Consider the following 57,671-nt stretch of genomic DNA (forward strand, 5'->3'; position numbering starts at 1 on the left):
CGGTAGTTCAGTTGGTTAGAATACCGGCCTGTCACGCCGGGGGTCGCGGGTTCGAGTCCCGTCCGCTCCGCCAACATTAAGACGAAAGCCTCTGCAGTAATGCAGAGGCTTTTTTCGTTTTGTAATATTTGTTAATTTAGCCGTGACGTCGCGGATGAATCCGCCCCAGCTACGCTACGCTTCGCGTTCGTAAGCTCACAGCTATCGCTGTACTCACCTACAAACATTACGAAAAAGCCCTGCTAGTAATAGCAGGGCTTTTTCGTATCTGCGATTTGAAGAAATTAAGATGAAATCCTCTGCACTTCTTATTGAAAAAATGCAGAGGCTTTTTTAGTTAAACGTCACAGATTCTTTTAAAAGAAGATAGTCCGGCCCCATTTCGCGTTAGTAAATTAATGATTACCGCCATACTCATTTGTAAACCAATTCCAACCAGTATAAATTCAATACACTGATCACGGATCTACAAACTGATTAACGCCTTACTGTATACTATGTGAAGTGGCACAACCCTCTATCAGTTGATAGGGCTATAATAGGTGCCGCAAGAACTAAGGTTATAAGATGGTTATAAGATGAATTGTCGTTTAGGCTGTGGTGCATGTTGCATAGCGCCGTCTATTTCCACCCCTATTCCTGGTATGCCAGATGGAAAACCCGCAGGTGTTAGATGCATACAGTTAGATGATAGCAACTTATGTAAATTGTTCGGCCAGCAACAAAGGCCTGCCGTATGTGGATTGTTTGCGGCAACCGAAGATGTTTGTGGAAAAACCGATACTGAGGCTCTGTGGTTAATTAGCTCTTTAGAGGCGGCTACCAGCTAACTAAACCTTTAAAAATCGTCGTTCAAATATTTATTTACGGATCGTTAATCAATGCAGTTAACTCGTTACACCGATTATGGCTTAAGAACGCTGATGTATTTGGCGCTGCACTCCGAGCGCGAGACGCTTTTCCGTATCTCAGAGATCACAGAAGTATTTGACCTGTCTGCCAACCATATTTCTAAAGTTGTACATCATTTAGGTAAGTTAGGTTATTTGCAAACGGTTCGCGGCAAGAGTGGTGGTTTTAAGCTTGCTAAGCCAGCTACAGATATCAATATAGGCCAAGTGGTACGTGCTTTAGAAAACTCTTTGGCGCCTATCGACTGTAGTAAGCCGTATTGCTTGTTTACCCCAGCTTGTAAGCTTAAGGGCGTATTAGGTGATGCTGTAAATGCTTATTTGGCTGTGCTAGATGCTTATACTCTAGATATGATAGTAACAAATAAGCCAGAGCTTAAGTCGTTACTACCAGACCTCTCTATCTCAATCTTGCAGTAGAACATCCCTTGATTTGGTGGCGACACGTTGCGGTAATAACTGCGAGGTGTGCACCAAATCAATATTAGCGCTCTGTAAACGATGCAGGTTCTTATTGAGAAACTCGACCGTTTCTGGATAGGGGTGGGCTATGACCACTATATTGCGTTTAGCATGTGCCAAGGATATTGCATGGTTAAATTGCTTTTCTAATCCAGCTGGCGTTTTATCGTTATCTAGAAAAATCTCCCTTCTTAGCAGTGGTACGCCCATTGATTCCGCCACCGCACCTGCTCGGGTATATTTGGTCGTCATGCTATCGATAAAATATAAATTGTGCAGCTGTAATGACTCCATGACCCAGCGCATAGGGCTATTTAGCTGGGTCAGCAAACTTCCCATATGATTATTGGCGCCACTGGCATTAGGCACACTATGAATTGAAGCGCTTATCTGGGCCTTTAGCTCTGTTTCGGTCATGGTGTTCGTCAAAGCGCCCGGACCAATCGCTTTACCATTAAGCGCTTGCATAGGTAGGTGGACTAAAATCTCATTTCCTTGCTGATGTGCCTCAAGGGCGAGACTTTTTCCTAGCGGTGTGTGTGGCAAAATTGAAAGTGTAATATTGGCGGGTAGGCTCAACACCGCTTTATCAGATTGACGATATCCAATATCGTCAATGATGATGGCCATTTTGCTAGCGAATACGCTTGAACTTGGTAACAATAAAAAAATGAATAATAGAAGGTAGCGCACTGGTTATTATTTTTCTGCTTGAATCCATGCAATAGCCGAGTTGACCAATTTATCTTGAGCAACAGACTCACGGAGTGAATTTGACTCGATTATAGGCATACTTTCCCCATCCGATACAGCCTCTAACTCGATTTTTATATCAGGTTCAATACCTTTAGAGTTAATGTCTTTACCATTTGGCGTCGTGTATTTGGCAATAGTCAGCTTAATTGCATTGCCATCCATTAGGGTGGGGATCAGACTTTGTATCGTGCCCTTACCGAAACTCGTCTGGCCTATTAACTTGGCGCGACCATTTTCTTGTAATGCAGCAGCTAGCACTTCAGAGGCGGAGGCGGAGCCTTTATTGATTAATACTGACAGTGGAATATTGGTCGCCATAGTTTGTGGTGAGGCGTAGTAGTCTGAGTTCGCATCAAAAAATCGCCCCTCAGTAGCAACTATCCGCCCTTTGTCGAGAAAGATATCGGCGATTGTTATCGCTTGATCGAGCAGCCCACCTGGATTGTTTCGAAGATCGAGAATAATGCCGTTTAGTTTTTCTGATTGCCATGCTGACAGCTGTTTGACCAGTTCTGGAGTGGTATTTTCTTGAAAGCTTGAAAGACGAATATAGCCAATCTGGTTGTCTAGGATCTCTGCTTCAACAGAGTTTATTGCGATAAGACTTGGACTGATGGTGACGGTGTAGTGAGCATCTGAGTTGGCGCGTATCATCTCAAGCTCAATGGGGCGTTTGTCGACACTATGCTGTTTGATTTCTTTGAGAATACTTTCTAATTTGTCAGCGGTAACCAGCTGTTTATTGAGCTTGATAACACGGTCACCCGGTTTTATCCCTGCTGCTTCTGCTGGGGACTCTGCAAAGGGGGTGACTATGGTTATTTGATCATTGTCAGTGGCGATTTCGACGCCAAACCCAAAGTACTCACCATTATTGGTGTCTTGCATATTGCTGAAGGTTTGTTTATCTAGAAAGCTTGAATAAGGATCCAGTTTATTAAAAATCCCCTCAATGGCCGCTTCGATAAGCTCCTCTTCAGTGAGTTTTTGTACATAGTAGGTTTCTATGGTGTCGATAACATCGAGCAGCACAGGGTAATTTACACGGGAGTTATATTGTTGAGTGTGTTCCTGTCCGGATAAGGTTATGGATAAGCCCAGCGCTAAGCCAGCGGTAACGCAACAAAAGTAACGAATTAATTGAGACATACAAACCCCTTATATCGTAAGGGGTTATATGGTCTAACGTTTGCAATACCTTGCAGGATCGACAGCTTGCCCCTTGTGTCTTATTTCAAAGTATAGGCCAGCCTCTGTCTGTCCACCCGATCGTCCGACCAAAGCAATCGACTCTCCCTTGCTTACCGAGTCTCCAGCATTCTTTAATAATGCCTGCGCATGGCCATATAAGCTCATGTAACCTTTGCCATGATCCACAACTAAAACCATACCAAAACCGCGTAACCAGTCGGCATAAATGACCTTACCGCCAGCAATCGCGGTGACATTTTGTCCCTCTGCTGCAGCAATGGTGACACCTTTCCATTTGACCTGACCGGAGCGCCTACTGCCAAAAGCTGATTTTATGCGGCCTTGAGTGGGCCACTTTAATTTGTTACGGCTAGATAGCCCTTCATATGAAGGGTTGTTCTTCATTGCGAGCAGAGCTTGCTCGACCACCCTCTTAAGGCTGGCCTCCTCGATCTGTAGTTGTTCGAGTTTCGCACCGCTATTGCTTAGGGTTCTTTGCAGTTGGGTTAGCGTATTTTGCCGTTGAGACTGCTCTTGGTTGAGCTTTTGAGCTTGTTGCTGTTGTTCAAGCACCAGTTTATTAAGCCGGTTTTGTTGCTCTTGCTGATCAGCTTGAATTTGGTCTAACTCTTTTAAGGTTGTCTGTAACTGATTAATTGAGTCAATGCGCGCGTTATTCAAATATTGATAATACGCCAGTAGTCGTTCAATGCTGGCTGGTGACTGCTGATTTAACAGCATTTTACTGTAATCGTGATTACCGGCCAAATAGGCGCTAGCAAGTTGATTTGAAAGCGACTTTTGCTGTGCTGTTTTTAATTTTTCTAATTGAACCTGTTTGCTGTCTAGTGCTGCAATTTTCTTATCGGTTTTGCCAAGATCTTGCTTGGTGGTGTTGACTTTTTTTGCCGCTTGAGCAATCGCTTTTTCATCCTCTTTTAATAAAGAAATTAATCGCTCTCTTTGTTTACTGGTGTTTTGAACCGCGGACTGTTGCTTGTTGATCTGCGCTTGAATCGATTTAAGCTCAGACTGACGACGCTCTAGATCAGTGGCGTTAACCGTTAAAGGAAGTGATAGAAAGCCAGCAATGATGCTGGCTTTTATAAAAAATCGAATGTTCACGTGTTAGTTTTTACTCTTTGATTTTTATTATCGCGCGGCCTGTCATCTCTTCAGGCACTTCTTGTCCCATCAAGGTTAACATAGTCGGCGCTAAATCACTCAAACGTCCGCCTTTTTCTATCTCTGCGTCACGCCCTACATAAATTAATGGCACTAACTCGCTGGTGTGTGCAGTATGAGCTTGGCCAGTTGACTCATCGGTCATCTGTTCTGCATTGCCGTGATCGGCGGTAATCAAGCATTCTCCACCAACTTTATGCAGTGCTTCTACAACACGACCAATACAGCTATCTACCGCTTCACAGGCTTTAACTGCAGCATCGAAGTTACCAGTATGGCCGACCATATCACCGTTGGGATAGTTACAGATGATGACGTCATATTGAGTTGACTCAATGGCCGCTACTAGCTTGTCGGTTAACTCAGTAGAACTCATCTCTGGCTGTAAATCATAAGTCGCGACTTTGGGTGACTGGATCAAAATGCGATCTTCTCCCTCAAACGGCTCCTCTTTACCACCGTTAAAGAAGAAGGTCACATGGGCATACTTCTCCGTTTCGGAAATACGTAGCTGAGTGAGATCTCGCTGTTGCAATGTCTCGCCTAAGGTATTAACCAGGTCACTTGATGGGTAAGCGATTGCAGCCTTAATGTCGCCAGCATATTCTGTCAGCATAACGAAGTTGATTTTTGGCGTCACGGCTCGCTCGAAACCATCAAAGTCAGCATCTACAAAGCTGCGAGTAATTTGACGGGCACGATCGGCGCGGAAATTCATGAAAATCAACGAGTCGTTGTCGGCAAGCGTGGCAATGTTGCCTTGAGCATCAGGAATAACGGTGCTAGCAACAAACTCATCATTTTCATCACGGGCATAAGCGGCTTCAAGCCCCTCAACGGCAGTTGCTGCTTGGTGCAAGCCTTTGCCTTCGGTAATGAGCTCATAAGCTTGTGAAACGCGATCCCAGCGATTATCTCTATCCATGGCGTAGTAACGGCCAATAAGTGAAGCCACCTGACCTGTGCCTAATGTGTTGAATAGTTCTTCAAAGTGAGCCAGGCCAGACTTGGCGCTGCGAGGTGGAGTATCGCGACCATCTAAGAATGCATGTAAGTAAACATTCTTGGCACCACGTTTTACCGCTAGACGGCACATAGCTTCGATGTGATTTTGGTGACTGTGAACGCCACCTGGAGACAAGAGTCCCATTATATGCACTGCACCATCAGCTTTGATTGCTGCATCGACGGCTTCTGTCAGTGCGGGATTGTTATCAAACTCACCATCATCAATTGATTTGCCGATACGAGTGAGTTCTTGGTAAACAATGCGACCAGAGCCAATATTGATATGTCCGACTTCTGAATTACCCATTTGGCCGTCAGGTAAGCCAACATCGAGACCCGAACCTGAGATTAAACTGTGTGGATATTTGGCATTTAACTGGTCTAGAACCGGTGTCTTAGCATGAAAAACAGCATTTTTCTGTGTGTTTTCACGGTAACCCCAGCCATCGAGGATCAGCAGTGCCAGTGGGCGCTTGCGTGTCGTCATGGTAGTACCTTTAAGTTTAAAAAAATAAGATTTAAATCGAAATTGGTTAAATATTACTACCAATTACGGTCACGCATAAAGAAATTTACCTAGATTGCCGTTATCGGATTGCGCTATTGCTGCCATATAAGTACGCAGACGCGTCGCCACAAGCGTGACTAACATTCTGTATTCTGCCTCAAGCGATGGTATACTCTGTGCCCTCATTATATTTGGCCCTAAAAATAGTAGGCAGTTAACGATGCAAGAATATATGGAATTTTTTAAAGCGAACCCGATGTTAAGTTTGGCTTGGGTTGGTTTGTTCGTCGGACTTATCGTTGTAGTGTTTAAGTCTAGCGTTTCTAAAGTTAAAAATGTTAATCATCAAGAAGCAACATTGCTGATGAATAAGCAAGACGCGAAAGTCGTTGACGTGCGCGGAAAAGAAGAATTTAAGAAGGGTCATATAGTTGGCGCAATCAACGTGCCGCTAGCCGATATAAAAAATAATCAGCTGACTGCCCTTGAAAACTCAAAAGCGAGTCCCATTATAATGGTATGCAACGCTGGCATGACTTCGTCTCAAGCTGCTCAGCTGATGGTTAAGCACGGTTTTGAAAACGTGAACAACCTGAAAGGTGGTATGGGTGAATGGCAGTCAAATAATTTGCCTGTTTCAAAAAGCAAAAGATAGAAGTGTTAGTGTAGCCATTGCTTTTTTGTTGAGTTATTGATTAGAGTGTTAGCTCTCAACTTATTGTGGTTACCGGCATTGAACTGAGGGAGCGTTCCCTCCAAAAAAGCGTCTGTTGACTAAATAAATCAAAAACTGGGACAGTAAATTAGGTGTTTACCTGGCTTACCAAGCCCTGAGACTGGCTCTTTTGAAGTAGCCTCATTAACATATTTTAAAGGTAGGATAGTATGGCTGAAGTAGCAAACAACGAACAACAAGGTCCACAATTCAACATTCAACGTGTTTACACAAAAGATATCTCTTTTGAAACACCAAACAGCCCAGCTGTTTTCCAAAAAGAGTGGAACCCAGAAGTTAAGCTTGATCTAGATACTCGCAGCAACAAACTATCTGATGACGTATATGAAGTTGTACTGTCTTTGACTGTTACAGCTAAGAACGGTGAAGAAACTGCTTTCCTATGTGAAGTTCAGCAAGCGGGTATCTTCGCTATCGCTGGTCTTACTGAACAGCAGCTAGCTCACTCTCTAGGTGCATACTGCCCTAACGTTCTTTTCCCATATGCTCGTGAAGCAATTGGTAGCCTAGTTAGCCGTGGTACTTTCCCACAACTAAACCTAGCGCCAGTTAACTTTGACGCACTATTTGCTCAGTATGTTCAACAGCGTCAAGCTGCTGCAGCTGAAGCACCAGCAGAAGAAGCTAACGCTTAATCGCATGAAAAACACTGCCGACATTACGGTACTGGGGGCGGGCTCTTACGGGACCGCCCTTGCCATTTCTTTAGCGAGTAATGGCCACAGAACCATGCTTTGGGGCCACGAACCCGAGCACATTGAAAACCTGAAAAACGACAAGTGTAACGAAGCGTTTTTACCGGGTATTCCGCTACCAGACTTGCTGATCCCTGAAGCTGACTTGGCTACTGCGCTAGCTGCATCAAATAATGTACTAGTGGTCGTTCCTAGCCATGTATTTGGTTTGGTGCTTAGCCAGGCGAAGCCGCTTTTGCGTAATGACTCTCGTATTGTATGGGCAACTAAAGGCTTAGAGCCTGAAACTGGCCGTTTAATACAAGATGTTGCCCGTGAAGTGTTAGGCGATGAGTATCCATTAGCTGTGTTATCGGGGCCGACGTTCGCTAAAGAACTTGCAGCAGGCATGCCGACTGCGATTTCGATTGCGGGTACCGACCCACAATTCACTAAAGATTTAGTTGAGTTGTTACATAGCCCGAAACGTCTGCGTGTTTACGCCAATGATGACTTTATTGGTCTGCAATTGGGCGGCGCAGTTAAAAACGTTATCGCGATTGGTGCAGGCCTTTCTGACGGTATCGGTTTTGGTGCGAATGCTAGAACGGCGCTTATCACCCGTGGTTTAGTTGAGTTGACTCGACTAGGTGAAGCGATGGGGGCACAAGCCTCTACCTTTATGGGCATGGCAGGACTTGGTGATTTGGTACTAACGTGTACCGATAACCAGTCTCGTAACCGCCGCTTTGGTTTAGCATTGGGCAAAGGCTCAGATGTTGAAGCTGCTCAGAAAGAGATCGGCCAAGTGGTTGAAGGTTATCGCAATACAAAAGAGGTTTACACGCTAGCTAAGCGTTTAGGCGTCGAAATGCCGATTACCGAGCAGGTTTACCAAGTCCTTTATAAGGGCAAGTCTCCGGTTGATGCAGCCAAAGAGCTACTTAGCCGTGAACAAAAGTCTGAGACGTCGTCGGCAGAATAGTTTTGCTGTTATTAGGTTGAACAATTTGTTCAGTTGATTGAAAACCGAAGCCTAGCTTCGGTTTTTTGTTTTTAGCGTATTCTCTAGTCGGCATAAGTACTTCTCTTTACAGATGCCACTTTAATGCCACCCATGGTGTAGATGTTGATAGTGGCATAAGTACTTATATGTACAACTACCACTTCTTGCCATCCATGGCGAAGATGGCATAAGTACTTCCATGTACAAATACCATTTGATGCCATCCATGGTGTAGATGTTGATAGCGGCATAAATACTTCCATGTACAAATAACAATGCTAAAATAGCGCCCTATTTTATGCCTTGCGTTTACAAGCGTTCGGCAAAGTTTTTTTAGGAGTTTTCGAGTGAAACATCATGACGTCATCATTATTGGTGCTGGAGCTGCTGGGCTTATGTGTGCGGCTACTGCAGGTTACCGTGGCCGTGATGTATTAGTGCTCGATAACGCTAAACAAGCGGGCCGCAAAATCCTGATTAGTGGTGGTGGCCGTTGTAACTTCACCAATCAAAAAGTTGAGCCTGCAAACTTTATTTGCGGTAACGGCCACTTTGTAAAATCTGCATTAGCTCGATATCGTTCAAGTGATTTTATCGAACTGGTTGAGCGCCATGGCATTGAGTATCATGAGCGCGATCATGGTCAGCTGTTTTGTAATGACTCTGCTAAAGAGATCGTTACCATGCTGCTTACCGAGTGTGAGTGGGCTGGCGCGCAGATTAAATTACGCACTGAAATCAGCGCGATAAGTAAAAATGCCGATGGCTTGTTTGAAGTGCAAACCGATAAAGAGCAATACAGCTGTGAATCACTGGTTGTGGCAACGGGCGGTTTATCAATGCCAAAGCTAGGTGCATCGCCGTACGGCTACCATATTGCAGAGCAGTTTGGCTTAAGGGTGTTGTCGACTCATGCCGGGCTCGTGCCTTTTACTTGGCATAGTGACCAAAAGCAGCGCTTTGAACCGCTATCGGGTATTGCCGTACCCAGCACCATTACCGCAAAAAATGGCACTCAATTTAGTGAGGCTCTGCTATTTACTCATCGCGGCTTATCTGGCCCAGCGATTTTACAGATTTCAAACTACTGGAACCCCGGTGAATCGATAAGTATCAACCTCCTTCCTGGCGAAGATGTGCGTGCCAAGATTGATCAAGCTGTTGAAGCGAGTCCAAAGCAGAGCCTACGCAATGCCTTGTCGCAATGGCTACCAAAGCGCTTGGTTGAAGTATTATTTGAAGAGGCGCTGCTTAACAAAGCACTCAATCAGCTGATACATGTCGAGCGTGAGCAGTTGGCTGTCGATCTTGAGGCTTGGACATTGGTAATGAATGGCACCGAAGGCTATCGCACTGCAGAAGTCACCCTAGGTGGCGTCGATACTAATGAACTATCATCTAAAACCATGGAGGCAAAGTCAGTCTCAGGCCTATACTTTATTGGCGAAGTAATGGATGTCAGTGGTTGGTTAGGCGGGTTTAATTTTCAGTGGGCCTGGAGCTCAGGCGTTGCCGCAGGGCTGGATGTGTAACTGTGTAGAGACAATAAAGTTGGCCCATAAGCAATAAAGTTGGCCCGTAACGGCATTTTCAGACAATAAAGTTTGCCCGTAGTGGTGTTTGCTACTATGCTTTTTCTAGATAAATACATCGGAATAAGTTATGTCACGCGGACGAAAACTTGAGTCTTTACAAGACTATCAGCGAGCCTTAAAAAATAAGTATGGAATAGGAGAAGGCTCTGATTATAAGCCGTGGCTTAGAATTCAAGACGTAAAATCTCACGGAACTAGATCGTTAATTTTTGGGAGAAAATCTCAGCGAGAACATCACATGATGTCTTCAATAGAGAGTGAGTTATTTTATTTAGCTGAGTTCTCCAACAGTGTTATCGATATAAGAGAGCAGTTTCCTATTTTGCCGCTTAACTATACGCAAAAAGTGGCAAGCATATTGGGTGTGAAACATCCAATACACCCCAAAACGAAAGAACCTATCATAATGACAACCGATCAGTTACTTACAACTGACTCTCCCCAAGGTACGTCATATCACGCAATTTCAGTTAAGCCTGAAAGTGAATCAGATAAGCAGCGTGTACTCGAAAAAATTGATATTGAACGTGTTTGTTGGCAACTGTTGGGGGTTAAGTTTAGCTATTTTACAGGTAATGAGCTGACTAAAATCCAGAGTAGTAATCTTAGCTGGGCAACAAGTCCTTTCCGTGAAAACCCCATCCTTTTTACTGATGAACAGGTTGATAGTGCGCTAGCTGTAATTGAGGTTGGTCAATTCTTCCTTGAAGACCTGTGTAATCAATTCATATCGATGAATATCGCCTCACATGACGATGCTCTATTGCTTATTCGTTACCTAATAGCGGACAAGTTTATTGATGTGGATTTGTCATCAAAGATTACAGAAGTGGGGATATTAGATATCACATCTATAGCTATGGCTGCGAGAGGTGTTATGAATGGAGCTTCCTAGAAACAGTGTTTGGGAGTTACACGACTCCGATTTAGCCGAAGACGGTTTATATCGAATTTTGGATCTAATGCACGATGTTGAGTCGGTAGTTCTTTTCCCTTTAAATCAGACATCAAGAAGTGTTCGTCCTCTTGCTTTATCGATAGAAGCATTTACAGAGCATGTAAAAAGCCAGAAAGCCAAGAAGTCCGAGTTTAACCTACCTAGCTTTCTTTTGGTCGCAGAGGAAAATATCCCAGAAGAGCATATTGCTCGAAGAGATAAAAACTATGCGTTAATTGAAGGTATTGTTTTTGATAGAGCTTTTGTTTTTGATTATGCAACGCAAAAACGTGTACCACATCTTGCTGAGTATGCGAGGGCGATGGAAATCGACCGAAAAGTCTTGGCTAGATTACTCACTCAATATTGGCGTTATGGTCAGGATAAAATCGCGCTTCTTCCTGCATTTTCCCTAAGTGGTGGTTTGGGAAAGGAGAGGAAAACGACAGGCAATCCATTAGGCTCTCCTAAGCAACCAAGAACTGTAGCGGTAGAAAGGGCTGCAAAATACGTTATTTCAGATATAGATAAAAGTAAGTTTAAGAAAGCACTGAAAAAGTATTATTTAAAAAAGACCTGTCTAACGTTATCAAAAACGTACAAAAATATGCTCGTTGATAGCTATGCCGATGAGGTTCGCATTGCTCATTCATGTGGAAGACCTCCTTTAGTCCCAACACTTAAGCAATTTAGTTATTGGGCAAAAAAACTATTTAATAAAGAAGAGATGGTTAAGGGGAGAACGACCGAAAATGATCATCTCAGGAATAAAAGAGGTTTATTAGGAAGTGTTATTCAAGATAGTTACTTGCCTGGAACGCATTTTGAGATAGATGCAACCGTAGCCGATGTTCACATCGTTTCCGAACTCGGTTCTCAGCACTTATTAGGTAGGCCAACGATTTACATTGTGATCGATAGAGCGAGCCGGATGATTGTTGGCATGCACGTATCTCTTTATCATGCATCATGGCGCGCCGCGAGACAGGCACTAGCAAATAGCTTTTTACCTAAGGCTGATTATTGTAAAGAATTCGGTGTGGATATTCACGATTCTGAGTGGCCTTGTTCGCATATTCCAAAGGAGTTGGTTTGTGATAATGGCGAGATGATTGGCTTAAAGGCACAGAAAGCCCTTACTCCAATGACGAGATTATCTTTTACCCCCCCTTACAGACCTGATTGTAAAGGGGTCGTGGAGAAGCGGTTTGATATCTTGAATAAAGAGCTGATTCATGGTTTTTTGGGGACGACTAGAGGGGGGAATAGTGTTGTTAGAGGTACTCGAGACCCAAGAAAAGATGCTATCTACACTTTAAGGGAAGTGACTACTGAAATCATAAAAGCCATTCTTGAACATAATAGATCTATTTTTGACGACTTGGCTTTTTCAAGCCCACTTTTAATCGAGAATGACTTACCGCCAACACCTATCAACTACTGGAAAGTTCATCTCGCTAAACATAAACACGATCTTCAAGCCGCACTTCCTGATGAAGTTATAGCTCGCTTACTTCCCCCCGCAAAAGTAAGTATGACACGCAGTGGAATACATTTTAACGGGCTATATTATTCTTGCAGAGAAATTGAAGATCGGAATTTGGCATCGGTAGCAAGAGCATCAGGTCAATGGCGCTTAGAAGCTCGGATTGATGAAAATACGACAAACCATATCTATGTGCGGTTAGATAAAAATCATGGATTCACGCTTTGTTATCTTCTACCTCGTAGCCGAATGTTTGGCGGTAAATCAATGTACGAATCTGATTTCATGCAAGATTGGCTCGACTCAAAAAAAGAGCAATCTCCTATAAGTGTCGCTTCAATAGATGATCATAAATATCGTCAAAAGATGGCGTTAGATGCAAAAAAACGAAATAAGAACGCTACTAGCATGAGCTTCACTCAAAAAATAAAAAACATCCGTCAGCATCGCACCGATGAGCTAAGAGCAACAACGAATATGCTTGAAGACAGTAAAGGGAATGGAGAAACCATTGCAACACAAGAATCAAAAACAGTGGTAAGCAAAGTTGTATCTCTCCCAGCAGGTAGAAAACGAAGAACAAAAGGAGAATCATCATGACTGCAGTTAAGGCTATCTATCATGATGCAATCCTGTCGGAGCACCAAGGAAATCCATTAATTGAAGCCTTACCTCCTAAGCGTTCTTGGGAAGAGGTAATGGCTGTATTTAGTAATTATCCGGATTATGCTGAAGAAATTGCAGATAATCCTAACCCTTTAGTTCGTGATGAGTACTTGAATCGAATCGAAGAGTTAAGGCAGCCATTGACCGACTATGAAGCGTGTTTTAGAGCGATAGAAAGAGCCATTAAAAAAGGTTACTCAGCCAAAAATCCATTAAGTCCAACAACCTCACAGTATTTGCATTATTTAGTGGATGAAAGGCCAGATATCGCTCCTAGAACCGGATTTTTTCAACCAAAAGGTGATGGTTTAACGTTGATTGGAGAAAGCGGGGTAGGAAAAACATCCATGCTTGAACAGGTGCTTAGTTACTTTCCAAACATCATTGAGCATGAGTCATATAAAGGCCAATCATTAGACCTAAGAAAACAAGTAGTTTGGATTAAAGTTGACTGCCCCAGTAATTCTAGCGTTAGAGATCTGTGTGAAGAGATTTTAGCTTCGTTAGACTTGGCATTAGACAGAGAAAAGACAAAACCTGCGGGAACGATAGGGGCGCTAGTTCGTCAGCTAGAACAGTGCATTAAATCTAGCTTTCTTGGGATGTTGGTTATTGATGAGATGCAAAACCTTCAGTTTAAACGAACAGGCGGCGAGAATAACTTATTAAAGTTTTTACATAGATTAGTAAATAAACTTGGAGTGCCTCTTTTCTTTGTGGCTAACCCTCCTTTTGAGCAGACCTTAACTAAAGAGTTAAAAGCCGCTAGGCGAGCAGAAAGCGGATATCATCATACTATGTCGGTTCTTAGCAAGGAGAGTGCTTCGTGGAATGCATTCATCGACCAGCTTTGGAATTATCAGTGGACTAATGTGTACACAGAACTCACCCAAGATTTAAATGAGGCTCTTCATAGGCTGTCCGTTGGCAATATCGATATGGCAAGCCGTACCTATAGAGAAGCGCAACGTTTAGTGATTGGCTGTGCAGATGAAAGGATCACTGTATCGACTCTTGAAGCTGGTAATGCTGTGGCATGTGGTTTATCACGGCAAACTAATGAGGTTAATGAGTTAAAAACTGTGGTTGCATTACCGAGTGGGAAACAACGACGTATTAAGAAAATCGATACACCACAGGTGTTTGCTGTCGATAAAACTGGAGATATTACTAAACCACAACACCCTGAGTTTACCTCTCGGTTAATTGAATTGCTTGGTGCAGTTGATATAGGTGATAGGATAAAAGATCCTGATGTATTTCAACAGGCTGGGGAGTCAAAAGATCCCATTCGCTTTTTAAGACTGCAAAAGTTGATGCTTGATGATCCGTTAACTGAACTGCTTTAGTGATGCAGAGGCTAATAGCTATTAGCCTTGTTAATTCTACAACTCGTATAATCTAGTCTAAAATTTAGCCATTGCGTAACTAGATTTGCTATGGGGGGATGATGCTGATTCCCCCTGCTTTTCCTGATGAAATCTTGTTTAGCCGCATTATTCGTCACTTTACTTTAAGTGGCATGACTACTGCTGATTATCTTTTAACTACACTGGGTAGTCATAAAGTAAGTATCCATCCCTATTTAACTGCAGGGCTAGATAAGTTTAGTCAATTCAGTCAGGAGACTCCTGCTGAACTGTTAAACCAGCAGACATTGGCCCCGCTTTTTATTCATTTCTTGCCGTCTCATGCATCGACTATTTCATTAGGCTTAATATCCACCAATGCAACAGATGCTATAAGGGCTTGTCAGTTAGTCTGTGTGCGTGAAAAAGAGTCTCTCTCGATCAAGTATTGCCCTACGTGCGCAAAAGCAGATGCTGAAAATTTTGGGGTGCCCTATTGGCATCGGAGTCATCAAATTCCCGGCATAGAGTCATGCTCAAGTCATCAAGTAAAGTTGGTTCACTTTCCATTAAAAGGGCGCTCTAGGTTAAACCTTAGCTTGCTTCCACCTTTGGGGATAAAACCTATTCGAAGCAGTGTTTTTAGTCGTGATTTTGCTCTGTATTCATATGATCTATTACAAAAGGTAAGTCAGACTAATAAGCCGTTTGAATTGAGTGATGCTAAAGATCTGCTTTATAAACTTGGCTATGTTACTAAAAATGGGCACTACCGAAGAAAACTTATACTTAGTGAACTATACCAATTTACCCAAGAGTTCGGTTATGACTCACAGGACTGGTTACCTGAATCAGATACAGATTACCGCTACATTTCCTACCTCTTATCTGAAAAGGTTGCTCAGCAGCCATTAAAGTACCTTGTGTTAGGGTTTTGGCTGTCACAGCAGGCGGAGCCTACTAAGCGAAGAGAGTCAGTTTCAAAAGATGAAGATCTTAAACAGCAGCTAGAAAACAAGTGCATTGAATTACTGTATCAAGGTGAGTCGATGGCTAGTGTTAGTAGGTTTACAGGTAAAAGTCGCTGTTTCATAAAGGCCCTCGCATTAAAGCTTGGTATACCCGTTAACCTTAAACCTAAACAGATAACGCAGAGCATGAAGGTAAAGATCATTTTTCTCGCCAAAAAGGGCTTTCATCGTAAAGTCATTGCTGCGCGAGTTGGTCTGTCGGTCGGAAGTGTAGAGCAACAGATATCAACATCACCAGAGCTGGTTCAATGGCGTAAGCAATGCAGGCATGAATCTAAAAGGCGAAAATATAAGCTGCAAATAACCCGATTTATCCAGCGAAAACCAAGCGCGATTCGGCAGCAAATAAAGTCTTCATGCAATGCCGCATTTTTTTGGTTGTATGCATATGAAAAGCAATGGCTAGAGGCAAACCTACCCGCAGCTAAAAGGCCTGTAATTAAGCCTAGAGTGGATTGGCATCAGCGAGATAAATTATTGGTGACTAAAGTTAGCTCAATCATGCATGAGTATCAAAACCAGTTATCAAGAACACAGCTTGATAAGCTGTTGGGAGGCCATGGCTGGTTAACGAAGAAAAAGCATAAGCTTCCGCAGACGCTCCAAGTTTATAAGAACTTATGTCAACGTAAATAGTTTTCTCTTTACATCCTTATGACACCAGTAGCATATTTTATCCAAAAATATTGATAACATAAGTACTTTATTGTCGTGGGGCAATTAATTCGAGTTCGAGAAAGTAGCTTTGTTCCGCTATGAGTGCTTTGGAGGTTTTCCATTCTCGTATTTTCAATGTTAAAAAGTATCTGTAATTTTCAGAAATCAATTTAAACCTATAAAAATAGTGCTATACCGTTCAGTCCGGACAGGCTTATGTCAAGTTGAGGTATAAGGGGAATTATGAAGAGTAAGTTAGTGTTTGTTCACGGGTTTTATGGCGGTAAAGATACTTGGGGTAGGTTTCCGGAATTACTAAAAGATAGCGTTGATTGTGATGTTTCTCTGTATGGGTTTGATAGTTTCTATATCCCGATTTTTGGTAATAGTACGAGTGTCCACCAATTAGCTGAAGGTCTTTTATCTGAGCTTAAAGCGAATAAATGTTTTGATGCAGATGACTTAATCTTGGTTGGTCACAGTTTGGGTGGGTTAGTCATCAGGCAATTATTACTTAACCTCGAAATGAAAGGTATCAAACATAATGTTACGAAGGTCGCTTTTTTTGGCGTTCCGCATGATGGGAGTGGATTTGCTAGCTTGCTATCGGACCTCCCATTTTTACGATGCAATAAACTTCGAGCACTAAATAAAGATGGAAATTTTATAGAACAATTGAATGATCAATGGTCTTATACAAATTTAAACGCAAAATTAGACATTATGTCGGTTGTTGGCGGGAAGGATGTGATCGTTACTTCTAATAGCGCTAAAAGTATTTTCAGAGATCATGAGGTTGAAACAAATATTGATGCGGGGCATGTAAACCTAGTTAAACCTAAAGATGAGAATGACCTTTCGTATAAATTATTAAAAGCCTTTATCGAAAAAAAAAACTTATTGAGTAAGTATAAGAATAAGACATCTTCTACTTATAAGGACTGGTTTAAGTTAGATCGTCATCATGACTTAGGTTATGTTAAAGATTCAAAGACAGAAAACAATTTAAAAGCTTTAGAGAGTGGCTTGAATAGTGAATATCCTTTGATTCGTTTGACTGGTTTGTCTGGTTTGGGGAAGTCTCGCTTGATTATAGAGTATCTAGCCTTGACAAAGAATTTTTCTGAGGACGATATTCTTATCTATGATGGCGCCGATGATTCAAAAGATATACTAGAGAGTATAAATCACGCTGTAAGTGACGGTGTTACAGGACTTGTGATTGTTGAAACTTGTAGTATTGGCCTTCATCACCAGATCAGTAAAATTATTCCTAATAAAAGTAAGATTAAAGTTATTACCTTGAATTTTTACCACGAAACGGTATCGAACGGTATCCAAATTAAATTGGATAGGCTTGAGCAAGGTATGGTTAAGCAGTTATTGACACAAAATCTAACAAACCTAAAAGATGATGAATTAAATAGATTGGCTAAATTTATCGAAGGTTTTCCGTTGCTTGCTGATATGTTAATTAAGCAGTTTAGGGATAATCAACACTTTAATGCCAATTTTACAGAACATGATTTGGTTGAAAAGCTTATCAACGGAGATGGGCTACTTTCTTCAGAACACTATGAAATATTGAAAGTGTTAGCACTATTTGATTATGTAAAATGTGAGAAAGACTATAACGAAGTTGAAAATTTAGAAGCAAAATTTATTAATGATATTGCAGGCAGTAATCAGCAAGATTTTGAAAAAGTAATTACCAACTTTTCTCAAAAGGAGTTAATAAATCGAACTGGCCGTTTAGCTAGGGTGGTTCCTAAACCTTTAGCTTTGAACTTAGCAATGCAATGGTGGAATGATAGTTTGTATGATCGACAAAGCAAGCTAATCAGTGAATTACCTGATTCTATGTTGGAAAGTTTTTGTAAACAAATTACATCCTTAGATCAATCTATCAATGTCCAAGACTTCGTTAAACATTTTTGTGAGGGTGGCAGCCCTTTCGGCCAAGCGGAATTGTTACTTTCTAAACAGGGTTCTAGACTTTTTCGCGCATTGGTTGAGGTGAACCCTCAAGTAACAAGTGACCTTTTATATCGCATCATAGATAACCTATCAGACGTTGAAATTGAAAATATTAATGGTGATGTTAGACGGAATTTTGTTTGGTCTTTAGAAATGCTTGTTTTTCATAGTGCTTGCTTTGATAAATCCGCATGGTGTTTGTTTAAACTTGCTCAGTTTGAAAATGAAAATTATGGCAATAATGCTACAGGAGTATTCTCTCAACTATTCAGTTGGCAATTACCGGGAACAGAAGCAAATTATGTTCAAAGGCTTGCTGTATTAGATAAAGCATTATCGTTAGAAACTGCAGACCTTGTGATCATTGAAGCTGTTAAGGCAGCAATAGATACACGGGGTGGTTCAAGAACTGTTGGTGCTGAATTTCAAGGTACAAAGCCAGAGCTAAAAGAGTGGATGCCTAAACTGTGGAAAGAGGTATACAGCTATTGGCAGTCTTTGTTCGATATTTTGCTTGTAATCATTAAGCGGGATCAGTTTGTTGAGCAAGTTAAAGATGCGTTTGGCCATGAGCTTAGAGGCTTACTTAGATACAAGCAGTTAGAACAATTAGATCTATTTATAAAAGAAGTCATAGACCTGACCGATAAGTACTGGCCAGCAGCTGCACAATCAGTGGTTCATGCTTTACATTATGATCAGAAAGACATGGACGAAGAGCAGTTAACCATTCTTGGTACTTGGGAAACGCTGCTATCACCTGATGAGGATAATCTTGAAGAAAAGCTGAGGTTGATTGTTCTAAATCCTTCAAGAGAGTATCAAGAAGATGCTGATGGCCATTATATTGATGTAGCGGCTGAAGATGCTAAAGATTTATCAATAAAGCTGAAAAATAGCCATGTAGAGGTAATCTCATATTTAGATTTATTAATGACTTTTCCTGTGCAGAAACAAAGCTGGGTTTTTGGTAAATATTTAGTGTTGGAGTCTGAAGATATTGAAGATCTTTTAACTTCAATACTTGACTATTTGCGAGAGCATGAACGAGTCAATACTCAGTTTATTAGTGGCTTTTTAGCTGGGCTTTATATGAAGGAACAAGCTAAGTGGAACGAGGTGGTAGAGTTAATTGCTGCTGATGATGATTTAGTTGAGTTTTACCCTGATTGTATTCGAACAGGAAAACTTGAATCTGCTCACTTAAGTACCTTCATTGAATTGATTAAAGCCAATAAGTTGGCAAGTTATACCGCTTCTGTATTGATGTATGGAAGTGTTACACAGCATTTAACTGAAAATGAGATTGCGCATTTTTGTATGTCATTGTGCGCCATTGATCCAGTGGGTGCATGGGTGGCACTTGATAACATCAATATGTATACCCATGGACGTGAAGATCTTGATTTTGAGATACTAAATCCCATTTTGGCACACCTCGTTCTTAATACTTCTTTCAAAAAAGAGGATAAAACGCGGCATTCAGATGGTTATCACTGGTTAACTACAGTGAAAAGGCTGTTAAAAACGGAAGATGAGGAGTTTGCTTTACAGTTGTGCCTGCATTTAATTGATCAAGTTGGTAATAATGATGTTGGTTACTCTGATTTATGGGACTACTTAGGAGCTGCCTTTAGCAAAACATTTGAACTTCATGGTAACTTTTTGTGGCTGAAGATTGCTGATAAATTTATTGACGATAGCGCTATTAAGCAGTTCCGGCTCATAGAGCTATTGGGTAATGGGAAATCCTATAAGGAAAGAGATAATAGTATTTTTGATATTTTAGATAAATATATTGTTGTTGAGTGGTGTCGAGATGAAAAGGCTTTGTTAATCGTAGGTGGCGCGATTTCAATGTTTGCCAAAAATGATAATGAAAGAATTATTAACCCTCTAATAATTAGCTTGTTGTCACAATTCGGTGATAATAAAGCATTCACAAGTGAAATTGCTGCAAACTTCAACAGTCGGTCGTGGTCAGGCTCGCTAGTGCCATATTTAGAGGCTGATAAAGATCTCATTCTGCCATTAGTCGAAAATAGCAATGCAAAGGTAAGTTGCTGGGCTAGAGACTTTATTGATTATATTGAAAGTCAAATTCATAGAGAAATGACCAAAGATGCTGAAGAAAACATGTTAAGGGACTACTAATGAAAGCTACTGAAACAAGGTTATTCAAGTTTTTACAAAAGTCTGCTCAGTTTATTATTCCTATTTATCAGCGTCAGTACAGCTGGTCACCTGATCAATGTGAGCAGCTGTGGAAAGATATTGTCAATGCTGGTTCATCAGAGCTAGAAGCGCATTTTATTGGTTCTGTTGTATATGTTGAACGTGGGCTATACAGTCATAGTGATGTACCTCAATTGTTAGTTATTGATGGGCAGCAAAGGCTAACATCTACGACACTTTTAATTGCCGCATTGACTAGAGAAATTCAATCAAGAATAGATATTGGTGATCAATTTGTTGTAGATGGCACTAATGCCAAGAAGCTTAAGAAATACTATCTATGTAATGATGCTGAAGATGGTGATTTGTTCTATAAACTGATTTTAACAAAAGCAGATGATCAAGCTCTTCGAGATATCGTTGATGGTAAAAAAATTAGTGATGAAAAGTCTTCTTTAAGAGTTATCCAGAACTTTTCATTCTTCGTTGGTAAATTGAAAAATCAAACTAATGAACAGTTAAGTGAAGTTTACTTGGGTTTGCAAAAGCTGATCATTGTCGATATTGCTTTAGATCGAGAAAGAGATAATCCTCAACTTATTTTTGAAAGTTTGAACTCCACAGGCTTGGATTTGAGTCAAGCAGATTTGATTCGAAACTATGTGTTAATGGGTTTAGAGCCTAAGCAACAAAATCAACTTTACACTGATCATTGGTTCCCGATGGAAAGTGACTTTGGAAATGGCGAACATAGCTGGATGTTTAACCAGTTTATGAGAGACTACTTAACAGTTAAAACAGGTAAACCGCCGAGGATAAGTGATGTTTATGAAGGTTTTAAGAAATACGCAACGTCTTTAGATGTTTGCATAGCTGAGATAGTTGCTGATGTGCACCTACACGCCCAATTCTATATTTCTTTCGTTAGAGAATTAGAGAAGAACTCGAAGCTATTGGATGCTTTTAAGGATATTAATTCCTATAAAGTTGATGTTGCGTACCCATTAATTCTTGAGCTTTACCACGACTATCATTTCGAAATATTGTCTGCAGATGAATTTGAGCTGTGCCTCCGCTTCATCGAAAGCTATGTTTTTCGACGTTATGTTTGTGATATCCCTACTAACTCATTGAATAAAACTTTTGCAGGGTTTAGTAAAACGTTAAAAAAAGACAAGTATGTAGAGAGCTTTAAAGCTGAGTTGCTTAAGTTGACCAGCTATAGAAGATTTCCATCGAATGAGGAATTTAAACGATACCTAAGCCTAAAAGATATGTATAACATCCGTAGTAGATCTTATTGGCTTCGTAGACTAGAGAATTATGGAAGAAAAGAGCGTGTCATTGTTGAAGATTATACAATCGAGCACGTTATGCCTCAAAATCAGAACTTGTCTAATTTATGGAAAGAAGAGCTTGGTGAAGAGTGGCAAAGAGTTCATGAAACGTATCTTCACACGATAGGAAATCTAACATTAACTGGTTATAACTCGGAGTTAAGCGATAAGCCATTTATTGTAAAGCGTGACATGGAGGGGGGCTTTGCCCAAAGTCCATTAAAGCTGAATAAAAGTCTGTCATTACTTGAAACCTGGAATGAAGAAAGGATTTTACATCGAACTGAAAGTATCAGTGAAACCATGGCTGGCGTATGGATATATCCACATCTAGATGATGAGACACTTGCACTGTATCAGGTTGAAGAACAACAAAAATCTTCTTACAGCTTAGAGGATCATCCCTATATATCAATCGGAGCATCTAAAGAGCTTTACCAGAAATTTAGGACTCAGGTTTTGTCATTAGATGAGAGTATTAAAGAAGAGTTTTTAAAGCTCTATGTCGCTTTTAAGCTTGATACTAATGTTGTTGATGTTGTTCCTCAGGCTTCAGGTTTACGTCTGTCTTTAAACTGTAAGTATACAGAAATCCATGATCCCAAAGGGTTGTGTAAAGACGTATCCAACATTGGGCGTTGGGGAAATGGAGATGTAGAGCTTAAAGTCACTCAAGTAGCAGATTTACCTTACGCAATGATATTGATCCAGCAGGTTATCGATAAGCAGATGGAAGGTTAGCTCAATAGCTATTTCGGTTTGATTTCTTCTCTAGTACGCTAAACTATAGAGTGTTTTTCAACCTTAGTTGAAAGTAGAAGTCAGACTGCCATTTGTGGTGGTCTGTCATTATTAGCTTCATGTGGTCTACTACTTATTCAGATATCCATATGCACATTGATAAAAAGTACCTAGGGAAAATCAGGAGTGTTGATAGTTGAGTAAAGTTTGTTTTTCAAGACCACTAGATGAGTCAATTCAAAGTTATATTCTAAGAAAGCTGATTGTTAATGGGGAGAGTGATTTCTCAACTGTTTTAGATGGGAGTGGTCAATGGTTAGTCGATTTTCAACTTAATACCCATCAACTTAGTTATTTTACTAATGAAGATGAGCAGCATTTATATACTCTTGTTAGAGATCATTATTGCGGCATGACGAAGGCTCATCCACGTGAAAGCCCATTGCATATTAAGGAGTTAGTAGCTTCGATTTTCTATGGGCAACATAACTTTACTCATTATGACGATTTAGACAGAGAAGCGTCTTTTCTACGAAAGAAATTCAAAGCAAAATTTTGTATTGAATGCCTAAAAGATAGCCTTTCTCAATATGGCTATGGGTACTTCAAATCAAGTTGGTATTACGACATTATTTGTGGTGTGCATCACGCTCCACTGCTCATAATGAATACATCAAATAGCATCGAAAGTAATAATGCTTTCCGCCAGATTATAAGAGGAGAACTCCCTCCAAATCACGCAGTGGCTGAGGCCAAGCATAAAGAGATGAACTTATATTCTGATGATATTTTTCATAGTTATACAACCCCTTGCCTTTTGGAATTAGCAACAGCCAAGTTAAGGTTTTTTGTTGCTGATTACTTCAGAGCGGATCAAAGTTTGTTTGATGCAATACTGAATTCAATAATGACGCGTTTAGAGAAAAGGTTACTTTATTCGACTGGAGAACCTAAGAAAGCAAAGTTTAGAGATGTTGCAGAGGGTTTTAGACGATTACAGGAAAAAGAGTATGCGCCTGTTATTGCATTTTTGAATGATTCAGTAGAAATCACTCAAGGGATGATGGGAATAAAGTCATTTGGTTCAATGCGATTTCCGGCTCTTACCCCAACTGACAGAGATTGTAAAAAGTGTACTGTCAGTAATAAGCATTGTGCTTTATCTCCAGTCATTGGCATATTTTTAAACCCTCAGAGAGTGGATCTTAGTGAGGGGAATTATTGCGATAGAGTTAATGCTGCGTATCGTCGGTCAGACTATCGTAGAGTTGAATTTAAGGTTAGAAATAGAACAGATTTTTTAGAGGCTGATAGATTTACGTTTTGAAGTAACTCTAATGAACTATGTGAGCTTTTAGTAGTAATGAGTATGATAGTTAAGGTTTTTTGATTACCTACTTCCCTAGTTTGATAACGCAAGTTTTGTTGCGCAGCTTGCATTTGGGGGAATGGTCTCTTTTTAACTGCAATAGACTATAAGTAACCATTTTCCGTGTAGATTGAAGTGGCACGGAACAGCGAGTATCTTTGGTTATTCATATAGCGACATTACTGGTGTTTGCATTGGAGTTTGAATATACAAGAGGTGGCCTAAGAGGGCTGCTGAGCCAGCATAAGTATCTACTCATTATAGATATAGAGCATACCTGCACAGAAGACGGCTCCGTTCCCGCCAACGAAAGAGAGATAATAGAAATTGGGGCAGTATTAGTTTCCACAGATACTCTATGTATAGCTAAAGAGTTCAATAGATTAGTGCGCCCTGTAAGACATCCAGAATTGAGTGCCTTTTGTACTAACCTTACGAGGATATCTCAATCACTTCTAGCTAACCAAGATATTTTTAGTCAAGCTTTCCGGTTGTTTGAGGCGTGGTTGCCTGCAGATAATGACTATGTCTTTTGTTCTTGGGGATCTTATGATTTAACTCAGATAAACATAGATTGTGATTTTCACAGACTTCCAGAGTATAAGCCTTCAACCGTAGTTAATTTAAAGAAAGCCTTCGCTAAAACTCAAAGGATTAAGCCTCAGGTTGGGCTAAAGAAAGCCTTAGAGATATCAGGTACTACTATTGAAGGAACTCACCACAGAGCGTTAAGTGACGCTCTGAATACAGTAAAGCTACTTTCATTTATTTTTGACGAAAACAACTTGATTGAAAGGTGAATATTTTTAATTGAATGTCCTAAGGCGCTAAGGCGCTAAGGTGTAGATGACCAATAAATCTGAGGCCTCACACTTTTTGCACTCAAAAAAACAAGAAATCCCACACTTTTTACACCCAAAAAATCCGAGACTCAATTGCTTAACGATCTTGGTGACATTGATGGTTAGTATCGTGATTCAAGTGACTCTAATCCACACAACTCCTTGAGCCAAGTAAAGCACTAACAGATCTTCTCACCAACTACGAATAACACTGTTAAGTAATTTAACTAATGTCAGTGATTGGGGGTAAGGTGTTTAAATTCAATTAACTCAGATGCTTGTAATGGTTGTTTTTTAAATTCACTACAATTCACCACGACTTGATGAAAAGTATACCTAATCGATAACTAGCAACTTAGCAGTTTTTAAAAGTGTCCATGCGAAAGTATTTTTGTCTAGGTACGTTTTACCGTGGACAGCCTAATACGTTATGTAACCCTCCCCTAAAATCGTCTCATGCATAATTAGAGTTCTCCCGGGACACTGAAATATCAAGGAGAACAGCAATGAATAAATCACGCTACACCGAAACTCAGATAATTAAGATCCTGAAAGAAGTTGAAGGTTGGTAAGCCCCTAATTTCTGCGACACTTAACGATGTTGGTGATATTGATGTTTAGCATCGTTATTCAAGTGACTCTTTAGTTTTGCTATTCCTTAAATAGTATATAAGCGTTTTATAAGCTCTATATAAGTGGTTTATAACTTAGCGGCGCTCTTCTTGTTGGTTCTATGTCTGGATCTTGATTTTTTTAGTCTTTTATCGCTGTTAGTGAGTTAGATTTAACTTCTAAACACTAATTAGACATCCATTGTATAAGTGTGGGTTTTTCTTATCTTTATGTATTTAATGTAAAAATATAATATGTGATAAGTAAATTATAAGTTATTAAGGCCTTTGTTTTGCGGTTTTTATATGCAAAGCTATCCATAAATTAATGGAACCATGTGAGAACTTAAATGGACAATAAAAATGAAATTCTATTTCCCATAGATGCTTCAGAAAAACATCCGTATACCAAGGAGGTTATTGAGTTGGCTGAGCGGTCTGGTATTAGCATTACTAAGATCGGTGAGATATTGAGTTGGTCTCAATCTTATGTGAGCCAGTTAAAGTCGGGAAAAGGTAAGGCAAAAGTTAGTGACCTAGAGCCTTTAATAAGTCTGTTGTCACCTAGGTTGCCGGGGGATAGGTTTTATAATTATACCGTCTTTCGAGAGGCTAAGCCGATATTACCGAGTGATTGGGAGCAATTAGTGCTTATGACAGGTCTAGTCGCTGAATCAGAACAAACGAAAGAAGGGCGCTATCCTCTTGGTGACGATGATATTGACACTATTGAAAAGCACCATCAACAAGTCGTTGAACAGTTGGACGAAAATGGTGAAGCATATCGTTCATTCAATACCTATAACTCTCCTGTTAATACTTTTAAGAGAAGTAAAGATATTGCAGAAAGAATGAGGGAAAGCTTAGAAACTTATCAAGCTGAGAGGAAAACACAGTTTGATAGGCAGGCTGAAAGAGATGAAGAGCTTAAGCGATGGACAACTCAAATTCTGGACTCTTTACCTTCAGTTGACGGCTTATCAGATCAAGCGGCTGAAATAGAAGATGCATTAATTCGTTACATTAAGCCAAGGTATGAGCAAGAAAATGAACATGCAAATATTAGCAGCTATGAATATGGTAAAACTGGACTGGTAAATGTATGTAGAGAAGCTGCCTATGCTCTGAATTTACCATCTTTAGTTAGTGACTATAAGCAAGAAGATTACCTAAGTTCTAGTGAATCTGATCAAGTTTCGGCACCAGCAGAGCATGCAAAACGACTTTTAGATAAATTAGAATCATATCAAAAGAGTTTTGAAGAAAATCAGCTGGATAAGCAACACAGATTCAGATTGAAAGGGTTATTTAAAAAGTACTGTTTAACTAAAATTAAGGACATAAAAATTGCTGATCCTAGGAGCCTTCCATCATGGGGTTCTTATGGACAAGAGTTATTTGGTGGAATGGTTAGGAAAGTTTATCGTGATATAAATACTCCCCCTTATGAAATTAATCTTAGTGAAGCATTCGAGCAGTGGGCTAGTGAAATTGAGTACGACGTTGATGAAGAAACTGTGCAAATTTGCGGAAAAGTCTTTCATTCTGAAGCGCTCGGGGATGGTCAGCTTACTATCCATGAATTAAATTCAAGAAAGTTTGTTTACCTTATAGTATTCCCATGTAAAGAGCTGAATCGTCAAGTCACTTTGCTCTCAAATCAACTCTCAGCAATAGAGCTTTTAGAACATATTAAGATTGAGGCTGAAAGTTTGAATTGGACTGAGCAACTTCCCACTTCGCTGTTAAAAATCAAAAGCTCTTTAAGCCAAAATGGTTATAGAGTTCAGGGTATTAGAGCCGTCTATTAATTAGGAAGCCTGCTTTGGCAGGCTTATTTAACAAGGAATGTGAAAATGATGGATTTAACTTTTGCTGTATTAGTTGACGGCGAAAATGCTTCGCAAGCTCAATATTCGTCCATGCTTGAGGAAGTAGAGAAGCATGGCACAGTAGCGATTAAGTGGGTCTATGCTGATTGGACATCTAGACAACAAAGTGGCTGGCAAGACGTTCTTCATGAAACAGCATCAAGCCCTAAGCAGCAATTTCATTACGGTAAGGATGCTGCTGATCATGCTTTAGTTATGGATGCAATTGAGTTGATTAGCAATAACCACCGAATTAATGGAATATGCATCGTATCAAGTGACGGTGGGTTTTATAGTTTAGCACAACGAGTTCGTGAGAAAGGCCTACATGTGATGGCTATCGGTAAGGAAAACACTCCTGAAAGATTCAGAAAAGCTTGCCATAATTTTGTGTTTACGAAGAATCTTTCAGACTCTACAGTACGCTTAAGCCACCAAGATTTAAACGTGCTTTTGGTTGATTCCTATTTACGATGTGCTGAAAGCAATGAACCTGTCTATCTTGGTGATATGGGGAAGATGCTCAAAATGTTTGACTCATCCTTTGACCCTAGAAACTATGGTTTCGTAAGCTTAAAGAAACTAATCAAAGATAAAGCAGAGCTTTTCAATATAGTAGATGAGCGGAGCGATAGATGCTTCATTGCGATGCACTCAAATATAGCTTCACAAGCAGGTGCTCGTTTGGAAGGTGTTATTCGTAAAATGGATACCAGTAGAGAGTTTGGCTTTATTACTTCAAATCATGGGGATTTTCACTTTAGCTTTAGCGAAGTGATGAATATTGCTCACTTACATGTAGGCGCAAGAGTTTGCTTTAAAGTACCAAGCGCAGGGGCACAAACGGATTTATCAGATGGTCAATGCCCAACAGTCAGTAATGTGAAATTGAAAAAGTAGAAGCAAAGCAGGTTAACGGGCCAACTTTATTGGCTCGTTTTCCTCTTACGGGCCAACTCTATTGTCACCACACAGTAACTTGTTGTTTTGGAGTAATAAAGTTGCTATTCTTAGCACGCAAGAATTCTATCAGCGCGCACTACAAATACACTTCTGAGCGCGCTAAAGCGAACTTGCCTCGTATCGACCGCAACATAAAAAAGAGTACTTAGGTGCTCTTTTTTGCTATCTACAGCCACATAAAAAAGAGTTAAATAATAACAACTAACATGCTTGATTAGTCATCAATTCCGCGTATCTTGGATGGGTAAGTATTAAGTTTGGTGCAGATTCTTAAGGATGGTAATTGTGCGCATACTGATGATGATTTCTTTGCTGTTGACGCTGACGGCGTGTGACAACGGCGCCAAAAATGTAGCGCTTGGCAGCCTTGAGCGGCAACGTATCGCCCTAACGGCGACAGCCAATGAAGTGGTCGTGGCACTTCCGGTGGCGCAAGGCAGCATGGTGAGTAAAGGGGCTGTGCTGGTGCAGCTAGATGATACATTACAAAAAGCTCAGGTCTCTAAGGCGCTTGCCGATGTGGCACAAGCCAATGCAAATTATCAGAAGCTACTTAAAGGTGCCCGTGAGGAGGAGATTGCAGCCGCTAGAGCGAATGTGTCTGGCGCGCAAGCAACGCAGCAAGAGAGTGAAGCCAATTACCGCCGAATTGCTAGCATGGCAAAAGATAACTTAGCCAGTCAATCCAACCTTGACCGCGCACTGGCAAATCGGGATTTAGGTAATGCCAATCTTGAGAATGCACAGGAGCATCTGCGAGAACTGCTTGCAGGCTCGCGAGTCGAAGATATTCGTTCTGCCGAGGCAAATTTAGCAGCTGCTGAGGCCGTATTACTGGGTGAGCAAAAAAAGCTATCAGACTTAACCATCAGGGCGACCCGTGACGGTATTCTTGATAACCTGCCGTGGAACTTAGGCGAGCGTGTCACTTTAGGGAGCCCACTGGCTGTGGTGTTAGCCGGTAAAGCCCCTTTTGCTCGCATTTATGTACCCGAGCCATATCGAGTCAAAATCAATATCAATGACAGCCTATTAGTCCATGTTGATGGTATTGATGATCCCATTGAGGGGCGTGTACGCTGGATTGCTAACGAGCCTGCCTTTACTCCTTACTATGCGTTAAACCAAGAAGAGCGCTCACGGCTGATGTACCTTGCAGAGGTACAACTTCCTGATAGCTCGGCCTTATTACCCAGTGGTGTTCCTGCTCAGATCGAGATGCCATGAGCATGTCGGTCATCAAAAACAACCTGTCGGTTAACAGGAACAACAATCCGGTCATCAAAACTAAAGCTTTATGCCGTGACTTTGGTAGCTTAAAGGCGATTCAAAATCTTGATTTTGAGGTTGAGAAAGGCCAGATTTATGGCTTTCTCGGCCCCAATGGTTGCGGTAAGACCACGGCTATTCGCATGTTAACGGGCTTGTTATTACCGACCTCCGGTGAGATTGAAGTGCTAGGGCTGAAGTTGCCTCAAGATGCTGAAAAATTACGGTTAAAAATCGGCTATATGACCCAGAAATTTTCTCTATACGATGATCTAACTGTTAAAGAAAATCTGAAATTTATTGCCAAAATATACGGCCTATCCCGTCGTGAGCAAACCGCACGTATTCAAGAGTTGCTGCATACCTATGGCTTAAATGAAAAAGCCGATCAACTTGCTGGCAGCATGAGCGGCGGGCAAAAGCAGCGGTTGGGTTTAGCCGCTGCAACCATGCATAAACCGGAGTTACTGTTCCTCGATGAGCCGACCTCAGCAGTCGATCCTGAGAATCGGCGTGATTTTTGGGAGAAGCTGTTCGATCTGTGTGAACAGGGCACTACTATTTTGGTGTCGACTCACTATATGGACGAAGCTGAGCGCTGTCATAAGCTCGCGATCTTAGAAGCGGGCGTGAAACGCGCCGATGGCTCGCCCGACGAGCTGATGCACAATATGGGCGCACAGGTAGTAGAGGTTGAGTCGAGCGACTTGAGACAGTTAAAGCAAGTGCTAATGGCGCTTCCAGAGGTGATAAGCGCCGCGCAATTAGGCTCTAGATTAAGAGTCTTAGTTAAAGACAGCTGCAGTGACCCTATCGGTTTATTGTCTGAGCAGAGCCCACTTTCTTTAAGTGCTGTGAATATTGTCAGGCCTAGTCTTGAAGATGTATTTGTTACCTGTACGGGGCTGGGGCGCCAATGAAGACTCTGTATCGGTTACAGGCGATTGTGATGAAAGAGCTGACTCAGCTCAAACGCGACCGAATGACCTTTGGTATGGTGGTGATGATCCCACTTATTCAGTTGATGCTATTTGGTTACGCCATCAATACCAATATTCGCGATATCCCTGTTGGTGTGGTTGATCAAAGCCAAACCGCGTTAAGCCGTGTATTAATTCAAACCGTAAGAGCCACTCAGGTGGTGAAGTTTACTCAGCATTTTTATGATGCCAAGAGCGCTCATGCTGCAATCGCACGCGGTGAAGTACGCGCGGTATTGATGATCCCCAATGATGTTAGCCAACGTTTGGTACGTCACCGAACGGTAGGATTAGGCACGCCTCCTTCAAGCGATGAGGAAACCAGTCGCCCTGTGGCACAGTGGATCGTCGATGGCTCCGATACCATGGTTGCTGCGGCAATAAAGGGCTTGCGTGCCATGCCCTTAACCGAACTGCTTGGGCAGCCGGCCAATCGTACAACGCCCACCTTTGAGGTCGCGCTGTTTTATAACCCTGAGCAGCGCACTGCGGTGAATATTGTACCTGGACTGGTGGGGGTAATTCTAACGATGACCATGATTATGTTTACCTCTGCAGCCATTGTGCGTGAGCGTGAACGTGGCAACTTAGAGATGCTAATTACCACACCGATTCGTCCTATAGAGCTGATGCTGGGTAAAATCATTCCCTACATGTTTATTGGCATCTTGCAGGTCATTATTATTCTGGGGCTAGGTTACAGTATTTTTAATGTGCCAATGAATGGCAGCCTATTACAGCTAGCGAGTGCTACGTTACTGTTTATTATGGCAAGCTTAACCTTAGGCTTGGTCATCTCGACGATTGCTAAGAGTCAGCTGCAATCGATGCAGATGACCATTTTTGTGCTTCTGCCGTCGATTCTTTTATCCGGATTTATGTTCCCTTATGAGGGCATGCCTGTGGCGGCGCAGTATATTGCTGAAGCGCTGCCGGCGACCCACTTTATGCGACTTATTCGGGGCGTGGTACTGCGAGATGTTGAAATTATCGATATGACTTATGACGTGACTTGGTTGGCGATTTTTACCGTGATAGGGCTGATTATTGCATCGATGAGGTTTAAAAAGAATTTAGGCTAATAATAGCTTTAAGCTAAATATGTGTATGAATGGATATTTACCACCTATGCATATTAGCGGTTAATTTTCGCCTATGTGTGAATAAAGCGTGATTACTTATTTTAAGCGCTAGTTTTAAGAGCTAGTTTTGAACGTGATTTTTGACTGTTAGTCTCGATAATGAGTTTATTGTTAGTTTTACAGTTGGCGGGGTAATTAATGTGAGAGACAGCTGTTTTTAAATATTAATTATGTTTTAGGCTAAAAATAGCAATTAAATACGAAAGGTAGCTTTTAATACAGAGGCTTTTAAAATTGAAATTTGAGGTGATATTTGCAGGAATAAGGAATGTCGCCGCGAGAGTCACCAGAGTATGAGTGGTAATGACATTCAGCACGGCGCTATGTTCAGTTGTAGCCAAGAATGTAGCTTGAGGTTTCATCCTCCTGTTCGTCTGAAGGAATGCTTTCTTCGACAAGCATCGCCTCGACAAGAGCGGAACCCTTTTCGTTGGTTTTAGAGTGAATAAATTCATTTTGAACATATTTGTTAAACAAGTGTTTTTCCATCATCAAATCCTCTGGGTTATTTAGCGCGTATCTCTATGTATAGTTTAAAAATAACAATTTGAAAGTTTTAATAAATAAATTATTGGGTATTGGTTAGAATTTAATTTTATATTTATATGACTAAGTTATTATTCAAATGATTGTTTAAATAATTGGATCAAGATGAGAACCTTATTAATTGTATTGTTAGCAGCGATATTAAGTGCCTGCTCAAGTGCTCCTCCTCAATCTGCCTCCTCGGGTAAAGCTCAGCAGCTATCGAGTGAAAAACAGATAAAAAACCAATTAATACAAATGCATCGAGAATGGAAAGGTGTGCCTTATCGCTTAGGTGGTATGAGTAAGAAGGGCATAGATTGCTCTGGATTTGTGGTGCAGACATATCAGAGCCGCTTTGGTGTGCAACTACCTAGAACCACAGAAAAGCAGAAAGATATCGGTAAAAGCGTCAGTAAGAGTCAGTTGCGTGTGGGGGATCTGGTTTTTTTCAAAACGGGCTGGAGTACACGCCATGTGGGGATTTATATAGGTGACTCGCAATTCTTACATGCGTCCACGAGTCAGGGAGTGATGATCTCTAGTTTAAATAACAGTTACTGGAAGCAAAAATATTGGTTATCGAGAAGGCCGTGATCGATTATTCCAAAGCGCTAACCAGCATGAGCTAGCACTTTGGAAGCTTAGATCTAGCGCTTTAGAAGCGACGTCCCACAGAAAGTAGTAATTGATCCCAGTTTAAAAATCCGTATTCAATAAACACGTTCCACTCATCCTTAGGGCCAAAATCGTACACCATACTGAGCGACATATTGTGACTTTCAGAGCTGACTAGGTGGACGTCATAATCTATGTTAATCCCGCCAGGCCTGCCGAGTAACGGGACGTTGAAGTCGTAACTTCCACCAATTTTTTGGTTAATCATCTGGTAGTTGTAACCGACTAAGAAGGCGAGCTTATCGCCGCCGACATCGTATCTTTGCCCCATACGCACTGAGCCGATATAGGTTTGAATCGTGCTGTCGGTGGTGGTGGTCCAAGAGTTGGTAAAGGCGGCCACACCGGTAAAGATAAACGGATGCATACCCGGGATCACTTCGGCTTGCCCTGCCAGCACCGCACCTAAACCTAAGTTATAAGCCGTATATTCGATAGGGATAGGTAGCACCATATCGATGCCGCCATTACCTAAACCTTGGGCGTTGCTTAAGTCCGCCAGAATGTTTTTGTGCCCCTTGGTATAACCAGCAAGGCCATATACGTTAAGAAATGGCAGTACCCAGGCATCGGCTCTAAGCTGAATGCTTTCGTCTTCCCCGGTAATAATCACATCGTCAGCGGGGATCACAACATTGGCGTTGAGCTTGTTCAGCCAGCCGCTGCCTGCGAGGCCAAGATTGAAGTTGTCTTTGGCGTCATAAGCAACTGACTGCTTGTTGTAGTAGATATTGAAGCCGACAGGGATGGGCAGTTCATAACCTAACTCACGAGCTTTATCGCCCCAGATAGGCAAATGGCTCCAGTGCGCGGGCTGCTGGCGTTCAATGTCTGTGGTGTCGCTGTTGGCCCACACATTAAAGGTGATGGCATTAAGTAGCATCACAATAACAAGGTGTTTGTTCATTTTTATCAATCTCAGAAATCTATTTAAAAGGCTTCGGTAAAGGTAAGGTAGAAACCGCTGTCATCATCGCTAAAGCCGAGATCGACACGCACGTTCATCCTAGGTTGCAATTCATAGCGGTAGCCAAAGCCATAGCTATATAGCAGTTTTTCGTACAGCTGGGTGTCTGTTCCTGCAATGGATCCTACGCCCGCCCAAAGGGTGGCGCCATGCGCTGACAGTTCGCCGTTGTCACGCAAGAAGGTGTGGCGATATTCCAGGGTGTGTTCGATAGCAGACTTATCGCGGTATCGCCCTTGGTAGAGGCCACGTAGCGAAGACTGTCCACCTAGAGATGGCAGATCATAGTAAGGCACATCGCCTTCACTCCACTGATAAGCATTGTAAAAAGCCAGCACTCGCCCTAACGCTACAGTGAGGTAATAGCGATGATCGAGTAAGATTTTTTGATATTGGTTATCGCTACCAAAGCCAGAGTTGTAGTTGATATATTCAACATTCAGGTACTGACCCTGCCAAGCGTTTACTGTGACATCACGGCTGTCATAATTGATTGAAAAACCCAAGCCTACCGACAAAGGCTTATCTTTAAATTGTTGAAAATTGTCATCAGCAATTGCTGTTGGCGGCAAGCTATTTTGGTCTGGCTCGAAGTAATTGACTCGCAGCGCCGGGCCAAAGTAAAAGCCGTAATCGCTCTTAAAGTCTAAGTTGGCATGATAGGTCAGTGAAGTTTTATTCAGTAGGGTATCGTCAGATGCTGATTGCTGTTTGCCTGCGTCATAACCCACTCCCCAGAAGTTTTCACTTTGGCTGGCCAATACAAATAGTCCGTTGTAGCGAATATCATCGTTATCAAAAAACAGGTTTTGTCTTGAGCGTAAGCTGTAGCCGAGGTCGCCATCGCCTTTATTGGCAATACCAAAAAGTGACACGCTTGAGCGCTGCAAGTCACTCTGTTCTCGCTCAGTTTTGAAGGAATACAGACCGCCGAGGGCGAGCATTAAGCCGTTTTCCGGTGTGAATGCGGGTCCACCTAAAACATCGAACATGGCTAAGCCGTTTTTAGCGATATGGCTACGCTTGGCATAATCAAGATCGGTTTGTGCTTTGTCGATTTCATCGCATGCTAGATCGTTTTGGCACTCATCAGCTTGATGGTTGAGGTCGTCCATGGCTTGTTCATAAGCTTGGCTGCGCTGCTCGGCTTCATCCTGACTGTGAAAAAATGGCAGTTCGCTATTTTTAGTCGGTAGATCTAGCTGGGTTTGAGTGGCATTGGCGAGATTGCAAAGAAGGATAGTTGCTAACGCTAGACAGGCGCGCAATAAGCCTTGTGTGGTGTTCAAATAGTGTCCCCTGACATGGTGTGAATTCAGCTGAATTCGAGTAGGCGCAAGAGTACGGTAGAATTTATCGAAAACAAGTATTACTCAGGGCGGAATATCAAAAAGATTGCGACCCATATCTCGTTTGCAGTAAATGGTTTTCATTGTGTTGCTATTGTGAGCGGACATGGGGTGTTGGAGGGTGAATAGCCAATAAATCATGACGTCGCAGTTTTTGCATTTAACCCAATATTTTTCGAGTTTAATTAGTTAACTTTGTGCTACTTTAACGCCAGACTATAGAGACGCTAACGTTCACGATAAACTAAGCCAAGTTTATCTAAGATCAGATTGAAGGAACAGAGAATGAGCAAAGCTAAAATCGGTATTGTTACGGTAAGTGATAGAGCCAGTGCGGGGATCTATGAAGATATCTCTGGTAAGGCAATTATCGATGTTCTTAACGAATACCTCACGTCTGAGTGGGAACCTGTTTATGAAGTGATCCCTGATGAACAAGATGTGATTTCAGCGACGCTGATTAAGATGGCTGATGAGCAAAACTGTAGCCTTATTGTCACCACTGGTGGCACAGGACCTGCTAAGCGCGATGTGACTCCTGAAGCGACTGAAGCTGTGTGTGATCGTATGATGCCTGGTTTTGGTGAGCTAATGCGCGCCGAGTCGCTTAAGTTTGTACCAACAGCCATTTTATCGCGTCAAACAGCAGGCCTACGTGGTGACTCGCTTATTGTTAACTTACCGGGTAAGCCAAAGTCGATTCGCGAGTGTTTGGATGCCGTGTTCCCAGCGATTCCATACTGCATCGACCTAATGGACGGTCCTTTCTTAGAGTGTGACGAGTCGGTTATTAAGCCGTTCAGACCTAAAGCTAAGTAAAGCAAGGCCACAGGTTAGTTGGAAGTAGGGCTAAGTGAGCGTGTTTCGATGCACGCCCCTACTATTCCAACTGCATTCTCATTACCCTCTCAACTATCTACACGCATATAGCATCCTTCTACTAATCACACAGATCTTTATTAATCATTCGTACTTGTAGAGCTATGACTTATCATGGTTTTTACATCTTTTCACAAACTTTTAGCTTCTTTGGCTGTTTTTTTGGTCAGTCAGTTGAGTTTAGTTGCATTACTCTGGAGTTAATTTCGCCTGCGCGCGATAAATCATAAGGAGTTGTGAAGATGGGCGTGTTCGCTTCGTGGACTATTAAACGAAAATTGATGGCTGTAATGCTGGTCTTTGGGTTAACTGGTGCTGTAATTTTTACTGATGTGGTAGTCAGTACTGCAGAAGTTGAACAGCGATTTAATGAGTACGATCAAGCTGGAGTTAAGAGCCAAGAGTTCATCTTGTCTATTAATCGCGACATGAATTACGTCTCTCGCTTATCTCGTAGCATTATGCTCGGCGATGATTTCAATAAGAATTACAATTTGCTTGAAACCCGTATTCAAGATATCTACCGTCATTTTGAAAACCTAGAATCTTCATTAAGCAAAATGAGCAGCACTGAAGATAGGCAAGAGCTCAGTCAATTAGCTCAAAATTCTAAGCAAGCTACAGAGGCATTTCTTGAAGATGGTCGTGCACGTATGTTGGCATTGCAATCTGTTGAGCGCACACCAGAGCGATTACAAGTTGCTTGGCAAGAGTACCGTAAAGGGGCAAGTCCATTTGCGAATAAGGCCAGAACGACCTTTAAATCTTTAGCGGACTCAGTAGAAAATGCACGCAATCACATACAAAATGCCGCATTGACGTCTATGTCGAATATGCGATTGCAATTAATTGGTTTCACTCTAGGTTGTTTTGGTATTGCAGGGCTCATTCTGTTGTTTGTTTCGCGTGCTATTTTGCGTTCTATTGAAGATATGAAATTCTCTATTACGTCAATCGAGGCCGAGTCGGATCTTACTCGCCGAATTAAAATCACTTCCCAAGATGAACTCGGTCAACTATCTCGCTCTTTTAACTTAATGCTAGATAAGTTCCAAACGAGTTTACAAGGGGTGGCAGAGACCTCATCAGCGCTCGCTGAATCCTCTCAAGGTATGGCGGAGATAACTGCTGATGCAGCTAACTCGGTACAAACTCAGCGTGACGAACTAGAGATGGTAGCAACGGCCATGAATGAGATGACGGCAACCGTGGTTGAAGTGGCTAAAAATGCCAATGATGCTGCTGATGCCGCGGCGCAAACTGATGGCCAGTCTCAGGCGGGCTTAGCCGTTGTGAATAGTACGGTTGAGGCGATTGAGAGCTTAGCTGTGGGTATCGAGCGCGCATCGCAAGTGGTGAAAGATTTAGAGCATGATAGCCATCAAATCGGCTCTATTTTGGATGTGATTAAAGGCATTGCCGAGCAAACTAATTTGTTAGCGCTCAATGCTGCGATTGAGGCGGCGAGAGCGGGTGAGCAAGGGCGAGGCTTTGCGGTCGTTGCTGATGAAGTGAGAACCTTGGCGAGTCGTACTCAAGAGTCGACAGAAGAGATCCAGGTCATGATAGAGAAGCTACAAGGCGGTGCTAAGCTTGCAGCGAGTGCGATGTCCGATAGTCGTCAATATGTCGATGATAGCGTAAGTCATGCCCGCGGTGCGGGTGAGGCACTACAAAGTATCGTCAGTGCGATTGCGACCATTACCGATATGAATACTCAAATTGCCACAGCAGCCGAGGAGCAAAGTACGGTATCTGAAGAGATAAATACTAATATCGTTAATATCAGCCACGCGGCAGAGCAAACTGCCAATGGCACGAATATTAGCTCTCAGGAGAGTGAAAACTTAGCCCATATGGCTAAACGCCTGTCTGTGTTGGTACAAGAGTTTAAAATCTAACTGTCATCCAGTATCGGTCTCTCTTTTCTGAGGGGCCTACTGGCGTGGGTAGGTAAATGATTACCTGCACTGTCGATATTAGCCACCTTTACGGGCAATAATATAAGCGCTGTAGCCCGTTAGCAGCAGTAGGCTAGGGATTGCAATGAAGTGGGCAAACAAGTTCGGTTCGGTGCTGAAATTAAGCCAAAGCAACAAACCCCAGCTTGGGAGTAAGTAGCTCAAGCTTAACACTCATGACTGCTGTTAATTGTCGCGAATGGCGACAGCATAGGCTTAGAACTAGCCTTATTAACCTATGAGTATGGTAATTGAAGCAAGCAATTACAGTGAGTTGATGGTCGACTTCAGATCGTAGCTGCTGTCAGTCACAATTTTTTCAAGCACTTCTACCCGCTGCTCTAAATGTCGGTTCTGTTTACGCAGTAACTCAAGTTCGTTGTTAGTGATCTCTGAGCTGGTGATTTTGCGCGACTTTAAATAATGTTTAAAGGCTTCACCCGCAGTAGCAATGGCGACAATAGAGATAATCAAAATAATAAGAGGTAAATCCATAGCGATGTTCCTTAGGTTTGAGAGTGTTCCATTTTTGACTGCTAGCGTTAACTTTTAGCCTTATCCCGATTCGCATATTTATCAACGGCCTTGCCAGTTACCGCCCAAACCATCACGCCACCCCATGCAATCAGTGAAAAACCCGCCGGGATACAGGCGAGTAAAATAAGTTTGAAGTGCTTGCGGTTAAACACTAATGCCAGCATGGCGGGTAGAAACCAAATAACCACTACCACAACAGCAAGCATTGCCATAAAAGCATAGTTATCACTGGCTAAAATGTTATCAATAAATTCCATTTTTATTTCCTCATTCCTTAAAGAGTCATTTAAATCTGTAAGGGCTCTACGGGTATAAACTCCCCGTAAAGCCCAGTAACTTTCTGTTATAAACCAAACACAATCTTCTCGCTCTTTAGTGACTTCTGCATACCTACAGCAAGACTTAGGGCGATAGCCAAGGTTAGGGCGGATGACACTGCTAGCTGCATCATTGGTAGCTCGCGGCCTTTAATAAACTCAATTAGTGCCTGTAGCTGGCCTGAAACCGGTAACCACTGAATTGTTTCTGGTGCAATATTGTAGCTAGCTGCCATGGCTAACATCATAGGCACCATCAACACGATAGTGATGTACGACTGCGCCTCCTTAAAGCTCTTAGCCATAAAGGACACAAATAGCTGTAAACAAGCTGCCATAATTGCGACTGGCGCACCAACAACAATCATCATCAGAATAAAGTTAATGTTTAAGCTCACGGCAAAACCTAACTCTTGCCAAGGTACAAAGGCGTAAGCGAATTTAGAGACGATGAGCGTGAGGACGAGCCCCACCATGGCAAATACCGTCACAGCGGCAATCTTAGCAATCACGATTTCCCAGGTCGAAACCGGATGGCTTAGCAGTAAGGCTAACGAGTTACGCTCACGTTCACCGGCACTGGTGTCGATGGCGAGGTTCATGCCTGAGATAAATACCGCGTAGATCATGGTCATGGTGGCTAGGCCTAAGATCATGCCGGCCTTTGAATCTGGCGTGGCTTCATCTTCAACATTGAGCTTAATGGGTTGCATTACTCTAGGATCGATACCGCGGGCGATAAGGCGAAGGCTGCCCATTTCACCACTATATTCTTGTAAGCTCTTCTCTAATCGACGAATCGAGATCTGCAGTTTTTCATTTGACGCATCGGCAACCAGTGTCACTTCAGCGCTAAGCCCTTTGGCCATATTGGCTGCATAGTCATCACTGATGATGAGCTGAATGTCCTTAGTGTCTTCGTTATCACCTTGAGAGATCCCACGGCTCGATAGAAATTTAACCAGATCCGGTGCACCCTGTGCGTTGGTCATTTTTATATTAAGATCTTCAGGGCTAGTCAGCTGACCAATTAACAGAAAAAACATACCGCACATAAGCAGCGGTGCGCCAATCGCGTAATAAAGCCCTGCCATTACCGAGCGTTTATCGCGAGCCGCGTCGATCAGCTCTTTGCGAACCATTGAAATAATTTTGTTACTCATTGAGAAATCCTTTTATCGCCAGTATTAAGCGGCTATGCCTTCATCAGTACCAATCAATTGAATAAAGGCATCTTCGAGCGAGTCCTTACCGGTTTGCTGGCACAATGCTTCTGGGCTACCAATGGCAACCACTCGGCCTTCGGCCATCACTATCACCTGGTCACAAAGTGCGGCGACTTCTTGCATCACATGGCTTGAAAACAGCACGCAATGGCCTTGGTTTTTTAGATCACGCAAGATGTCGCGCAGTACACGGGTACTCATAACATCAAGGCCTCGCGTTGGCTCATCGAGAATGATATTGGTTGGCTGGTGGACAATGGCTTGTGCCAATGCCGTTTTCATTCTTTGGCCCTGAGAAAAACCTTTGCACTGTCTATCGGCGATATCAGCAAGGTGTAATCTATCGATAACCTTGCTGGTGGCTAGCTTTGCTTCTTTACGAGACAGGCCGTTAAGTTCGGCAAAGTAGCTAATATATTCCCGCGGGGTTAAGCGCTCATACAAACCAAATGGGTCAGGAAATAAACCCAATTGCTGTTTGGCGGCAACGGGTGATACCGCGATATCGATACCATCAATTTCTGCATTGCCGTTATCAGGCTTTAAAAGGCCAAACACGGTGCGTAAACAGGTGGTTTTCCCCGCGCCATTTGGGCCCAATAGACCAGTGATCTGGCCATCTAGCGCTGAAAAGCTTAAATCATTTAGCGCCTGCACATCTCCGATGCGTTTTGATAAATTTGATACTTGTATCATGGTGGCTTCCTTACTTATTCAGGGCTGTTTGTTTGTCTGCTTGTTTAATTGTTTGTTCGTCTATTTTTTCATCTTTTTGCTTAGTACTGTCACTAGGAATGGCTTCTACTGTGCTGGCATTGAGATAGAAGTTGCGGCGAATATCTTCCTGTAAGCACTTAGCATCTAGCTCTGCTACAGAGCCTTGCTCAACGAGCTCTGCAATAAGGTCATTACCACAAGACTGGTAAGCCACGCCGTGAGTCGCATAAGGGGCGACAAAGTGTTTAGCATTGGTTAGCTTTTCCATGGCAAGCTCTCCCCAGCTTGGTGGCGTAGCGGGGTCTAACTCACCCGAGAGCAATAGGGTTGGGATATCACTGGCTATGGGGTCGCTAAAGCTGGCATCGACCGCAGGCATATTCCACACTGCGCAGGAGTCGGCAAAAGTTTTTAGCATCTCTTTACCAAAGTAGCTCTGGTTTGTTTTTTCGCGCAGTTCAGGCGTCAGGCGTTGCCAATCTTCGCCACATACCACAGAAGCATGCATGCCCATGGCGATACCCGCATTGTCTATGCCCATGGCATAGAGTCCTGTGATGGGTTGATAGTTACCCTTAGCCGCTTGATGAATCGCATGGGGCATGAGTGAGCGGGTGCTGGGATTGTAAAGCGCCATCCGCAACGCGCCTTTAAACTTACCGCGAGTGAGGGTCAGTTGGGTCATTTCACCGGTAAGAGGGTCTGGCACTTGGCTTATTTTTGGCGCTTGTGTTAGCTCAGCATCGACCTTTTCAAGATCGGCACTAAGCTCAGGGAATTGTGCATGACAAAGACTGTTGTTGGCGCAATCTTCGATAAGCAGATTGAATGCACGGGCAATGGCATCGCCAATAGCGAGCACACTTTGCTGCATTGGCACTACACCATCTAGGGTGACCGTTGCTAGGCTTGTCGGATAGTGACGCATATACAGCTGTGCCATACGCGTGCCGTAAGACACGCCGTATAGGTGCAGTTTTTGATAACCTAAATGTTGTCTTACCGCTTCAAAATCTTTAAGTGCACTTAGGCTGCCGTATTGAGTGACATCGGCATCAAGGCTATCTAGGCATTTTTGGGTTTCAACCCGGGTATCAAAATCACTTTCATTAACCGCCAGAGCACTTTCAAAGCCATCGCCAATACATTGCAGTGGGCTAGATTGGCCTGTGCCGCGCTGGTCGATAAGGATGACATCTTCGGTTTGGCGTACCTTGGTCAGCATGCGATCGAAACCGCGGGCATTTTCGATGGCTGATTGCCCTGGCCCGCCAGCGATTGCGAGCAAGGCTTGGTTCTTGCTACCAGGCTTGATGGCTGGCATCACCACGTAATGAATTTGGATCTGTTTGCCATCTGGCTTGGCGTAATTCTCAGGAACCGAGATAGAGCCGCATTGCATCTGCTCCGATAATCCGTCGACATAGCAAGCTTGTTGATTGTTAGGTTTTAGTTGTGCAGTGTTGGCTGATGTGTCCGCTTGAGCTGAAGGAATGAGTAGTCCAGCACCGAGTAAGATAGCCGTAGCTAAAGGTTTTTTATGCCATAGCGCGGGGGCTACTCGAGCGCGAATTTGAGAGTACATTCCATGAAGCATGATACTGATTCCTTTTTGCAATTTAGCGTATCTAAATAAGAGCCTTGTTAATGTATCAATGTCTTTATGCAGTGGCTAACTACTTTTGTTCAGTTCAATGCTCTAACTGAACAAGTACGGGAGTTAATGGGCTACAAATCATGTAGACGCTTTGGTTTGCAAAACAACGGTTATGGCGGGGAGATCTACTGCGGTGTTAATGTTAAAACAGCACTGATAATCGAGCGATCAATCAAGATGGTTAAAGTTTAATCTATTTGCTTGCGCTGGGAATAGCACAATATCGCTACAGGTGTTAATAAATTATTTTTGTTTTAATTTAGATGCTTAGCTTAAAAGACTTGCTGTTAAATAAAGGCCGCTCACATCGCAGGACGGTCTTTTTTTGTGTTTGAGTTAACAAAAATAGAGCAAAAACTCTTAGTGTTTAGAGCGTCTTCTAGTAGACTTGCCGAAAAGCGGAACACTTGTAAGCTAAAAGGTAGTTATTTTATGTCGCTCGAGCAATATCACGTAGTACGATTAATACAGCAACAGAGCCAATCACTTGGCGACGCTATTGCGCTCGAAGGATTCGAAACTGCGGCGCCTTGGCATCAAGTGAGTTGGACTCAATTCGATACCATCACCTCTAAAATTGCACGGGTGTTAATTCAGTTTGGTATTGAATCCCATGACCGCGCAGTTATTTTGTCGCAGAACTGCCCGCAGTGGACCTGTGCCGATTTGGGCTTACTCAAAGCCAAAGCTGTCGTTGTGCCTATCTACCCAACCAGCACAATGGAGCAAGCGGCTTACATTGTTAACGACGCAGCAGCAAAGCTGATTTTTGTGGGTGATGCGGCGCAGTATGCAATGGCATGTGAGCTAGCCGCCCAATGCGATAGCCTGACAAGTGTGGTGGTTTTCGACCAATCAGTTGAGTTACAAGATAAGCAAAACCATTTTTATTTGGATGAACTGCTTGCGCGTGAACTTGATGTGGCAGCAGACGCCGAACTTGAAAAGCGTTTGAACGACAAGAATTTAGATGATCTACTGACGTTAATCTACACCTCAGGCACAACGGGCGACCCTAAAGGCGTAATGCTTGATTACCGCAACATTGCCTCTATGGTGCGTCAGCATGACACATTATTACCTTTTACTCCTGGTGATGTGTCGTTAGCATTCTTACCGCTTAGCCATGTATTTGAGCGCGGTTGGAGCTTCTATGTATTGTGTCGTGGTGGCCGTAACGTATACCTGTCGAATCCAATGGCGGTAAAAGAGGCGATTGTTCAAGTTCGTCCGCACACATTATGTGTGGTGCCGCGCTTCTTAGAAAAAGTGTATAGCGCCGTACAAGATAAGGTGATTAAAGCACCTGAAATGCGCCAAAAAATGTTTACCTGGGCAATGTCTGTTGGTCATAAACAGTCTGAAGTGGGCCAAGGTCGCCATAAAGCATCGTTGGGCTTAAGCTTGCAATGGAAATTAGCCGATAAGCTGGTTTTCAGTAAGTTAAAGCAGGTGTTAGGTGGTCGTCTTAAGTTTATGCCTTGTGGCGGCGCAGCACTAGATCCAAACGTCAGTGCTTTCTTCCAAAGCATCGATGTACCTGTGCTATGTGGTTACGGCATGACAGAAACGACGGCAACGGCGACCTGTAATACCTTGGCTAACCGCGTTCCCGGTTCTAACGGCCAGGTACTGCCAGAAGTTGAGATTAAACTCGGTAAAGATAACGAAATTTTAGTACGCGGCGACACTGTGATGCGTGGTTACTACAACCGTCCAGAAGAAACAGCCGAAACATTTGAAGATGGCTGGTTGAAAACTGGTGATGCGGGTCGTATCGATGAAAACGGTAACTTGTTTATCACTGACCGCATTAAAGAGCTCATGAAAACTTCAAACGGTAAGTATATTGCGCCGCAACGTGTTGAAGGCAAAGTAGGTTGTTGCCCATTCATCGAGCAGGTAGCGATTGTTGCCGATGCGCGCAACTACGTAACCGCGTTAATTGTGCCAGCATTTGAGTCGTTAGAGGCTTGGGCAAAAGAGAAAGGCGTAAATTACGAGTCGCAGCTGGATCTATTGCGTCATAGTCACGTGGTTGAGCATTTTGAGCAGCGTCTTAAGACATTACAAAGCGAGCTAGCTGGCTTTGAAAAGATTAAGAAGTTTACCTTGTTACCCGATGCATTCTCGATGGAAGCGGGCTTAATTACCCCTACCATGAAGCTACGTCGTAAAGTGATTTATCACAAATACGCACGTGAAATCGACAAGATGTACAGCCGTTAATACGGGCTTAAGTCATCGTCATTAAGTGAAAAGGCACGCATTAGCGTGCCTTTTTTATGTCTGGAACATTTATGCCAACACCCATGGACGGATAGTGTTGGTATTTATGTCTGGAACATTTATGCCAACACCCATGGACGGATAGTGTTGGTATTTGTGTCTGGCCATAAATGTTGCATTCATTTATTGGTATTTCCACATGCAAATCTTTAATTCCAGCGCAGTTAACCGCAATTGCGTTGCGGCCCTTTTAAGCCTGCTATTTATCGGTAGAATGGAGCCGATAAAACTCTAATAATGATCTCAGCAATAACAATAACAACAAGGAATACCAGCGTGCAAGAGACTGCATTTAGCCTGACACTACAACCAAGATTTTGTGAAACTGACGCCTTAGGGCATATCAACAATACCGTTATACCGGTGTGGTTTGAGGCGGCGCGTGAGCCTATTTTCAAAATTTTCAACCCAACACAAGACTTGTCTAAGTGGAACTTGATTGTCGCGGGCTTTACCATCGGCTTTAATGCGCCAACCTACTTTGCCAGCGACGTAACGGTAAAAACCTGGGTGAGCCGTATCGGAAATAGCAGTTTTGAGTTAACCCAAAGCTGTTGGCAGAACGGCAAAAAGACCGCGGAAGCGCAAACGACCATGGTGCATTACGACTATACGAGCGAGAAAAGCCAGCCTCTAAGTGCTGATATTCGAGAGCAGTTAGCGTTGCTGACAGGCGAGTAGTGTAATGAGTATGGGCTCGTGAAAATGAGCCTTGAGTTTGAGTACGTTGTTATTTTTTGCTCAAAAACTTCTGCACGTACCAGCAGCTCGCTTCAATTTCAAAACCTTGCGATTTGGCCCATCTTAGGCCATTACGCACCAGTTTTTCAGCTAAGCCTTTGCCACGCAGCTCCGGCGGCACGTAGGTGTTGTTGAAATTACAGCGGCGAGCCGGTGAGTCAGCGCTGCTATTATCAAACAGCTCATAAGCTAATACGGCTTGCGCCCCGTCTAGGTTAATAACGAATCGACTTTCATCTACTAGGTGAACGACTTCACTCATAAAGGCTCCCATCCATTTTTTACTGATACGTGCTTTAGTAACAGCGCTAGATACTAAAGTTAAACACTAAAATTTAAACACGAAAACTTAAATATTATGCTGCCTGTTCATAGGTTTTTAAGGCATCGATTAACTCTGGCGTGAGTTTGGCTTTTTGGCCTGTTTTAAAGTTAAACATCACCACCTGCGATGAGCCAAGTGTGGTGACGGCTTTTTGGCTCAGGCTATATACACTGTAGTGCATCATGAATCGGTCATCTTTAATATCACTAATGCTAACACCAACCGTTAAGGTATCAGGAAAGGTGACCGGACGCTTATAGCGCGCTTGGTTTTCGCTAATCACAGGGCCAACTGCTGTTGTTTGTAACTCTTCCAATAAGTTAATTTGATTGAAAAAGTCGATTCTAGCTGTCTCAAAATAGCGGAAATACACCACATTATTAACGTGTTGCAAGGCATCCATTTCGCCCCAAGCGACTACAATTTGGGTGTTGATGGGATATTGCTTAAGAAAATTATCCATAATGCTCTCTAGTTGATTCGTATCAATATTTAAACGGGCGTTTAACTTTTGACCAGCATAACAGCATGTTTATCAGGCAACAAGGCAATGGATAATGCTAACTAGTATAAGTGGGGGTATATGCAAAGAATGACTAAATGGTTAGCAATCGCGTTACTGCTCAGCTTTGGGCAACTGAGTCAGGCGGCGGTAGTAAATCAATTTATTGAGGCTGAAACTCGACAAGAGCTTAGGGGATATCGATTGCTTAAAAGTATTGAGCCGCAGTTGCAACAGCTGTACTTAACTTTACCCATGCAGCACAAATTAACCGTGGTGTTTGGTTCGCAAGATGGACCATTGTTTGACCCTGAGACAATGCAAATAGAAATCCCTTATCACTTCGTCACTGAGGTGCTTAATCGCTTTACCAAAGATGAATATCAGCAAACGGGAGTAAGCCCAAAAACCGCCACTCAAGATGCTCTGCTCCATACATTAGGTCACGAGTATGGCCACGCCTATATTTACGCTAATGATGTAATCGTACTTGGGCGGGAAGAAGATGCGGTGGATACCTTGGCGACATTATTACTTATCAATGCTTTTGAACAGGGCGCAGAAATTGCGTTAAGTGCAGCTGACCTATTTGCGCTCGAAGATGAAGGCATTGATGAGCTGGCAGATGGTGATTTTAGTGATGAACATAGCCTAGATGCACAGCGATACCATGCAAGCGTATGCCTAATTTATGGTCGCAATCCTGAGAAATATGCAAGTCTGCTGGCAGGCTCTGAACAAGGCATAGACAGAGCGGTGATGTGTGAAGAGGAGTACGCTCGTCAAAGTGATAATTGGGATAGGTTAAAAAGCCGCTATTTAGCAAAATAATGCACTTGAAAGTCGGCAAATACTAAGCGTGTTTACTTATATACCCAAACGACTTGAACATGCTCATTTCAGAGGCCTTGCGCGAGTTCAATTCTAGGCGTATTAGCGTAGGAATGGTAACTCCCTTTTAAGCTAGTGCAACAACGAAGTGGGCTTGCGCAAAGCCTTCTTCGATGGGGTTTAATGCACTTTCTGCTGCGTTATTGATCTTGCTAAGGGAACAACCATTAACTGCAATCAACGCCTTGCTTAAAGCGCATTAAATTCCCACTGAACCCTGCATCTTCAGGTGGCTTGTGTATAGTAATAGAAAATGTTGGTAAATTGTTGCCAAGCGTTTATGGTATACGCTTCTTGTGCAATTAATAATGAATGGGGCCAGTTTTTTGACGGCAACAAAAATAATAACAATGCCCGCAGCTTTTCAAATCATATTGTCTTCGGTTAAGGGATTCTACCAAAAGCGAATTTCAGGCTTAGGGCAAAAGCTATCAGTACTGACTTTCGCGCAATACCTATATGTGTTAGCGGGATTAATTGCTATTTTTGCGGACTCATTTAGTTGGGTTGCTGTGTTAACTGTGTTGGCGTTAACGATAGAGCTGTTACCTATTTTTGAGCGAATTTGGCATAGCTTAGTTGGTAAAGCAGTGCTGTTGTTGTTTTATGCCGTGGTGGCTAACTTTGCTTTGAGTTGGGCCGGCGGAGTCGTCAATGATGTGATTGGGGTGTCTGCCGCGCATGTTGCTTATACTCACAATTTAGCGATTTTGCTTTATATCCCAGTATGGTTTGTGTTTATCACCGCCCTGGTTATTCTCGCCGCGCAGTTGTTGGTACCTTTCTATTTAATGCTTGCTTTAATGCTCGCGCCATTAGGCATAAAACTGCCTAAGTTGACCCAAAATGTGCATTTTCAAAAACTCACTTGGCTATTGCGTTTAATGTTGGCAACAGGCTTGCTTGCTCACCTTGTTTTATATGTATTGCCAGAGCTTGAAGCAGAGCAGTTACAACAAACTATTACTCGTGATATCACTGTTGGCTTGGTACCGACTGCAACCACTATAAGTGCCGAAGATGCAGAGCTAAAGGGTATGACAGATGAGTATTTGCAGACACGTTATGAGTACCAAGCATTTGTGCGACAGATGATTGCACTCTTTGCATTTGAGTTTGAAGCTGACAGTAAATCTAGGTGTCAAAAGGATGTTGATTCAAGAGTGGTTGAGCTAAACGATTATGAGATCATGGAGGTTTATCGAGATAAGGCGCAACTGGATGGCTTTAGGTTTGAAGTGAAAAAGTGTATTTCACCCGCCTTTCCAGTGGTAAGTTGACCATAAAAAGTAACAAAAAAGGGCCATAAAGGCCCTTTTTTAATGTGCTCTAGTTTAGTCGATTTTCAGTTCGCTAAAGCTAGTAATGGTTCTAAAGTCACCAGTGCGTTGGCTATCATCGCGTACCATCTGCACGACTTTTAAGCCTGCTTCACTAGCGGCTTTTAGCTCTTCAAGCACGTCAGATACAAACAAAATCTGCTTCGGGCTTAGGCTAATCGTGTTGACGATATTGCAATACGCTTGCTTGAAGCGCTTGTTACCTGTGCGTGTGTCGAAGTGACCGTTAAACTTATCGTTTAGATCGCCCGCATCGCTGTGGCTAAATAATAGTTTTTGCGCTTCAACCGAGCCAGAAGAGAAGCTGTAAACACGTAAACCTTGTTGCTTGTAGCCATCTAATGCTTCGATAAAATCAGGGAAGATGTGCCCTTTAAACTCACCATTGGCATAGCCCTGCTTCCAGATCAAACCTTGGATAGTTTTCAGTGGCGTAGCCTTACGATCTTCTTCAATCCACTGCAGTAAAATTTCAGTGACGCGAGCAAGGCTTGCATTAGGCTCAAGTGCGATATCTTGCACATCGCAAATGCAATTATCTACGAGTACATTATTTTGATTCTCTTCCAGAAAAGCGGGTAATACCTTCGCTGAATAAGGAAAAAGTACATCCTCAATAAAGGTAAGGTCGGTAGTCGTACCGGCTGTATCTACAACGATGGCTCTGATACCCATAATGTTTGGTTACTCCGCAATGTGGATGACTTGTATTTGAGATCGATTTATTGCTCAGATCCTAAGCTGATTTGCACTTTTTGGCTAGTGTAATCGGGTCTCAGTTTGTACTAAATTTACCGTTTCTTATGATTGATGACGATTTCGCTGCCATATTGGCCAATGAAGCCGAGATATTGATTAGCACATAATAAACTTGTGACTCGCTATGATGATTATCTAACGGCAGAACGGTTGTTGATTTAATGTTCTGCTGTTAACTTAACCATTCACTTAATTAGTTAGCTGCAACAGCCTGACTTAAATAGCGACATTTCAGGGAAAGAAAATGACTAGAATACTTGTTATAACCTGTTTAGTTTGGCTCTTTTTGAGTGCCAATGTTAACGCTAGTGCCAGCGTAGTGGAGCCGCTAACAGTAACTTCCACACTTATCGAACCGGCTGAGTTTATAGTGACCCTTCCTTCTAGCTACGGTACTAAGCCAGATAAAGAATATGTGGTGTTAGTTGATTTTCAACCACGAAGTCAGGCCTTGCTCGCGGGCATGCATGACTGGATGAGCCACAACGGTGAATGGCCCTGGTTAGAGACTATTATTGTGACTGCGCCAGACGGTCATCAGGGCTTAGGTGAGTTAAAAGGGCTAGCGATAGAGGAGCGGGGCAATCAAAAACTGCTCGATTATATTGAGCAAGATCTACTGCCCGCAATCGACAAGCAATACCGCACTAATGGTTTTCGCATTTTAAATGGTTTTACCGGCAATGCAGGACTAGGGTTATACACATTAATCAATCGCCCCAGCTTGTTTAATGCCTACTTTGTAGCAAGCCCTGTGCTAAGTAAAGATTTTGCCTATGTCATTAAAGATGCGCCGAAAAAGCTTGCTGATATGCAAGGTAAGCCACGATTTTTGTTTATGAGCACCAGTGACAGTAACTTTGAACAGAGGCAGCTTGCGTCATTTGCAGAGATGGAAGCCATTATTAAAGCGCATGCGAATAGCACGTTGGATTACCGTATAAAGCGTTTTGATGGCAGTTACTACATGACGCAACCTGTGCTCGCTACAGCCTTTGCTATTGAGCAGTTATTCGATGATTACCATCAAGTGTTGGCGGCAGATTCAGAGATTTCAAAGCAAGGTGCAAAGGCTATTTTGGCACATTATCAGTTTTTAACTGAACAAAAGTATGGTTTTAAAGTGCCAGCAACCAGCTCATTAATACAGCTGGGTGACAGCTACCTTGAGGCCGAACCAAGCAAGGCGATTGAGGTGTATAAGGTAGCGATTACTGACTCACCAGAAGCATATACTGCTTATGATGCCATTGCAGGCGCTTATGCCAAGCTAGGAGAGATAGAGCAGGCGATAAAATATCAGGCCTTAGCATTGGATATTACCGATCATCCTTTTTATCAGAACAAGTACGCTAAACAGCTGGCTAAGTATAAACAGCAAAGTAAGTTTTAATCGCTCGCCTGATTGCACGCTAAAACGATAGCCAATGGGCTATCGTTTTGTCTGTAAAGTGGGAGATAAAGGGGCGGCTGTAAGTGTTAAATTACAGTCTATGAATTAAAGATATTTCTTCTGCTTACTGCTGACTTTTTTCAGGTAGTTTCGGGTCTCTTCACGGTTATGGCGGTGGGTTAAAAACCAATAAAACTCACTGACCGTCATCTTATTAATCCGCGCCAAGGCCTTGGTGCGATTCCCCCTAGAGTCGAGGCTTTTCCACAGATTACCCGCGCCGCCGTTGTAGCTTGAGATCACCGCATATTCACGTTTCTTAGGATGTGTAATCCCCTTAAGGTAACGGCTTGAAAGTATCTTTAAATAGCCCGTACCGACCTCAATGTTTTTGGCCGGATCATAAAGGTAAGCCGATGACGGAGTATGTTTATAGCCCTGGATTAAGCTGAAGTAGTCGCGACCAGCGGTATTGGCTTTAATTTGCATTAACCCAAGTGCATTAGAGCGCGAACGGGCCAATGGGTTAAACGAGCTTTCGGTTTCAATAATTGCCATGATTAGATCTGTGCTAATGCCGTGTTTACGGCTCGCACTGCGGGCATAGTTGATGTACTTGTTACCGGCGATGGTGGTGTGTTCTTTCACCATGTGAATCGCGACTCTAAAGCGCGAGTTAACCCGTTTACTTTTAGCGACTAGGTGGTCGGCGTAACGCGATGCCCGCCATTGAAACTCAATCGCTTTACCTTCTTGGTCGAGTACTTGCCCCCAAAAGAAGGGCTTTTTCTTTTTACCGATTAAACCAAAGTCTTGTGCGGTTTGCGCATCGATAACCTTAGGGTCTATTTGGGTCAGCAGCACCTGTACCACAGCTTCTTTTAGCTGCGCTTTACTGCTGGTTTCGACCAAGATTAAACCACGTTTAAAGTCGACGTAGGTTGAGGCTTGTTCGCTCTCATTAAACACCAACACAGACGGTACGATTGGCCGCGAGTTAGCATCTTGCCCCTGATACTCCTGTAGCAATGCCGCGACATCGGCATCGTAGTCGCTCAAGTCTAATTTGCTACTGTTAGCGCTAGCGTGATTCGCTATGGCGATAGCGATTACGCTGAACACGAGTATAAGTAGCTGTGATAGGTATTTAGACATTTATCAGTGGGTTAGAGTTTTTGTGGGGTGATTATACAATGATTGACTATAACCCTCATAGTTGAGGTCTGATTTTTCAAACTTTGGTTGTTTTTTGTGTCATTTGGATTTCGATTTTTTAAATCGATCAAACTTCGTTTGATAACAATTTATGGGCTATACGCCCATTTTATAGAGCATCAGGCTTCGCCTGACCTCTAAGTTAGACTTCGTCTAACAACTAAAGTCGTGAGCTTCCAGCTCACACACGGCCAAGAGGGGATCAACAGCAATCCCCTCTTGGATCACCCCTGCCGCCCCGACGAAGTTGTTGATCCTCATGCTTATGGATAAATCACTAACGCTTCCGATGGGGCATCCTGCCCCGCGAAAGCTATGCCGACATCCCTGTCGGCATCACGTGATTGATTCCAACGCACTTCGGCAACTCCGATGGGGAATTGGAGTTTCCTGTAAATTCAGTGGCTAATTTTAGTTCTGTAGCTTGTATCTGTGAACACAGAAACCTAGAGATAGTGCTTTTCTAATCCGGTGCAGATACGGCCGTGACCGTCCATGATCTGGTGAGAGATAACGGAGTTATCAAGCTCTCGAACGAGAGGCAGGATGCCGAACTGGCCTTTAAACAGGGATGTTGTTTGTCATGGCCGAGCTTCCAGGGATGGATTCACAGCGTGTCACGGCAGTATCTGCACATACGCCTGCTGCAGGCAATTAGTTGCATCAGATGCGAACAGCAACTGAGAAACTATATTGGGAGTGCCAGTATCATCAGACAGGAAAATGGCTGGAATACATATGCCGACCGCAGGTCATTAGCTGCATCAGATGCAGACAGTTACCTCTGAGGTAATTCGAAATATTTTAGCCAACAGGCCGAAAAAGGCAGAAGCCACCATAGCCAAATGGTGGCACACTCAAACCACCAAAACGATGAACATGCCTCATCGCTCAGGCATTACATATCATTGGTGTACTAGGTGACCATTCTTCACCACATCCACACACGATGCCACACCATAGGTGTACGCTAGCTCCGCTGGGGTACTGATATTCCACATACAGAAATCGGCGGTCATGCCGACTTCTATTACGCCCACATGGTCATCAATGCCCAACGCCTTGGCGGCGTTGCGGGTCATGCCTGCTAAAGCTTCCTCTGGCGTTAAACGCAGTAACGTACAGGCCATATTGAGCATCAATAAGCTGGAGCATATTGGTGATGAGCCCGGGTTATAGTCGCTGGCGACCACCATAGGCACCTTGTATTTGCGCAGCAAATCGATTGGCGGGTGTTGGGTTTCACGTAAAAAGTAAAATGCGCCGGGAAGAATTGTGGCGCAGGTACCGCTTTCGCTTAATGCTTTTACGCCGTCTTCATCAAGATATTCGATGTGATCTACCGATTTAGCGCCAAGCTTGGCTGCTAAGGCAGAACCGCCCATATTAGAAAGCTGCTCTGCGTGCAATTTGATATCCAGTCCAGCATCTTTTGCGGCGGTGAGTACGCGTTCGGTTTGTTCTAAATTGAAGGCGATATTCTCGCAAAACACATCGACAGCATCGGCAAGGTTTTCTGCAATCACGCGCGGTAACATTTCGTTGATCACCAGATCCACATAGGCATCACTCCTTTCTGTACTACCGGGAGCGTCTTTGTATTCTGGTGGAATAGCGTGTGCGCCTAAAAAGGTGGTTTTAACGTCTACATGATGATGCTTACCCAGTTCGCGGGCGACGCGTAGAATTTTAAGCTCGGTTTCGATATCTAGGCCATAACCTGACTTGATTTCTACTGTGGTCACTCCCTCTTTAGCGAGTGCGTTTAGGCGCTGGCGACCCAGCTCAAATAGTTCGGCTTCATCGGCTTCGCGGCAGGCTTTGACGGTTGAAATGATGCCACCGCCGCTGCGGGCGATCTCTTCGTAACTCGCGCCTTGTAGACGTAGTTCAAATTCATTAGCGCGGTTGCCTGCAAATATTAAATGGGTGTGGGCATCGATTAATCCAGGGGTGATCCAGCCACCTTTACCTTTGTAAATTGGCGTGGCGAATACATCAAATTCAGGCAGTTCGCTACGCTTACCAACCCAAGCTATTTTGCCGTCCTGTACAGCAAGCGCTGCATCAGTAATAGCACCGTAAGGCGCTGAAATATTTGGCGACATTGTAGCGATGTTGATATCTATCCAGACTTGATCCCATGACATGATGCAGTTCTCTTTAAGGTTGTTTTTTGTGGCACTTGAATACTAACACCAAATATCAGCACTAAAATTAATTTGTGAGCTAGCTTGTATTTACTTGTATATACAAGCTAGGATTGTAGCCGAGTTTTTGAGCATGTAAATAGCGGGCAGCAATTTTAATAGCAACGGGATAGTTAATGGCAACGCCAAAGTTTGAAGAGATTAAACAATATATTTTAGCGCAAATTGAGTCTGGCGAATGGGCTGAAGACAGCCGTGTGCCATCTGAAAATCAATTGGCCGAGTTGTTTAATTGCAGCCGCATGACGGCGCGGCGCGCCGTTACTGAGTTAACTGAATCGGGCGTATTAGAGCGCTCTCAAGGCTTAGGCACTTTCGTTGCAGGCCTAAAAACGCAGTCTTCGATGATGGCGATCCGCAATATTGCCGACGAGATAAAAGACCGTGGTCACGGTTATAGTGTGCAACAAGTTCTGCTGACTCAAACCACGGCAATGGGCGCGATTGCGATTGCGCTGGGGCTAGAAGAGGGCAGCGCGGTTTATCAGTCGGTATTAGTCCACTGCGAGCAAGGTACACCGCTGCAGCTAGAAGAGCGCTTTGTTAACCCTAAACTGGTACCCGAGTATTTAGCGCAAGATTTTACGCTGCAAACTCCCCATGAATATTTATCTATGGTGGCACCGTTAACCGAAGCTAAGCACACTATCGAGGCCAAAATGGCCGATATTGCGCAGTTAGCCCTGTTACAAATTGCCGCCACAGAGCCGTGTTTACAGATTACTCGCCGAACTTGGTCACGCCAAGGTGTGGTGAGTTTTGCGCGCTTAGTGCATCCCGGCAGTCGATTTAAATTAGGTGGCCACCTGACCTTTAGTTAAAGACGCTGGGGAGTAAAGACGCAGTGGGCTGCCGCTATGTAAGTAAAAGCGATCAACAAAACGCTTTAGCAATGATTCACTAATGATTTACCAAAGAATTGACAGTAAGACAGTAAATATAAAGCTTAAAAATAAGCTGATAAGAAAAACATAAAAACAAATTGAACGAGGTAGTACCGATGGATAAGAGACATGATCCGAGCCGCCGCATTATAGCGCCGACAGGAACAACACTCAGCTGTAAGAGCTGGCTGACTGAAGCACCTATGCGAATGTTGATGAACAACCTGCACCCCGATGTGGCTGAGCGTCCTGAAGACTTAGTGGTTTATGGCGGTATTGGCCGTGCGGCACGTGACTGGGAGTGTTACGACAAAATCGTTGAAGTACTGCAGCGCCTTGAAGAAGACGAAACCTTAATGGTGCAGTCGGGTAAGCCAGTTGGCGTATTCAAAACCCACAGCAACGCACCACGGGTGATCATCGCTAACTCTAACCTAGTGCCACATTGGGCAAACTGGGAACACTTTAACGAGTTAGATAAAAAAGGGCTGGCCATGTATGGCCAGATGACAGCGGGGTCGTGGATTTATATCGGCTCACAAGGCATTGTCCAAGGCACATACGAAACGTTCGTTGCTATGGCTAAGCAACACTTTAATGGTTCGTCTGCAGGCAAGTGGATCTTAACCGGTGGCCTAGGTGGCATGGGCGGCGCGCAGCCTCTAGCGGGCACTATGGCGGGTTACTCTGTATTGACCTGTGAAGTGGATGAAACCCGCATCGATTTCCGTCTACGAACAAAGTACGTCGACAAAAAAGCCACTAGCCTTGATCAAGCCTTAGCGATGATTGATGAAGCTAATGCTAATGGCAAGCCCGTTTCGGTTGGTCTGCTTGGTAACGCAGCTGACGTATTTGCCGAACTGGTTAAACGCGGTATTACCCCTGATGTAGTGACTGACCAAACCTCGGCGCATGATCCGCTAAATGGTTACCTGCCACAAGGCTGGACGCTAGAGCAAGCGATTGAAATGCGTAAAACTGACGAAGCGGCAGTGGTTAAAGCGGCCAAGCAGTCAATGGCAGTGCAAGTAAAAGCCATGCTAGCGCTACAAGCGGCGGGCGCAGCGACCACCGATTACGGTAACAACATCCGCCAAATGGCATTTGAAGAAGGCGTTGAAAACGCATTCGATTTTCCCGGTTTTGTGCCAGCTTATGTACGCCCACTGTTCTGTGAAGGCATAGGCCCATTCCGCTGGGTGGCACTGTCTGGCGACCCAGAAGATATCTATAAAACTGACGCTAAAGTAAAAGAGCTTATTCCTGATAATCCACATCTACACAACTGGTTAGATATGGCGCGCGAGCGTATCGCTTTCCAAGGTCTGCCGTCACGCATCTGCTGGGTAGGCTTAAAAGATCGTGCTCGTTTGGCACTCGCCTTTAACGAAATGGTAAAAAATGGCGAGCTGTCTGCGCCAATTGTGATAGGTCGCGACCATTTAGATTCCGGCTCTGTTGCTAGCCCTAACCGCGAAACAGAATCTATGCTCGATGGTTCTGATGCGGTATCGGATTGGCCATTAATGAACGCACTACTGAACACGGCAAGCGGTGCCACTTGGGTATCCTTGCATCACGGCGGTGGTGTTGGTATGGGCTTTAGCCAGCACTCAGGTGTGGTGATTGTGGCAGATGGCAGTGATGACGCTGCGGCGCGCTTAGGTCGCGTACTGTGGAATGACCCAGCAACAGGGGTGATGCGTCACGCCGATGCGGGTTACGATATCGCTAAAAAATGTGCAAAAGAGCAGGGCTTAGACCTGCCAATGCTATAAGCCAGCTCGAACGAGCAGTATAAGAATAAGAGGCATTAACATGAGTCATTTAGTATTAACTCCGGGTACGTTAACCCTATCGCAAATCCGTGAGATCAGTCGTGGCAAGGTAACATTAGAGCTAGCACAAAGTGCTATCGCCGATATCAACACCAGTGCAGGGCTAGTACAGCAAGTATTGGATGAAGGCCGCACAGTTTACGGTATTAACACCGGCTTTGGCTTGTTGGCAAACACCAAGATTGCTGCTGACGACCTGCAACTGCTACAGCGCTCTATTGTGCTGTCTCACGCTGCAGGTACCGGCAAACCTATGAGCGATGCGACTGTGCGCTTGATGATGGTATTGAAGATCAACTCACTGAGCCGTGGTTTTTCTGGGATTCGTTTAGAGGTGATTAACTTCCTGATCGCACTGGTGAATGCTGAAGTTTATCCCTGTGTGCCAGAGAAAGGTTCTGTCGGTGCATCGGGTGACTTAGCGCCGCTATCACACATGTGTTTGCCACTGCTTGCAGAAGGCGAAGTGAGTTATAAAGGTCAGCTAATTAGCGCCGCGCAGGGTCTTGAAATCGCCGGGCTTAAACCACTTGAACTGGCGGCTAAAGAAGGGTTAGCACTGCTTAACGGTACTCAAGCTTCAACGGCATTAGCACTTGAAGGTCTGTTTAACGCAGAAGATCTGTTTGCTGCAAGCTCAGTGATTGGTGCCATGAGCGTTGAAGCGGCCATGGGCAGTCGTAGCCCGTTTGATGCACGTATTCACGCTGCTCGTGGTCAAAAAGGTCAGATTGATTCGGCGGCTGTGTTCCGTCATCTGCTCGGTGATGAGTCTGAGATCAGCCTAGATCACGTTAACTGTGAAAAGGTACAAGATCCTTACTCACTGCGTTGTCAGCCACAGGTGCTTGGCGCATGTTTAACTCAAATTCGCCACGCGGCAGATGTACTTGGCACAGAAGCTAACGGCGTTACCGACAACCCACTGGTGTTCCAAGACACTGGCGATATTATCTCGGGTGGTAACTTCCACGCTGAGCCTGTTGCTATGGCAGCGGACAACTTAGCGATTGCGATTGCTGAGCTTGGCTCT

At 43.3% G+C, this 57,671-nt stretch carries 49 protein-coding genes (1 of these 49 running past the window's edge); 30 read left to right on the top strand and 19 right to left on the bottom strand.

The annotated features are described in order from the left end of the window. The first annotated feature begins 578 nt into the window (after positions 1 to 578). Complete coding sequence (locus ACVBIO_RS13315; RefSeq protein ID WP_447162288.1) at positions 579 to 830, top strand: YkgJ family cysteine cluster protein; 252 nt, start codon at positions 579 to 581, stop codon at positions 828 to 830. A 51-nt stretch (positions 831 to 881) separates the two neighbouring features. After that, positions 882 to 1,331 (top strand): Rrf2 family transcriptional regulator, encoded by a 450-nt coding sequence (locus ACVBIO_RS13320; protein WP_447162287.1) that lies wholly within the window; start codon positions 882 to 884, stop codon positions 1,329 to 1,331. Here the strand turns inward: ACVBIO_RS13320 and ACVBIO_RS13325 are convergent. The 4 genes from ACVBIO_RS13325 to gpmM are packed head-to-tail and all read right to left on the bottom strand — an operon-like array spanning position 1,317 to position 6,000. Beyond that, positions 1,317 to 2,066 carry a divergent polysaccharide deacetylase family protein gene (locus tag ACVBIO_RS13325; RefSeq protein ID WP_447162286.1) on the bottom strand — a complete coding sequence of 250 codons (750 nt, stop codon included), beginning with the start codon at positions 2,064 to 2,066 and terminating at the stop codon, positions 1,317 to 1,319. The two genes, ACVBIO_RS13320 and ACVBIO_RS13325, sit on opposite strands and share 15 nt — an antisense overlap. Before the next feature lie 6 nt (positions 2,067 to 2,072). After that, complete coding sequence (locus ACVBIO_RS13330) at positions 2,073 to 3,278, bottom strand: S41 family peptidase (protein ID WP_447162285.1); 1,206 nt, start codon at positions 3,276 to 3,278, stop codon at positions 2,073 to 2,075. Between the two features lie 33 nt (positions 3,279 to 3,311). Beyond that, positions 3,312 to 4,445, bottom strand: coding sequence for a murein hydrolase activator EnvC family protein (locus ACVBIO_RS13335; RefSeq protein WP_447162284.1), 1,134 nt, complete (start codon positions 4,443 to 4,445; stop codon positions 3,312 to 3,314). 10 nt (positions 4,446 to 4,455) lie between these two features. Next, complete coding sequence (gpmM, locus tag ACVBIO_RS13340; protein WP_447162283.1) at positions 4,456 to 6,000, bottom strand: 2,3-bisphosphoglycerate-independent phosphoglycerate mutase; 1,545 nt, start codon at positions 5,998 to 6,000, stop codon at positions 4,456 to 4,458. 241 nt (positions 6,001 to 6,241) lie between these two features. Between gpmM and ACVBIO_RS13345 the strand changes: the two genes are divergently transcribed. The 3 genes from ACVBIO_RS13345 to gpsA all read left to right on the top strand — a co-directional run bounded on the left by ACVBIO_RS13345 (position 6,242) and on the right by gpsA (position 8,416). Beyond that, positions 6,242 to 6,676, top strand: coding sequence for a rhodanese-like domain-containing protein (locus ACVBIO_RS13345; RefSeq protein WP_447162282.1), 435 nt, complete (start codon positions 6,242 to 6,244; stop codon positions 6,674 to 6,676). Positions 6,677 to 6,906: 230 nt separating this feature from the next. After that, positions 6,907 to 7,392 (top strand): protein-export chaperone SecB, encoded by a 486-nt coding sequence (secB, locus tag ACVBIO_RS13350; protein WP_012157402.1) that lies wholly within the window; start codon positions 6,907 to 6,909, stop codon positions 7,390 to 7,392. Positions 7,393 to 7,396: 4 nt separating this feature from the next. Next, positions 7,397 to 8,416: an NAD(P)H-dependent glycerol-3-phosphate dehydrogenase gene (gene gpsA, locus ACVBIO_RS13355; RefSeq protein ID WP_447162281.1), complete on the top strand. Its 1,020-nt coding sequence runs from the start codon at positions 7,397 to 7,399 to the stop codon at positions 8,414 to 8,416. An 83-nt stretch (positions 8,417 to 8,499) separates the two neighbouring features. Here gpsA and ACVBIO_RS13360 read toward each other — a convergent pair whose 3' ends face one another. Continuing rightward, positions 8,500 to 8,688, bottom strand: coding sequence for a hypothetical protein (locus ACVBIO_RS13360; protein WP_447172793.1), 189 nt, complete (start codon positions 8,686 to 8,688; stop codon positions 8,500 to 8,502). 96 nt (positions 8,689 to 8,784) lie between these two features. On the opposite strand from ACVBIO_RS13360, the gene ACVBIO_RS13365 reads away from it, so the two are divergent. The 14 genes from ACVBIO_RS13365 to ACVBIO_RS13430 all read left to right on the top strand — a co-directional run bounded on the left by ACVBIO_RS13365 (position 8,785) and on the right by ACVBIO_RS13430 (position 31,375). Next, positions 8,785 to 9,969 carry an NAD(P)/FAD-dependent oxidoreductase gene (locus ACVBIO_RS13365; protein ID WP_447172794.1) on the top strand — a complete coding sequence of 395 codons (1,185 nt, stop codon included), beginning with the start codon at positions 8,785 to 8,787 and terminating at the stop codon, positions 9,967 to 9,969. Positions 9,970 to 10,099: 130 nt separating this feature from the next. Then, positions 10,100 to 10,927 (top strand): TnsA endonuclease N-terminal domain-containing protein, encoded by an 828-nt coding sequence (locus ACVBIO_RS13370; protein ID WP_447172795.1) that lies wholly within the window; start codon positions 10,100 to 10,102, stop codon positions 10,925 to 10,927. After that, complete coding sequence (locus ACVBIO_RS13375) at positions 10,914 to 13,055, top strand: transposase (protein ID WP_447172796.1); 2,142 nt, start codon at positions 10,914 to 10,916, stop codon at positions 13,053 to 13,055. The genes ACVBIO_RS13370 and ACVBIO_RS13375 overlap by 14 nt, the downstream gene beginning before the upstream one ends. Further along, positions 13,052 to 14,470 carry an ATP-binding protein gene (locus ACVBIO_RS13380; protein ID WP_447172797.1) on the top strand — a complete coding sequence of 473 codons (1,419 nt, stop codon included), beginning with the start codon at positions 13,052 to 13,054 and terminating at the stop codon, positions 14,468 to 14,470. The genes ACVBIO_RS13375 and ACVBIO_RS13380 overlap by 4 nt, the downstream gene beginning before the upstream one ends. Before the next feature lie 101 nt (positions 14,471 to 14,571). After that, a complete protein-coding gene (locus ACVBIO_RS13385) occupies positions 14,572 to 16,137 on the top strand; it encodes a TnsD family Tn7-like transposition protein (protein ID WP_447172798.1) in 1,566 nt (521 codons plus the stop codon). Between the two features lie 264 nt (positions 16,138 to 16,401). After that, entirely contained in the window at positions 16,402 to 20,289 is a 3,888-nt protein-coding gene (locus ACVBIO_RS13390; RefSeq protein ID WP_447172799.1) for an esterase/lipase family protein, read from the top strand. After that, positions 20,289 to 22,388 (top strand): GmrSD restriction endonuclease domain-containing protein, encoded by a 2,100-nt coding sequence (locus tag ACVBIO_RS13395; RefSeq protein WP_447172800.1) that lies wholly within the window; start codon positions 20,289 to 20,291, stop codon positions 22,386 to 22,388. Before ACVBIO_RS13390 ends, ACVBIO_RS13395 begins: the two co-directional genes overlap by 1 nt. A 196-nt stretch (positions 22,389 to 22,584) precedes the next feature. Continuing rightward, positions 22,585 to 23,715 (top strand): hypothetical protein, encoded by a 1,131-nt coding sequence (locus tag ACVBIO_RS13400; protein WP_447172801.1) that lies wholly within the window; start codon positions 22,585 to 22,587, stop codon positions 23,713 to 23,715. Positions 23,716 to 23,951: 236 nt separating this feature from the next. Continuing rightward, positions 23,952 to 24,557: an exonuclease domain-containing protein gene (locus ACVBIO_RS13405; protein ID WP_447172802.1), complete on the top strand. Its 606-nt coding sequence runs from the start codon at positions 23,952 to 23,954 to the stop codon at positions 24,555 to 24,557. 1,003 nt (positions 24,558 to 25,560) lie between these two features. Beyond that, positions 25,561 to 27,021: a hypothetical protein gene (locus ACVBIO_RS13410; protein WP_447172803.1), complete on the top strand. Its 1,461-nt coding sequence runs from the start codon at positions 25,561 to 25,563 to the stop codon at positions 27,019 to 27,021. Between the two features lie 45 nt (positions 27,022 to 27,066). Then, positions 27,067 to 27,981, top strand: a complete 915-nt coding sequence (locus tag ACVBIO_RS13415; RefSeq protein ID WP_447172804.1) for an NYN domain-containing protein — start codon at positions 27,067 to 27,069, stop codon at positions 27,979 to 27,981. A 339-nt stretch (positions 27,982 to 28,320) separates the two neighbouring features. Continuing rightward, positions 28,321 to 29,271: an HlyD family secretion protein gene (locus ACVBIO_RS13420; protein ID WP_447172805.1), complete on the top strand. Its 951-nt coding sequence runs from the start codon at positions 28,321 to 28,323 to the stop codon at positions 29,269 to 29,271. Then, positions 29,268 to 30,233 carry an ABC transporter ATP-binding protein gene (locus ACVBIO_RS13425; protein WP_447172806.1) on the top strand — a complete coding sequence of 322 codons (966 nt, stop codon included), beginning with the start codon at positions 29,268 to 29,270 and terminating at the stop codon, positions 30,231 to 30,233. The genes ACVBIO_RS13420 and ACVBIO_RS13425 overlap by 4 nt, the downstream gene beginning before the upstream one ends. Next, positions 30,230 to 31,375 (top strand): ABC transporter permease, encoded by a 1,146-nt coding sequence (locus ACVBIO_RS13430; RefSeq protein ID WP_447163132.1) that lies wholly within the window; start codon positions 30,230 to 30,232, stop codon positions 31,373 to 31,375. Before ACVBIO_RS13425 ends, ACVBIO_RS13430 begins: the two co-directional genes overlap by 4 nt. Before the next feature lie 387 nt (positions 31,376 to 31,762). On the opposite strand, the gene ACVBIO_RS13435 is transcribed toward ACVBIO_RS13430, so the two are convergent. Beyond that, positions 31,763 to 31,924, bottom strand: a complete 162-nt coding sequence (locus tag ACVBIO_RS13435) for a hypothetical protein (RefSeq protein WP_447162270.1) — start codon at positions 31,922 to 31,924, stop codon at positions 31,763 to 31,765. A 162-nt stretch (positions 31,925 to 32,086) separates the two neighbouring features. Between ACVBIO_RS13435 and ACVBIO_RS13440 the strand changes: the two genes are divergently transcribed. Beyond that, complete coding sequence (locus ACVBIO_RS13440) at positions 32,087 to 32,557, top strand: NlpC/P60 family protein (protein ID WP_447162269.1); 471 nt, start codon at positions 32,087 to 32,089, stop codon at positions 32,555 to 32,557. Between the two features lie 61 nt (positions 32,558 to 32,618). Here the strand turns inward: ACVBIO_RS13440 and ACVBIO_RS13445 are convergent, their stop codons facing one another. Together ACVBIO_RS13445 and ACVBIO_RS13450 are read right to left on the bottom strand one after the other, a co-directional pair. Continuing rightward, on the bottom strand, positions 32,619 to 33,545 hold the full coding sequence (locus ACVBIO_RS13445) for a hypothetical protein (protein WP_447169952.1): 927 nt from the start codon (positions 33,543 to 33,545) through the stop codon (positions 32,619 to 32,621). Positions 33,546 to 33,568: 23 nt separating this feature from the next. Next, positions 33,569 to 34,894 (bottom strand): BamA/TamA family outer membrane protein, encoded by a 1,326-nt coding sequence (locus tag ACVBIO_RS13450; protein WP_447172807.1) that lies wholly within the window; start codon positions 34,892 to 34,894, stop codon positions 33,569 to 33,571. A gap of 345 nt (positions 34,895 to 35,239) precedes the next feature. On the opposite strand from ACVBIO_RS13450, the gene mog reads away from it, so the two are divergent. After that, positions 35,240 to 35,773, top strand: a complete 534-nt coding sequence (gene mog, locus ACVBIO_RS13455; RefSeq protein ID WP_439268080.1) for a molybdopterin adenylyltransferase — start codon at positions 35,240 to 35,242, stop codon at positions 35,771 to 35,773. Positions 35,774 to 36,075: 302 nt separating this feature from the next. Then, positions 36,076 to 37,734 (top strand): methyl-accepting chemotaxis protein, encoded by a 1,659-nt coding sequence (locus ACVBIO_RS13460; protein ID WP_447169950.1) that lies wholly within the window; start codon positions 36,076 to 36,078, stop codon positions 37,732 to 37,734. Positions 37,735 to 37,812: 78 nt separating this feature from the next. Here ACVBIO_RS13460 and ACVBIO_RS13465 read toward each other — a convergent pair whose 3' ends face one another. From ACVBIO_RS13465 to ACVBIO_RS13490, 6 genes are all read right to left on the bottom strand, one after another. Further along, the gene (locus ACVBIO_RS13465; protein WP_447172819.1) at positions 37,813 to 37,959 is read right to left on the bottom strand and encodes a hypothetical protein; all 147 of its coding nucleotides are present in this window, start codon (positions 37,957 to 37,959) and stop codon (positions 37,813 to 37,815) included. Positions 37,960 to 38,058: 99 nt separating this feature from the next. Next, positions 38,059 to 38,289: a hypothetical protein gene (locus ACVBIO_RS13470; RefSeq protein WP_447166406.1), complete on the bottom strand. Its 231-nt coding sequence runs from the start codon at positions 38,287 to 38,289 to the stop codon at positions 38,059 to 38,061. A gap of 47 nt (positions 38,290 to 38,336) precedes the next feature. Beyond that, positions 38,337 to 38,588, bottom strand: a complete 252-nt coding sequence (locus ACVBIO_RS13475) for a superinfection immunity protein (RefSeq protein WP_447166407.1) — start codon at positions 38,586 to 38,588, stop codon at positions 38,337 to 38,339. 86 nt (positions 38,589 to 38,674) lie between these two features. Continuing rightward, positions 38,675 to 39,811 carry an ABC transporter permease gene (locus ACVBIO_RS13480; protein ID WP_447172808.1) on the bottom strand — a complete coding sequence of 379 codons (1,137 nt, stop codon included), beginning with the start codon at positions 39,809 to 39,811 and terminating at the stop codon, positions 38,675 to 38,677. Positions 39,812 to 39,835: 24 nt separating this feature from the next. Then, complete coding sequence (locus ACVBIO_RS13485; RefSeq protein ID WP_447172809.1) at positions 39,836 to 40,570, bottom strand: ABC transporter ATP-binding protein; 735 nt, start codon at positions 40,568 to 40,570, stop codon at positions 39,836 to 39,838. Positions 40,571 to 40,580: 10 nt separating this feature from the next. Further along, positions 40,581 to 42,188, bottom strand: a complete 1,608-nt coding sequence (locus ACVBIO_RS13490) for an alpha/beta hydrolase (RefSeq protein WP_447172810.1) — start codon at positions 42,186 to 42,188, stop codon at positions 40,581 to 40,583. Between the two features lie 492 nt (positions 42,189 to 42,680). Between ACVBIO_RS13490 and ACVBIO_RS13495 the strand changes: the two genes are divergently transcribed. Next, positions 42,681 to 44,477 carry an AMP-dependent synthetase/ligase gene (locus tag ACVBIO_RS13495; RefSeq protein ID WP_447162258.1) on the top strand — a complete coding sequence of 599 codons (1,797 nt, stop codon included), beginning with the start codon at positions 42,681 to 42,683 and terminating at the stop codon, positions 44,475 to 44,477. A 297-nt stretch (positions 44,478 to 44,774) separates the two neighbouring features. Next, a complete protein-coding gene (locus ACVBIO_RS13500) occupies positions 44,775 to 45,218 on the top strand; it encodes an acyl-CoA thioesterase (protein WP_447170474.1) in 444 nt (147 codons plus the stop codon). Positions 45,219 to 45,267: 49 nt separating this feature from the next. Here ACVBIO_RS13500 and ACVBIO_RS13505 read toward each other — a convergent pair whose 3' ends face one another. Together ACVBIO_RS13505 and ACVBIO_RS13510 are read right to left on the bottom strand one after the other, a co-directional pair. Continuing rightward, positions 45,268 to 45,540 (bottom strand): GNAT family N-acetyltransferase, encoded by a 273-nt coding sequence (locus ACVBIO_RS13505; RefSeq protein ID WP_447159130.1) that lies wholly within the window; start codon positions 45,538 to 45,540, stop codon positions 45,268 to 45,270. A 94-nt stretch (positions 45,541 to 45,634) separates the two neighbouring features. Next, positions 45,635 to 46,066, bottom strand: coding sequence for an acyl-CoA thioesterase (locus ACVBIO_RS13510; protein ID WP_447163125.1), 432 nt, complete (start codon positions 46,064 to 46,066; stop codon positions 45,635 to 45,637). Positions 46,067 to 46,186: 120 nt separating this feature from the next. Here ACVBIO_RS13510 and ACVBIO_RS13515 point away from each other — a divergent pair, with 120 nt between their 5' ends. Together ACVBIO_RS13515 and ACVBIO_RS13520 are read left to right on the top strand one after the other, a co-directional pair. After that, complete coding sequence (locus tag ACVBIO_RS13515; RefSeq protein ID WP_447172811.1) at positions 46,187 to 46,936, top strand: DUF4344 domain-containing metallopeptidase; 750 nt, start codon at positions 46,187 to 46,189, stop codon at positions 46,934 to 46,936. Positions 46,937 to 47,346: 410 nt separating this feature from the next. Beyond that, a complete protein-coding gene (locus tag ACVBIO_RS13520; protein ID WP_447169946.1) occupies positions 47,347 to 48,276 on the top strand; it encodes a hypothetical protein in 930 nt (309 codons plus the stop codon). Between the two features lie 54 nt (positions 48,277 to 48,330). Here the strand turns inward: ACVBIO_RS13520 and mtnC are convergent, their stop codons facing one another. Then, positions 48,331 to 49,011, bottom strand: a complete 681-nt coding sequence (mtnC, locus tag ACVBIO_RS13525; RefSeq protein WP_447172812.1) for an acireductone synthase — start codon at positions 49,009 to 49,011, stop codon at positions 48,331 to 48,333. A 328-nt stretch (positions 49,012 to 49,339) separates the two neighbouring features. Here mtnC and ACVBIO_RS13530 point away from each other — a divergent pair, with 328 nt between their 5' ends. Next, entirely contained in the window at positions 49,340 to 50,488 is a 1,149-nt protein-coding gene (locus ACVBIO_RS13530; protein ID WP_447172813.1) for an alpha/beta hydrolase-fold protein, read from the top strand. Positions 50,489 to 50,593: 105 nt separating this feature from the next. On the opposite strand, the gene ACVBIO_RS13535 is transcribed toward ACVBIO_RS13530, so the two are convergent. Continuing rightward, a complete protein-coding gene (locus tag ACVBIO_RS13535; protein ID WP_447172814.1) occupies positions 50,594 to 51,610 on the bottom strand; it encodes a murein transglycosylase domain-containing protein in 1,017 nt (338 codons plus the stop codon). A 998-nt stretch (positions 51,611 to 52,608) separates the two neighbouring features. Beyond that, positions 52,609 to 53,853 carry an imidazolonepropionase gene (gene hutI, locus ACVBIO_RS13540; protein WP_447172815.1) on the bottom strand — a complete coding sequence of 415 codons (1,245 nt, stop codon included), beginning with the start codon at positions 53,851 to 53,853 and terminating at the stop codon, positions 52,609 to 52,611. Positions 53,854 to 54,029: 176 nt separating this feature from the next. On the opposite strand from hutI, the gene hutC reads away from it, so the two are divergent. From hutC to hutH, 3 genes are all read left to right on the top strand, one after another. After that, complete coding sequence (gene hutC / locus ACVBIO_RS13545) at positions 54,030 to 54,734, top strand: histidine utilization repressor (RefSeq protein ID WP_447172816.1); 705 nt, start codon at positions 54,030 to 54,032, stop codon at positions 54,732 to 54,734. A 179-nt stretch (positions 54,735 to 54,913) separates the two neighbouring features. Next, positions 54,914 to 56,578 (top strand): urocanate hydratase, encoded by a 1,665-nt coding sequence (gene hutU / locus ACVBIO_RS13550; protein WP_447172817.1) that lies wholly within the window; start codon positions 54,914 to 54,916, stop codon positions 56,576 to 56,578. 40 nt (positions 56,579 to 56,618) lie between these two features. Beyond that, positions 56,619 to 57,671 carry the 5' portion of a histidine ammonia-lyase gene (hutH, locus tag ACVBIO_RS13555; protein ID WP_447172818.1) on the top strand. 480 nt of this gene lie beyond the right edge of the window, so the window shows 1,053 of its 1,533 coding nt (coding positions 1-1,053); it begins with the start codon at positions 56,619 to 56,621; the stop codon falls past the right edge of the window.

This window comes from Shewanella sp. 0m-8, assembly GCF_052977265.1.

Bases quoted from the DNA above. Each gene is read 5' to 3' on its own strand.
- hutU (WP_447172817.1), top strand. From the start codon at position 54,914: ATGGATAAGAGACATGATCCGAGCCGCCGCATTATAGCGCCGACAGGA.
- ACVBIO_RS13415 (WP_447172804.1), top strand. From the start codon at position 27,067: ATGATGGATTTAACTTTTGCTGTATTAGTTGACGGCGAAAATGCTTCG.
- ACVBIO_RS13505 (WP_447159130.1), bottom strand. From the start codon at position 45,540: ATGAGTGAAGTCGTTCACCTAGTAGATGAAAGTCGATTCGTTATTAAC.
- ACVBIO_RS13530 (WP_447172813.1), top strand. From the start codon at position 49,340: ATGACTAGAATACTTGTTATAACCTGTTTAGTTTGGCTCTTTTTGAGT.
- ACVBIO_RS13495 (WP_447162258.1), top strand. From the start codon at position 42,681: ATGTCGCTCGAGCAATATCACGTAGTACGATTAATACAGCAACAGAGC.
- gpsA (WP_447162281.1), top strand. From the start codon at position 7,397: ATGAAAAACACTGCCGACATTACGGTACTGGGGGCGGGCTCTTACGGG.
- ACVBIO_RS13385 (WP_447172798.1), top strand. From the start codon at position 14,572: ATGCTGATTCCCCCTGCTTTTCCTGATGAAATCTTGTTTAGCCGCATT.
- ACVBIO_RS13460 (WP_447169950.1), top strand. From the start codon at position 36,076: ATGGGCGTGTTCGCTTCGTGGACTATTAAACGAAAATTGATGGCTGTA.
- ACVBIO_RS13315 (WP_447162288.1), top strand. From the start codon at position 579: ATGAATTGTCGTTTAGGCTGTGGTGCATGTTGCATAGCGCCGTCTATT.
- hutC (WP_447172816.1), top strand. From the start codon at position 54,030: ATGGCAACGCCAAAGTTTGAAGAGATTAAACAATATATTTTAGCGCAA.
- hutI (WP_447172815.1), bottom strand. From the start codon at position 53,853: ATGTCATGGGATCAAGTCTGGATAGATATCAACATCGCTACAATGTCG.
- gpmM (WP_447162283.1), bottom strand. From the start codon at position 6,000: ATGACGACACGCAAGCGCCCACTGGCACTGCTGATCCTCGATGGCTGG.
- ACVBIO_RS13510 (WP_447163125.1), bottom strand. From the start codon at position 46,066: ATGGATAATTTTCTTAAGCAATATCCCATCAACACCCAAATTGTAGTC.
- ACVBIO_RS13360 (WP_447172793.1), bottom strand. From the start codon at position 8,688: ATGCCGCTATCAACATCTACACCATGGATGGCATCAAATGGTATTTGT.
- ACVBIO_RS13425 (WP_447172806.1), top strand. From the start codon at position 29,268: ATGAGCATGTCGGTCATCAAAAACAACCTGTCGGTTAACAGGAACAAC.
- ACVBIO_RS13380 (WP_447172797.1), top strand. From the start codon at position 13,052: ATGACTGCAGTTAAGGCTATCTATCATGATGCAATCCTGTCGGAGCAC.
- ACVBIO_RS13470 (WP_447166406.1), bottom strand. From the start codon at position 38,289: ATGGATTTACCTCTTATTATTTTGATTATCTCTATTGTCGCCATTGCT.
- ACVBIO_RS13410 (WP_447172803.1), top strand. From the start codon at position 25,561: ATGGACAATAAAAATGAAATTCTATTTCCCATAGATGCTTCAGAAAAA.
- ACVBIO_RS13445 (WP_447169952.1), bottom strand. From the start codon at position 33,545: ATGAACAAACACCTTGTTATTGTGATGCTACTTAATGCCATCACCTTT.
- ACVBIO_RS13440 (WP_447162269.1), top strand. From the start codon at position 32,087: ATGAGAACCTTATTAATTGTATTGTTAGCAGCGATATTAAGTGCCTGC.
- ACVBIO_RS13375 (WP_447172796.1), top strand. From the start codon at position 10,914: ATGGAGCTTCCTAGAAACAGTGTTTGGGAGTTACACGACTCCGATTTA.
- ACVBIO_RS13515 (WP_447172811.1), top strand. From the start codon at position 46,187: ATGCAAAGAATGACTAAATGGTTAGCAATCGCGTTACTGCTCAGCTTT.
- ACVBIO_RS13370 (WP_447172795.1), top strand. From the start codon at position 10,100: ATGTCACGCGGACGAAAACTTGAGTCTTTACAAGACTATCAGCGAGCC.
- ACVBIO_RS13490 (WP_447172810.1), bottom strand. From the start codon at position 42,188: ATGCTTCATGGAATGTACTCTCAAATTCGCGCTCGAGTAGCCCCCGCG.
- ACVBIO_RS13435 (WP_447162270.1), bottom strand. From the start codon at position 31,924: ATGGAAAAACACTTGTTTAACAAATATGTTCAAAATGAATTTATTCAC.
- ACVBIO_RS13475 (WP_447166407.1), bottom strand. From the start codon at position 38,588: ATGGAATTTATTGATAACATTTTAGCCAGTGATAACTATGCTTTTATG.
- ACVBIO_RS13390 (WP_447172799.1), top strand. From the start codon at position 16,402: ATGAAGAGTAAGTTAGTGTTTGTTCACGGGTTTTATGGCGGTAAAGAT.
- mtnC (WP_447172812.1), bottom strand. From the start codon at position 49,011: ATGGGTATCAGAGCCATCGTTGTAGATACAGCCGGTACGACTACCGAC.
- secB (WP_012157402.1), top strand. From the start codon at position 6,907: ATGGCTGAAGTAGCAAACAACGAACAACAAGGTCCACAATTCAACATT.
- ACVBIO_RS13500 (WP_447170474.1), top strand. From the start codon at position 44,775: ATGATCTCAGCAATAACAATAACAACAAGGAATACCAGCGTGCAAGAG.
- ACVBIO_RS13330 (WP_447162285.1), bottom strand. From the start codon at position 3,278: ATGTCTCAATTAATTCGTTACTTTTGTTGCGTTACCGCTGGCTTAGCG.
- ACVBIO_RS13395 (WP_447172800.1), top strand. From the start codon at position 20,289: ATGAAAGCTACTGAAACAAGGTTATTCAAGTTTTTACAAAAGTCTGCT.
- ACVBIO_RS13520 (WP_447169946.1), top strand. From the start codon at position 47,347: ATGCCCGCAGCTTTTCAAATCATATTGTCTTCGGTTAAGGGATTCTAC.
- mog (WP_439268080.1), top strand. From the start codon at position 35,240: ATGAGCAAAGCTAAAATCGGTATTGTTACGGTAAGTGATAGAGCCAGT.
- ACVBIO_RS13485 (WP_447172809.1), bottom strand. From the start codon at position 40,570: ATGATACAAGTATCAAATTTATCAAAACGCATCGGAGATGTGCAGGCG.
- ACVBIO_RS13430 (WP_447163132.1), top strand. From the start codon at position 30,230: ATGAAGACTCTGTATCGGTTACAGGCGATTGTGATGAAAGAGCTGACT.
- ACVBIO_RS13420 (WP_447172805.1), top strand. From the start codon at position 28,321: ATGGTAATTGTGCGCATACTGATGATGATTTCTTTGCTGTTGACGCTG.
- ACVBIO_RS13345 (WP_447162282.1), top strand. From the start codon at position 6,242: ATGCAAGAATATATGGAATTTTTTAAAGCGAACCCGATGTTAAGTTTG.
- ACVBIO_RS13480 (WP_447172808.1), bottom strand. From the start codon at position 39,811: ATGAGTAACAAAATTATTTCAATGGTTCGCAAAGAGCTGATCGACGCG.
- ACVBIO_RS13320 (WP_447162287.1), top strand. From the start codon at position 882: ATGCAGTTAACTCGTTACACCGATTATGGCTTAAGAACGCTGATGTAT.